The 42,285-nt window shown below is 69.7% G+C and carries 40 protein-coding genes and 4 tRNA genes (1 of these 44 cut by a window edge); 23 read left to right on the forward strand and 21 right to left on the reverse strand.

Annotated elements, in window-relative coordinates; genetic code table 11:
- Positions 1-1,598, reverse strand: partial view of a non-ribosomal peptide synthetase gene (locus EBN03_RS30460; protein ID WP_122191622.1) — the beginning only. 2,284 nt of this gene lie to the left of the window's left edge; only the first 1,598 of its 3,882 coding nucleotides appear in the window; its start codon is at positions 1,596-1,598; its stop codon lies off the left edge, out of view.
- A gap of 89 nt (positions 1,599-1,687) precedes the next feature.
- On the opposite strand from EBN03_RS30460, the gene EBN03_RS30465 reads away from it, so the two are divergent.
- The gene (locus tag EBN03_RS30465; protein WP_122191623.1) at positions 1,688-3,310 is read left to right on the forward strand and encodes a (2,3-dihydroxybenzoyl)adenylate synthase; all 1,623 of its coding nucleotides are present in this window, start codon (positions 1,688-1,690) and stop codon (positions 3,308-3,310) included.
- Positions 3,311-3,462: 152 nt separating this feature from the next.
- Here the strand turns inward: EBN03_RS30465 and EBN03_RS30470 are convergent, their stop codons facing one another.
- The 6 genes from EBN03_RS30470 to EBN03_RS30495 are packed head-to-tail and all read right to left on the reverse strand — an operon-like array spanning position 3,463 to position 10,752.
- Positions 3,463-4,716 carry a glycosyltransferase gene (locus EBN03_RS30470; protein WP_233608749.1) on the reverse strand — a complete coding sequence of 418 codons (1,254 nt, stop codon included), beginning with the start codon at positions 4,714-4,716 and terminating at the stop codon, positions 3,463-3,465.
- Positions 4,713-6,008 carry a condensation domain-containing protein gene (locus EBN03_RS30475; protein WP_122191625.1) on the reverse strand — a complete coding sequence of 432 codons (1,296 nt, stop codon included), beginning with the start codon at positions 6,006-6,008 and terminating at the stop codon, positions 4,713-4,715. The genes EBN03_RS30470 and EBN03_RS30475 overlap by 4 nt, the downstream gene beginning before the upstream one ends.
- A gap of 27 nt (positions 6,009-6,035) precedes the next feature.
- Positions 6,036-7,247 carry a GNAT family N-acetyltransferase gene (locus EBN03_RS30480; RefSeq protein ID WP_122191626.1) on the reverse strand — a complete coding sequence of 404 codons (1,212 nt, stop codon included), beginning with the start codon at positions 7,245-7,247 and terminating at the stop codon, positions 6,036-6,038.
- On the reverse strand, positions 7,244-8,515 hold the full coding sequence (locus EBN03_RS30485) for a DegT/DnrJ/EryC1/StrS aminotransferase family protein (protein WP_122191627.1): 1,272 nt from the start codon (positions 8,513-8,515) through the stop codon (positions 7,244-7,246). Before EBN03_RS30485 ends, EBN03_RS30480 begins: the two co-directional genes overlap by 4 nt.
- A 6-nt stretch (positions 8,516-8,521) precedes the next feature.
- Positions 8,522-9,541, reverse strand: a complete 1,020-nt coding sequence (locus tag EBN03_RS30490) for an LLM class flavin-dependent oxidoreductase (protein ID WP_122191628.1) — start codon at positions 9,539-9,541, stop codon at positions 8,522-8,524.
- Positions 9,529-10,752 carry a 2-deoxy-scyllo-inosose synthase gene (locus tag EBN03_RS30495; RefSeq protein WP_122191629.1) on the reverse strand — a complete coding sequence of 408 codons (1,224 nt, stop codon included), beginning with the start codon at positions 10,750-10,752 and terminating at the stop codon, positions 9,529-9,531. Before EBN03_RS30495 ends, EBN03_RS30490 begins: the two co-directional genes overlap by 13 nt.
- A gap of 203 nt (positions 10,753-10,955) precedes the next feature.
- On the opposite strand from EBN03_RS30495, the gene EBN03_RS30500 reads away from it, so the two are divergent.
- Positions 10,956-11,744, forward strand: a complete 789-nt coding sequence (locus tag EBN03_RS30500; RefSeq protein WP_158675792.1) for a helix-turn-helix transcriptional regulator — start codon at positions 10,956-10,958, stop codon at positions 11,742-11,744.
- On the opposite strand, the gene EBN03_RS30505 is transcribed toward EBN03_RS30500, so the two are convergent.
- Complete coding sequence (locus tag EBN03_RS30505) at positions 11,716-12,534, reverse strand: alpha/beta fold hydrolase (RefSeq protein ID WP_122191631.1); 819 nt, start codon at positions 12,532-12,534, stop codon at positions 11,716-11,718. The genes EBN03_RS30500 and EBN03_RS30505 overlap by 29 nt on opposite strands.
- A 233-nt stretch (positions 12,535-12,767) precedes the next feature.
- Between EBN03_RS30505 and EBN03_RS30510 the strand changes: the two genes are divergently transcribed.
- Complete coding sequence (locus tag EBN03_RS30510) at positions 12,768-14,003, forward strand: S53 family peptidase (RefSeq protein WP_199743036.1); 1,236 nt, start codon at positions 12,768-12,770, stop codon at positions 14,001-14,003.
- Positions 14,004-14,014: 11 nt separating this feature from the next.
- On the opposite strand, the gene EBN03_RS30515 is transcribed toward EBN03_RS30510, so the two are convergent.
- The 5 genes from EBN03_RS30515 to EBN03_RS30535 all read right to left on the reverse strand — a co-directional run bounded on the left by EBN03_RS30515 (position 14,015) and on the right by EBN03_RS30535 (position 19,783).
- On the reverse strand, positions 14,015-15,448 hold the full coding sequence (locus EBN03_RS30515) for a nitrilase-related carbon-nitrogen hydrolase (protein ID WP_158675793.1): 1,434 nt from the start codon (positions 15,446-15,448) through the stop codon (positions 14,015-14,017).
- A 65-nt stretch (positions 15,449-15,513) separates the two neighbouring features.
- Positions 15,514-16,179, reverse strand: a complete 666-nt coding sequence (locus tag EBN03_RS30520; protein ID WP_122191634.1) for a response regulator — start codon at positions 16,177-16,179, stop codon at positions 15,514-15,516.
- On the reverse strand, positions 16,176-17,336 hold the full coding sequence (locus tag EBN03_RS30525) for a sensor histidine kinase (RefSeq protein ID WP_122191635.1): 1,161 nt from the start codon (positions 17,334-17,336) through the stop codon (positions 16,176-16,178). The genes EBN03_RS30520 and EBN03_RS30525 overlap by 4 nt, the downstream gene beginning before the upstream one ends.
- A gap of 373 nt (positions 17,337-17,709) precedes the next feature.
- Positions 17,710-18,906, reverse strand: coding sequence for a glycoside hydrolase family 76 protein (locus EBN03_RS30530; RefSeq protein WP_122191636.1), 1,197 nt, complete (start codon positions 18,904-18,906; stop codon positions 17,710-17,712).
- Positions 18,907-19,030: 124 nt separating this feature from the next.
- Positions 19,031-19,783 carry a GTP-binding protein gene (locus EBN03_RS30535; RefSeq protein WP_122191637.1) on the reverse strand — a complete coding sequence of 251 codons (753 nt, stop codon included), beginning with the start codon at positions 19,781-19,783 and terminating at the stop codon, positions 19,031-19,033.
- Between the two features lie 131 nt (positions 19,784-19,914).
- Between EBN03_RS30535 and EBN03_RS30540 the strand changes: the two genes are divergently transcribed.
- The 3 genes from EBN03_RS30540 to EBN03_RS30550 all read left to right on the forward strand — a co-directional run bounded on the left by EBN03_RS30540 (position 19,915) and on the right by EBN03_RS30550 (position 22,873).
- Positions 19,915-20,361: a Zn-ribbon domain-containing OB-fold protein gene (locus tag EBN03_RS30540; protein WP_456093820.1), complete on the forward strand. Its 447-nt coding sequence runs from the start codon at positions 19,915-19,917 to the stop codon at positions 20,359-20,361.
- A complete protein-coding gene (locus tag EBN03_RS30545) occupies positions 20,354-21,553 on the forward strand; it encodes a lipid-transfer protein (RefSeq protein ID WP_122191639.1) in 1,200 nt (399 codons plus the stop codon). Before EBN03_RS30540 ends, EBN03_RS30545 begins: the two co-directional genes overlap by 8 nt.
- Before the next feature lie 450 nt (positions 21,554-22,003).
- A complete protein-coding gene (locus tag EBN03_RS30550) occupies positions 22,004-22,873 on the forward strand; it encodes an alpha/beta hydrolase-fold protein (protein ID WP_122191640.1) in 870 nt (289 codons plus the stop codon).
- Between the two features lie 276 nt (positions 22,874-23,149).
- Here EBN03_RS30550 and EBN03_RS30555 read toward each other — a convergent pair whose 3' ends face one another.
- Both EBN03_RS30555 and EBN03_RS30560 read right to left on the reverse strand, forming a co-directional pair.
- On the reverse strand, positions 23,150-23,470 hold the full coding sequence (locus EBN03_RS30555) for a hypothetical protein (RefSeq protein WP_147471765.1): 321 nt from the start codon (positions 23,468-23,470) through the stop codon (positions 23,150-23,152).
- 74 nt (positions 23,471-23,544) lie between these two features.
- Positions 23,545-24,012, reverse strand: coding sequence for a DoxX family protein (locus EBN03_RS30560; RefSeq protein ID WP_122191642.1), 468 nt, complete (start codon positions 24,010-24,012; stop codon positions 23,545-23,547).
- A gap of 134 nt (positions 24,013-24,146) precedes the next feature.
- Here EBN03_RS30560 and EBN03_RS30565 point away from each other — a divergent pair, with 134 nt between their 5' ends.
- Complete coding sequence (locus EBN03_RS30565; RefSeq protein WP_122191660.1) at positions 24,147-24,656, forward strand: TetR/AcrR family transcriptional regulator; 510 nt, start codon at positions 24,147-24,149, stop codon at positions 24,654-24,656.
- A gap of 96 nt (positions 24,657-24,752) precedes the next feature.
- On the opposite strand, the gene EBN03_RS30570 is transcribed toward EBN03_RS30565, so the two are convergent.
- On the reverse strand, positions 24,753-25,697 hold the full coding sequence (locus EBN03_RS30570) for an MBL fold metallo-hydrolase (RefSeq protein WP_122191643.1): 945 nt from the start codon (positions 25,695-25,697) through the stop codon (positions 24,753-24,755).
- Between the two features lie 95 nt (positions 25,698-25,792).
- On the opposite strand from EBN03_RS30570, the gene EBN03_RS30575 reads away from it, so the two are divergent.
- The 8 genes from EBN03_RS30575 to EBN03_RS30610 all read left to right on the forward strand — a co-directional run bounded on the left by EBN03_RS30575 (position 25,793) and on the right by EBN03_RS30610 (position 32,406).
- The gene (locus EBN03_RS30575; RefSeq protein WP_158675794.1) at positions 25,793-26,224 is read left to right on the forward strand and encodes a MerR family transcriptional regulator; all 432 of its coding nucleotides are present in this window, start codon (positions 25,793-25,795) and stop codon (positions 26,222-26,224) included.
- Between the two features lie 50 nt (positions 26,225-26,274).
- Complete coding sequence (locus EBN03_RS30580) at positions 26,275-27,396, forward strand: ArsB/NhaD family transporter (RefSeq protein WP_122191645.1); 1,122 nt, start codon at positions 26,275-26,277, stop codon at positions 27,394-27,396.
- Between the two features lie 50 nt (positions 27,397-27,446).
- The gene (locus tag EBN03_RS30585; protein WP_122191646.1) at positions 27,447-28,535 is read left to right on the forward strand and encodes a DNA polymerase III subunit beta family protein; all 1,089 of its coding nucleotides are present in this window, start codon (positions 27,447-27,449) and stop codon (positions 28,533-28,535) included.
- Positions 28,532-29,038 (forward strand): hypothetical protein, encoded by a 507-nt coding sequence (locus EBN03_RS30590; RefSeq protein ID WP_122191647.1) that lies wholly within the window; start codon positions 28,532-28,534, stop codon positions 29,036-29,038. Before EBN03_RS30585 ends, EBN03_RS30590 begins: the two co-directional genes overlap by 4 nt.
- A gap of 69 nt (positions 29,039-29,107) precedes the next feature.
- Positions 29,108-29,584, forward strand: coding sequence for a cation:proton antiporter regulatory subunit (locus tag EBN03_RS30595; protein WP_199743037.1), 477 nt, complete (start codon positions 29,108-29,110; stop codon positions 29,582-29,584).
- A gap of 72 nt (positions 29,585-29,656) precedes the next feature.
- The gene (locus tag EBN03_RS30600; protein WP_122191648.1) at positions 29,657-30,139 is read left to right on the forward strand and encodes a cation:proton antiporter regulatory subunit; all 483 of its coding nucleotides are present in this window, start codon (positions 29,657-29,659) and stop codon (positions 30,137-30,139) included.
- A 22-nt stretch (positions 30,140-30,161) separates the two neighbouring features.
- Positions 30,162-31,427 carry a cation:proton antiporter gene (locus tag EBN03_RS30605; RefSeq protein WP_199743039.1) on the forward strand — a complete coding sequence of 422 codons (1,266 nt, stop codon included), beginning with the start codon at positions 30,162-30,164 and terminating at the stop codon, positions 31,425-31,427.
- An 85-nt stretch (positions 31,428-31,512) separates the two neighbouring features.
- Entirely contained in the window at positions 31,513-32,406 is an 894-nt protein-coding gene (locus tag EBN03_RS30610) for an alpha/beta fold hydrolase (RefSeq protein ID WP_122191649.1), read from the forward strand.
- 27 nt (positions 32,407-32,433) lie between these two features.
- On the opposite strand, the gene EBN03_RS30615 is transcribed toward EBN03_RS30610, so the two are convergent.
- Positions 32,434-32,751, reverse strand: coding sequence for a DUF222 domain-containing protein (locus EBN03_RS30615; RefSeq protein ID WP_233608751.1), 318 nt, complete (start codon positions 32,749-32,751; stop codon positions 32,434-32,436).
- Between the two features lie 91 nt (positions 32,752-32,842).
- Between EBN03_RS30615 and EBN03_RS30620 the strand changes: the two genes are divergently transcribed.
- Positions 32,843-34,015 carry a damage-control phosphatase ARMT1 family protein gene (locus tag EBN03_RS30620; RefSeq protein ID WP_122191663.1) on the forward strand — a complete coding sequence of 391 codons (1,173 nt, stop codon included), beginning with the start codon at positions 32,843-32,845 and terminating at the stop codon, positions 34,013-34,015.
- Between the two features lie 172 nt (positions 34,016-34,187).
- On the opposite strand, the gene EBN03_RS30625 is transcribed toward EBN03_RS30620, so the two are convergent.
- A complete protein-coding gene (locus tag EBN03_RS30625) occupies positions 34,188-34,583 on the reverse strand; it encodes a DUF6223 family protein (RefSeq protein WP_122191651.1) in 396 nt (131 codons plus the stop codon).
- Positions 34,584-34,859: 276 nt separating this feature from the next.
- On the opposite strand from EBN03_RS30625, the gene EBN03_RS30630 reads away from it, so the two are divergent.
- From EBN03_RS30630 to EBN03_RS33885, 3 genes are all read left to right on the forward strand, one after another.
- A complete protein-coding gene (locus EBN03_RS30630) occupies positions 34,860-35,966 on the forward strand; it encodes a sensor histidine kinase (RefSeq protein WP_122191652.1) in 1,107 nt (368 codons plus the stop codon).
- On the forward strand, positions 35,963-36,625 hold the full coding sequence (locus tag EBN03_RS30635) for a response regulator (RefSeq protein WP_122191653.1): 663 nt from the start codon (positions 35,963-35,965) through the stop codon (positions 36,623-36,625). The genes EBN03_RS30630 and EBN03_RS30635 overlap by 4 nt, the downstream gene beginning before the upstream one ends.
- A 188-nt stretch (positions 36,626-36,813) precedes the next feature.
- Positions 36,814-38,493 (forward strand): hypothetical protein, encoded by a 1,680-nt coding sequence (locus EBN03_RS33885; protein WP_147471766.1) that lies wholly within the window; start codon positions 36,814-36,816, stop codon positions 38,491-38,493.
- A 126-nt stretch (positions 38,494-38,619) separates the two neighbouring features.
- Here EBN03_RS33885 and EBN03_RS30645 read toward each other — a convergent pair.
- Positions 38,620-38,691: transfer RNA gene (locus tag EBN03_RS30645), tRNA-Val, on the reverse strand.
- A 444-nt stretch (positions 38,692-39,135) separates the two neighbouring features.
- Here EBN03_RS30645 and EBN03_RS30650 point away from each other — a divergent pair.
- The 3 genes from EBN03_RS30650 (at position 39,136) to EBN03_RS30660 (ending at position 39,412) form a co-directional block, all read left to right on the forward strand.
- Positions 39,136-39,208 (forward strand) — tRNA-Gly (locus EBN03_RS30650).
- A gap of 22 nt (positions 39,209-39,230) precedes the next feature.
- A tRNA-Cys gene (locus EBN03_RS30655) sits at positions 39,231-39,301 on the forward strand.
- 39 nt (positions 39,302-39,340) lie between these two features.
- A tRNA-Val gene (locus EBN03_RS30660) sits at positions 39,341-39,412 on the forward strand.
- A gap of 102 nt (positions 39,413-39,514) precedes the next feature.
- On the opposite strand, the gene EBN03_RS30665 is transcribed toward EBN03_RS30660, so the two are convergent.
- Positions 39,515-40,921, reverse strand: coding sequence for a site-specific integrase (locus EBN03_RS30665; RefSeq protein ID WP_122191655.1), 1,407 nt, complete (start codon positions 40,919-40,921; stop codon positions 39,515-39,517).
- Positions 40,922-41,248: 327 nt separating this feature from the next.
- Positions 41,249-41,506, reverse strand: a complete 258-nt coding sequence (locus EBN03_RS35925; protein WP_122191656.1) for a helix-turn-helix domain-containing protein — start codon at positions 41,504-41,506, stop codon at positions 41,249-41,251.
- Positions 41,507-41,786: 280 nt separating this feature from the next.
- Between EBN03_RS35925 and EBN03_RS30675 the strand changes: the two genes are divergently transcribed.
- Positions 41,787-42,122, forward strand: a complete 336-nt coding sequence (locus EBN03_RS30675; RefSeq protein WP_122191664.1) for a histone-like nucleoid-structuring protein Lsr2 — start codon at positions 41,787-41,789, stop codon at positions 42,120-42,122.
- Positions 42,123-42,285 lie beyond the last annotated feature (163 nt).

Genomic DNA, 42,285 nt, shown 5'->3' on the forward strand with positions numbered 1-42,285 from the left:
ACGTCGAGCATGATCGAGGAGCTGAAGTCGCCGATCACCCGGTCGATGTCGGGGTGGACCGATTCTCGTTGGAACAGCGGCAGATTCAGCAGGAACCGGCTGCCGGCCGACCAGCCGCCGATCGTCTCCGCGAACACCGCGGCCAGCGCCACGGCGGGGGTGACGCCGTGGGCGTGGGCGGCCTCGAGCAGCCGGGCCTTGGCGGCCGGCTCGATCCAGTGGTGGTGGCGGATCGAGCGGACCGGACCGCGCTCGGCGACCGGGACCGTCGGCAGTTCCGGCGCGCCGGGCAGCCCGTCCAGCCGCTGCTGCCACCAGGCTCGATCCTGTTCCCGCACCGCGGGTTCGGCTGCCACCTCGGTGCGGTACTGCCGATAGGTATACGCGGGCGGGGTGACCGGCGTGCCCTGGTAGCGGTGGGCGAGTTCGGCGATCATGGTCCGGTAGCTCATGGCGTCGCCCGCGATCATGTCGACGTCCACGTGCAGGCGGTTGCGCCCGCCCGGCAGCCGGGTCAGGGTCACATCGAGGACCTGGCCCGCGGCGATATCGAGAATCTGATGAGTCTTGCGCTGCCGCAACGCCTCCAGCGCGGTCTCGGGATCGGGATCCGCCGTCAGGTCCACCACCGCGAAGCTCGGTCGGGCGGGCACGGGCAGGGTCTGCTGTGTGCCGTCGGGCAGGAACCGGGTGCGCAGCATCGGGTGCGCGGCGACCAGACCGGCCACCGCCTGCGCGAGCCGCTCGGAATCCAGTCCCGCGCCGTCGAATTCGACGTACAGGTGTGCGGCCACGCCGCCGAGGTCGTGGGTGCTCTCGCGGCCGATCCAGTACGCGTGCTGCATCGGTGCGAGGGGGAAGGGAGTGCCCGGTGCCGCGCTGTCGGCGGTCTCGGCCGCTGTGCGGTCGGCCGTGGCGGGATTGCCGACGTCGGCGGGCGTTTCGGTGATCGCGGCCGGGTCTGCCGGGGAGTTGGCTGCTGTGTGGGCGGCCGTGGCGGGATTGCCGCCACCCTCGGCGAACGTTTCGGTGATCGCAGTCGGGTTTGCCGGGGAGTTGGCTGCTGTGTGGGCGGGATTGCCGCCACCGAACCTCTCGGTGTTCGCAGCCTGGTCCGCCGGGGATTCGGCCGCGATGGGATTGCCCTCACTTCGGGCGAACATCGTGGCGCCGACCGCGGCGGGAGCGACGAGAGCCGGGCCGACCGCGGTCGGGTCTGCTGTGGAATCGGCTGGATTCAGGGTGTCTGGACCGCCCGGCGCATCCGCGCTGGGGTCGCCCGGGTCGGTCATGGGGTGGGTGCCTATCGGCTGCTGACTTGCCGCGGGTTCACTTGTGGTGGAGGAGGTTTCGCTTGTCGCCGCGAGCAGTTCCGCCCAGGCGGCGACTGTCGGCGCTGCCGCCAGGGTTGCGAAGTCGACGCGGTGGCCCGCCTTGCGCCACCGGCCGGCGAGTCGCATCATGCGGATCGAGTCGAGGCCGAGTTCGATCAGGTCGCGGTCGGGGGTGACGGTGGCGGGCTCGAGGTCGAGCATTTCCGCGATCGCCGCCCGGATCAGCTCGGGGCTGATCGGCGTCGTGCGTCGTTCCTCGGTCATGGCCACTCCTCGTCTGGTTCCGGCACCGGGCGTTTCCACCCGCCGCCATATTAGATAGGGTTGCCTTACCTATCTACAAGGAGGGCTGCATGGGATCGACGTCCGGCGACCACCGCACCGGCTACGTGCCGTTCCCCGCCGAGGACGCCGAGCGGTACCGCACGGCCGGCTACTGGGCCGGCCGCCCGCTCGGTGACCTGCTGCGTTCGGCCGCCGAACGGTGGGGGACCAGGCCGGCGATCGTCGGTGACCAGCCGCTCGGCTACGCCGAACTCGATCACGCCGCCGACCGGATGGCCGCCGGCCTCACCGCGCAGGGCTTCGAGCCGGGCGACCGCGTGCTGGTGCAGCTGCCGAACGGGCCCGAATTCGTGACCGTGCTGTTCGGACTGCTGCGGGCCGGTGTCATCCCGGTCCTCGCCCTCCCGGCGCATCGCAGCGCGGAGATCATCCACCTCGCCCGGCTCAGCGACGCCGCCGGCTATGTGATCGCCGATCGCGCGGCCGGTTTCGACTACCGGGTCCTGGCCGACGAACTGCTCGCAGCCGTGCCCGCGGTGCGGCGCGTCCTCGTGCACGGTGATCCCGGACCACATACCGCGCTCGCCGCCGTGCCGTGCGCGCCGGACGGGCCGCTGCCGCAACCCGATCCGGGGGATATCGCCCTCATGCTGGTGTCGGGCGGCACCACCGGGCTGCCGAAACTCATCGCCCGCACCCACGACGACTACCACTACAACGCCCGCGCGTCGGCCGAGCTGTGCGAGCTCACCGAATCCGATGTGTACCTGGTGAGTCTGCCCGCGGCACACAACTTCCCACTGGCCTGCCCCGGCATCCTGGGCACCGTCGCCAGCGGCGGCGCGCTGGCCTTCGTCGCCGACCCCAGTCCCGAGACGGCGTTCGCCGCCGTCGAACGCCACGGCGTGACCGTGACCGCGCTGGTGCCGCCGCTCGCGCAATTATGGTGTGCAGCAACGGAATGGGAGGAGGCGGACCTCGGCTCGCTGCGGCTGCTGCAGGTCGGCGGTGCGAAGCTCGCCGAACCGGTCGCCCGGGAGGTCACACCGCGGCTCGGGGCCCGCTTGCAGCAGGTGTTCGGGATGGCCGAGGGGCTGCTCAACTACACCCGCCTCGACGATCCCGACGACCTGATCCGCACGACCCAGGGCCGTCCGCTGTCCCCGGCCGACCGGGTGCGCGTCGTCGACCCCGACGGCCGCGATGTGCCGCCCGGCGCCGAGGGCGAGCTGATCACGCAGGGGCCGTACACGATTCGCGGCTACTACCGCGCCGCCGAACACAACGCCCGAGCCTTCACCCCCGACGGCTGGTACCGCAGCGGCGACCTGGTTCGCCGACTCCCGTCCGGTCACCTGGTCGTCACCGGCCGGGCGAAGGACGTGATCAACCGCGGCGGCGAGAACGTCTCCTGCGACGAACTCGAAGAGCACCTGCTGGCCCTGCCCGGTGTCCAGCACGCCGCCGTCGTCGGGCTGCCCGACGACGCACTCGGTGAAAAGGTCTGTGCCGCATTGGTTGCCGACCCGATGCCCACTCTCGCCGCGGTTCGGTCGTTCCTGACCGGCCGCGGGCTCGCCGCGTACAAACACCCGGACCAGGTGCGGCGGATCGATGTCCTGCCGGTCACCGCGGTGGGCAAGATCGACCGCCGCGCGCTGACCGCCGCCCTGGGCGCCCTCGAGGTCTGAGTTCGGTACCCGCGCACCGGACCTCGCGGCTCGATGCGGCTGCTGTCCACCGCCACCGATCCGGCGCAAGCTCTGAAGCGTCGGCCAGGGGTGGCCGCGGACAACATCGGTGCGGTCGACGGCGACCCCGGGCAGATGCAGGTGCAGGTCGGTCAAGACGCCGTAGCGGTTGCGCCCAAGTGGTTCTCGAGGGCCCGCACCGCGGTGGCGACACCGTTCTCCTCGGCGATCCTGGCGGCCACTTCCCCGGCCAGCGCCCGCATCGCCGGATCTCCGGTGGCGGCCCGGATGGCCGCGGCCAGCGAGCTCGCGGTCAGTTTCGGATACGGGATCGTGGCCGGACTGACCCCGAGGGCGCGCAGGCGCTCGGCCCAGAACGGCTGATCCGAGTACAGCGGAACACCGACGGCGGGCACGCCGGCGAGCAGGCCCGCCGCCGTGGTCCCGGCACCGCAGTGGTGGACCACGGCGGCCATGCGCGGAAACAACCAGTCGTGCGGAACATCGCCCACGGTGAGGATGTCGTCTTCGCGCACGTCCAGTTGCAGCCAGCCGGCCTGCACGATGCCCCGCACGCCCGCCTCCCGCAGCGCGGCAGCCACCAGTTCCGACATGTGCGCGCCGTGTTCGGCGGTGTTCACCAGGCTGCCGAAGCCGACGAAGACCGGCGGCGGTCCCGAGGCGAGGAAGTCGAGCAGCTCGGCCGGCGGCGTCCAGTCCCGTGGCCGCGGCGGCCACCAGTACCCGGTCACCTCGAGGCCCGGCCGCCAATCGGCCGGCCGCGGCGATACCGTCGGCGAATAACCGTGCAGCACAAGCCATTCGGCGGCTGTCCGCCGGTGCCGCAGCGTGCGCACCGGCACGTCCGGCAGGCCCAGATCACGGCGGAAACCCGACACCACCCCGCCGAGCACCCGATCGGCCAGCCACGCCCCGGCGTCGGCGGCGAACCGGTTGCCGCGCGGCCCGAACGACCGGGCGCCCATGGCCGCCGGCGGATGCGCGGCCGTCGCCGACATGGGCTGGAACCGCACCCCGACCGCCGGGATCCCCTTCGCCTCGGCCAGTGGGAAGCCCGCGAACTCGGTGAGCTGCCCGAGCAACAGCACGTCGGCCGGTTCGTCGCGCAGCGCCTCGATCAGTCCGTTCCCGGTGGCGCGCACCCCGTTCGGCGACGCGAACTGCCGCACCGCCTTCTCCCGGTCCACATTCGGGTCGGTCATGTCGATATCGAGGTTGGTCGGCATCTCTCGGAAGGTCAGGCCGCACTCGGTGATCAGATCGGCGAACACGGCGTGCCCGGCCACCGTCACCTCGTGCCCGGCGTCGCGCAGCCCGGCGGCGAGCCCGGTCAGCGGTGCGATGTCACCGCGACTCCCGATGGCCGCCATCAGAATTCGACTCACGCCTGCACCCCCGCCGCGGCGGTCTCGCCGGCGCCGGCGGTGGCGAGGATCTCGCGCCACCGGTCGACGATCTCGTGCACCCGCTCGGCACCCAGGCCGCCGTCGGGGGAGTGCACCGAATAGTGCACGCGCCGTTGGCCTTCGTTCTCACTGGCACCCAGGAACATGCTCAGGTCGAACACGGTCAGGCGCGCCTGCTCCCGCGAGTGCGCGTCCGGGATCCACACACCCACGTCGCCGAGGAAGTTGAAGTAGAACTTCGGGAAGTTGAAGGTCATGAAGTGCGGCCAGCTCTGCGGGTGGTGCCAGCACAGCAGCGTGAAATCCTCGGGATGCCGCGGATATTCGGCGATCGCCGCGCGCATGCGGGCACCGGCCGAACCGGTCGCGGGACGCACCAGCCACGGATAGTCGTCCGACAGCCAGGCGACGGTCCGGCTCAGGTCGGTGCCGGGCCGCAAGCGGCTGTAGCGGCCGTGCTTCTGGACCTGGATGGGCCGGGCCGTGCCGGTCACGTCCTCGATGGCCAAACCCAATGCGACGAGCAGGATCCGGGTGTAGGTCGCTTCCAGCGCGGCGGGCAGTTCGTCGAGCAGCAGCTCGGCGAGCGGGCCCTCGATCACGCCGTCCACGTGCACGGCCGCCGGGCTGGGCGCGCGTTCCAGCAGATTCGGTTCGCTGTCGGAGGCGGCCAGCCAATAGTCCAGCTCGCCGGCGCGTGAGGGCGCGTAGTCCTCCAGGAATTCCGCCCATTCGGCACCGGTGGTCGATTCCGGTTGCAGCGCAACGGGTTCCCCGGCCTCCCACTGCCGGGTGTAGGTGGCGACGTCGTCCCACAGCACCCACATGGCGACGCCGTCGATGGCGACGTGGTGGACGGTGAGCAGCAGGATGTTGACGTCGGTCGACCGGGTGAACAGCACCGCGGTCACGTTCCGGCCGTTCGGCGGGTCCAGGCGCAGATTGTTCGCCTCGGACTCCTGTTCCAGCAACGCCACCAGCGCACCGGGATCCATGCCCTCGATGTCGACCGCGCGCACGTCCACCCGGTCGGGATCGACCACGCCACCGGACTCCGGCTCGATCTCCAGCGTCGCGTCCATGCCGTAGCTGTAGCGGCCGCGCAGTGATTCGTGGGTGTCCATGATCGTGGTGATCATCCGCCGGGCCTCGTCGAGGTCCATGCGGACCGGGACCGGGCAGGGGATGGTGATGCCGAACAGAGCCGGATTCGGGTCCCACATCAGGAACTTCTTGGCGGCGGCGGTGAGTCGGGCGGGGCGCGCAGTCATAGGTGTCCTCGGAGCAAATCGGAAGGGTCAGAAGGGGGTGGTGTTGAACGGTCGGCGGTCGGGGGCGAAGGCCAGGTCCAGGGCGGCGACCGTGCCGGCGGAGAACTCCTCGATCCGGCCCGCGCGGTGCAGTTCGGCCGCGGTGTGCGCGCCGAAATAGACGCTGGCCAGCTCGCCCGGGCCGAGGCACAGATCGGCTGGGGTGCCCTCGGCGGCGGGACCCCACAGGGCTCGGCCACCGACGATGTCGAGGCTGAACCGGCCCCCGCTCATGCCGTACGGGTCGGCGATCTCGAGCACCCCGCGGAAGTCGGCGCGGTAGCTGCGCCGCCGCATCGCGTCGGGCAGGTTCAGGATCCACATCCACACCCCGGTGTCCACGCCGGTGACGGCCGCGGTGCGTGTGTCCTGCAGCAGCAACGGGGTCGGGTCGTCGACCGCGGTGTCCAGCACGATGTCGGTGTATTCGCCGTGGCCGAGCAGGCAGCGGAGCAGTTCACGGTGCGCGCCGACGGTGAGCGCGCAGAAGTCGCGGACCAGCACGGTCGATCCGGCCAGGTCGAACACCGCGTAGCCGTCCGGATGGGTGAGGACACAGGAGTCCTCACCGAACGTGCTGGGCCAGAAGAACTCTCCGCGATCGAGGGCGCCCGGGGTGGTGCGCTGCCAGCGTTCGAAGACCGCGCGCATGGCGGCCCGCGCGGCCCGCGGCCGGGCTTCGCGTACCGGTGTCGGATCCTGTTCGCCCGCACGCAGTTTCGCGCGGGACCGGTCGATGCGCAGGTGCCGGGTGTGCCCGGCCACCCCGACCCCGCCGTAGTTCCCGCCGGGGCCCGGCATGGCCGCGAACACGTCCGCGCCGGTCTCGAGCGCGATGTACATCAGCTCGGCCTGCAGTTTGGAGTAGAGGCCGCGCTTCTGGTGGGTCACCGACACCATGCCCTGCGCGCACGCCGCCACCCGCAACTGGGCGCCACCGGGCACGGTCACCGTGGTGCGGAGCACGGCGGCGGTGCCGACCACGAACGGCGCGTCCGGATCCGAGACGTCCTCGGCGACCGCGATATCGGTGAGCCGGAACTGCCGGCGCCAGCTGTCGAAGTCCGCGGTCCGCACCCCGCCGAAGGCGCGGGAGTAGCACTCGCGCAGCGCATCCCAGTCGTCCTCGCGGGCACGGCGCAGCCGCAGGCCGTCCACGGCCAGCCCTTCCCGTTTGGCCATCAGGTCCGAAGTGGTCATGCGCGAACGCCTTTCGTGAGCAGGGAGCCGGAGTGGACGCGCACCTTGTCCAGGGCGGTCAGGATGTCCTCGACATCGCGGGCCGGGCCCAGCAGCGCGCTGTGATGCAGGAGGAGGGTGTGCTCGCGGTAGTGGTCCGCGCCCGGGAACTCCGCGGCGTGGGTGGCGCCGGCCCAGATGCCGGCGAAGCGCGGTTTGGTCGCCGGCCGCAACAGGTCGCTGCGGTGCAGTGGCATGCGGGGCGGATAGACCCGGGTGCCGAGTTCGGCGGTCAGCGCGGCCGCCACCTGTTCCACCGTGGCCGCGCCGAACGTGCCGGGGCGGAAGGAGATTCCGTACTCGTAGACGGCGCGGCGGTCCACCTGCGCGGGCACCGGGACGGGGTACAGGCCGCCGGTGAGCCCCGCCGCCAAACGGTCCGCCTGCCGGGTCCGGCGGGCGTGCTGGTCGTCCAGGCGCGGCAGCTGGTCCAGCAGGACCGCGGCGGTGAGTTCGGACATGCAGTAGTTGGCGCCCATCACCTCCGCGCCCTCCACCAGCTCGTATTCGCCCGGTGCCGGGGGGAGAGCGGTGTAGCCGCGGCTGTCGGCGCGCAGCGACAGCATGCGCCGGTACAGGCCGGGGTCGTCGGTGACCGCCGCCCCACCCTCGCCGGCCGCCAGGGATTTGGCCGCGCCGAGGCTGAACACGCCGATCGCGCCGAACGTGCCCACCGCCCGGCCCGCCCAGCGGGTGCCGTGGGCCTGCGAACAGTCCTCGATCAGGGCGAGCCCGTGCGCCGCGGCGACCGCGGTCACCGCGTCCACGTCGGCCACCGTGCACGCCAGATGGACCGCGACGATCGCGCGGGTGCGCGGCGTGACGGCTGCGGCGATGGATTCAGCCGTGAGACAACCGGATTCGGCATCGACATCGACCAGCACGGGCAGCGCGCCCACCCGCAGCACCGCGGTCGCGGGAGCCACCCAGGTGAGGGCCGGGACGATCACCTCGTCACCCGGGCCGATGCCGAGCGCCTCCAGCGCGATCACCAGCGCCCCCGACCCGTGGTCCACGCTCACCCCGTAGCCCGCGCCGAGATAGCGCGCGAACGCCTCCCCGAACAGCCGTTCCCGGGACTTGCCGCCGCGCGGGCTGTACCAGCTGACCGACCAGCGGTCCGATCGCAGCGCGGCGACCAGCGCGGCCTCGGTGTGCTGGTCGTATTCGGGCCACCGCGGCCAGGCGGTTCCGGCCCGGACGGGTGTGCCGCCGTGGATCGCCAGCATGCGGGCCTACCGTGCGGCGATCGGCTGGTCGCGGGCGGCTTCGGGGGTGACGAGCTGGGGGAGCACCTCATCGGCGAGCAAATGCAATGTCTCCCAACCGGATTCGATCGGCAGGCCGCCGATCAGCGGGTTGACGATGATTTCGGTGCGGCCGGAAGCGATCTGGGCGAGCAGTTGGTCCGGGGTGAGGATCTCGGCGTAGCCGAGCTCGCGGATCTCCTCCGGAGTGGACACGTCGTATTCGTGCGGGCGGGGCAGGCCGGCGCGGCGCCACGAGCCGTACTCACGGGCCTCGGTGAGGATGTGCGGGCCGTACTCCTGCCAGCCGCGCTCGGGATCGGAGTGCAGCAGGGTGATCCGGCTGCCAGGCTCGGGCCGGTGCACGAAACCGAAGGTGCCCTGGCGTTCGGTCTCGCGCAGGTAGTAGTCCTCCAGCTCCGGCATGGACATGGGCGGGGAGAACGGCAGTCCGAAACGGGCGGCGCGCCGGGCCGCGGCCTCGGTCATCCCGCCCACCAGCAGCAGCGGATGCGGTGCGGACAGCGGCCGCGGCGTGACTCGCACCGGCGCGCCACGGTACTCGACTTCCTCGCCGCGCCAGGCGGCCAGCATGATCTCCAGCGCCTCGTCCATGAGCCGGCCGCGCCGGGCGAAGTCGCGGCCCAGCGCCGCGTATTCCTCCGGGCGGTAACCCATTCCGGCCACGATCGCCAACCGGCCGCCGGTCAGGTTGTCCAGGACCGCGATGTCCTCGGCCAGCCGGACCGGGTCGTAGAGCGGCACCAGCAGGGCGCTGATGCTGATCGCGACGCGACTGGTGCGCGCGGCCAGCGCCGCGGCCAGCAGTAACGGTGACGGCAGCCAGCCGGTGCCGGAGCCGTGGTGTTCCTCGCAGCTGATCGCGGCGAACCCGTGCCGGTCGGCGTACTCGGCCATCTCCAGCGCTGCCCGGTACCGCGGTCCGTGCGCGGCGGCGGGGTCGTCGATATTGGTCATGTTGAGCCGCAACGCGGTCACCACGTCCACGGGGCACCTCCTGCTTCGTTCTGACTGCCGGGTGCCCGAACCAATTGCCGGGCAGTGGAATTCGCTGAGATCACATCGAGCGCGGCGCGAATCTCGGTCAGCGCCACCGGAACCAGCGGCAGGTCACCGGTACGGGCCGGCTCGCCGAGCCCGCGCAGCAGCACGAACGGCAGACTGTCCGGATCGGGTGCGAGGTAGCCCTTCTTGTTGTCGTCGGCCACCACCCGCAGCACGTCCGCGACGCGCACCGTGCCGGGCAGGCTCGGTGGTACGCCCAAGCCGGTCACGACCTCGTAGTGGGTGCTGACCTCGTCGTCGCTCAACCAGCCGCGCGCGTGCGAGATGTGTGCCGCCACCAGCATTCCCAGGGCGATCGCGGCCCCGTGCCCGAGCCCGTCCCCGCCGCGGGCCCGGTGGTCGCACAGTTCGATGGCATGGCCGGTGGTATGCCCGTATTCGAGGACCAGGCCGGACCCGCGTTCGTAGGTGTCCTCGCGGGTGACCGCCGATTTGGCGTCGATACTCGCCTCCAGCAGCCAGCTCAACACGGCCGGATCGGACAGCTCGCCGTCGGCGATCGCCGCCCGCAGCGGCGGCAGCGCGGCCGGCCGGATCGCGAGGGCGTTCTTCGCCATTTCGCACAGGCCGGAGCGCAATTCACGAGCCGGTAGCGTGGCGAAGAAACGCACGTCGGTGAATATCGCGGTCGGCGTGTAATACATGCCCACACCGTTCTTTCCGACCGGCGTGTTGATCGCCTGCTTCAGTGACAGCACCGAATCCATGGCCGCGATCGTGGTGGTCGGTATGTGCACCAACCGCACGCCGCGGAACAGCAGGCCCGCCATGAGACCGGCGAGATTTCCGGGAACTCCGCCGCCGACGGAAACCACCACCGACCGCCGGGTCGCGCCCGCGATCACGGCCGCGTCGAGGTGATGGGAAAGGCAGGCCAGCGTTTTCATTCCCTCGCCGGCCGGATGGGTGAGCACGTGGGTGGGCAGCCGAGCCGTGAGACGGTCGAACAGTTCGCCGTGCAGGGCGCGCACGGTGTCGTCGGTGACGACGATCAGCAGGTCGGTGTCGAGTTCCGTCAGGCGGTCGACTATTTCTCCGACGCAATCCGCACCGAAGAAATACGGAAACGAACTGTCCCCGATTCGAATGGTGCGCGAATGCCATCCCGTTCGCTTCGGCCACGTCGAATTCACTCAGCAAATATCGAATGCGAAACGCCGGTTGGCAACCGGGCGGACACCCCAACGACTGGCTCGGCCGGCGGGCGGTACCCCTGCCAGGATGTCCGTTTCCCGGTGGTACCACTGGGAGGGGCGCTCGCCCCGGTGGGTCCGGTTCGCGCGCACGGGTCGGCGGTCCTGCCTATCCTGGCCGGAACGGACAGAAGGGACATTCGTTGGCAGGGGACCGAATCGACACCAGCGCCGAAGCGCCGGTGCTGCGCGCACCGACCCTGGCCGACTATGTCCGGGACCGCCGCTCGCGCGCGGTCCCCGGTTACCCGGCCGGGATGACGCGCAAGGAGCTGGCGGCCGCCACCCATGCCAGCCTCGGCTACATCGCCAAGATCGAGCAGGGGGAGGCGCTCAATCCCGGTGCGGCCATTCTCGATTCGCTGGCCACGGTGCTGGATCTGGACGCCGCGAACCGAGTGCACCTCTACCACCTGGCCCAGCAGCGCCCCTCGGCGGCGGAACCGGCGCCCTTGCGCGCCGCGGACCCCGCGATCCGGACCATGCTCGACGCGCTGCTGCCGCACCTGGCGGCCGCGCTCGACCACGGCTGGCGGGTGATCGAGCACAACGCCGCCTTCGACGCGGCGCTACCCGGCCTCACCCGGTCCCGGCATGTGCTGCGCTGGATGTTCACCGATCCGTGGGCGCGGATCGTGGTGGAGGAGTGGGAGCGGGAGGCGCGGTTGATGACCGGCCGGTTCCGCGCCTACGCCGCGTCCGCACCGGACCGCGCCGACGTCGAGGAGGTGCTGCGGGATCTCAGCGGGCAGCCCGACTTCCGGCGCATGTGGTCGGCTGGGCACGTGTGCATCGGCCGGACCGACCCGACCTTCACGCTCCGGAATCCGCGTACCGGAACGACTTTCGAGGCCCGGGTGCAGCGTTACCGCAGCACCGCGCCCGGTCCCGCGCACCAGGTGTTCATCGGGCTGACCCAGCTGTCGCCGTAGCGGCCGGCAGCTCGGCCAGGAAGGCGCACAGCAACTCGTTCACCTCGTGCGGATGCGTCAGATTCGGTGTCACCGACGCCCCGGTGATGTTGTGCACGACGGTCGGCAGACCCAGGCCCGCCGCCAGCGCGGCGGAGTCCGCCGCGCCGGCCGCGTAGTCGCCCGCGCCACGGACAACCAGTGTGGGGCAACGGATCTCGCCGAGTAGTTCCAGCACCGAGTCGCGGTTGAGCAGGCAATCGGCGGCACCCCGGACCCGCGATCGGTCCCCGGCCAGCCATTTGTGCCGCCACGGATCCTGATCCTGCGCGGTGCCGCCGATCATGAGCGAGGCGATCATCTTCGAGGTGGTCGTTTCGTGGACGCTGTCGATCCACGCGTCGATCGCCTCCCGGAACCCCCGGCGCCGCTTCGGATCCATCGCCGTGGCCGACGACCCGATCGTGATCAGCCCGTCCACCCGCGATTGCGCCAGCAACGCCATCCGCTGCGCGGTGAACCCGCCGTGCCCCACCCCGCCCACGACCACCCGCTCGAGCCCGAGCGCGTCCACCACCGCCCACGCATCCCGCGCCAGATCCCAGAAACTGAACGGAGTCCCGTCGTCGCGGCTGTCCCCGTGCCCACGCGAGTCGATCGTGATCACCCGGTACCGCGGCGCGAGCGCGGCGACCTGCGCGGCGAACATCCCACGATCCAGAAACAGACTGTGCCCCAACACGATCGCCCGGCCCTCGCCACCGCTGTCGTCGAACGAAATCTCTACGCCCCCGCGTCTGACAACCGACATTTCACGACTATAGGGCAGTGATCACCGTTGGGAACGGGCGTTGGAACGCTGCTCGACCGTGAAATACGAGGTCGAGTGCCGGGGGCTGGTCGGTCGGCGCGACGATTCTGCGTGCCGGGACGTGGCTGTCGGGCCGCCGGCTGTTGACGCAAGTCGGTGTCGCAGAAGCGCCGATCGTCTATCGTGTGCCGGGCTGCCCGATTCGGGTGGCGGTTGTGCGGTAGGAGATTTTCGTGCGTTGGAATTGGCCGGTGGCGGTCGCGGTCGGTGCGGCTGTGGTGGTGTCGGTGGCGCCATCGGCGGGGGCGGATCCCAAGCCCGGGCACGGATGGAACAAGAACGTCTGTGGTGATGCCGCGGAGCCCGGGAAGGCGCACTGCCACGCGCGGGTGGTGACGGACGCGGCCGGCAATGTCGCGGTGTACTCGACACCGCCCGGCTTCACGCCCGCGGATCTGCGCAGCGCGTACAACGTCACCGGGAACGGTTCGTCGGCCACGACGATCGCGATCGTCGACGCGATGGGGTACGCGAACGCGGAAAGTGATCTGGCCGTGTACCGTTCGCAGTTCGGCCTGCCGCCGTGCACGTCGGCGAACGGGTGCTTCCAGAAGGTCGGCCAGAACGGTTCGACCACCGGCCTGCCCGCGGAGGACACCGGCTGGGCGCAGGAATCCGCGCTCGACCTCGACATGGCCAGTGCCATCTGCCCGAACTGCCGGATCGTGTTGCTGGAGGCCGCGTCCGGGAACCTGGGCGACCTGGCGACCGCGGCGAACACGGCGGTGACCAAGTTCGGCGCCAAGGTCGTCAGCAACAGTTACGGGGGCTCGGAGAACGGCGCGGCCGGGCTGGAATGGGCATACAACCATCCCGGTGTCGCGGTGGTGGCGAGTTCGGGGGACAAGGGACCCGGCGGTTTCGACGGCTCCGGTGGCGGCCTGTCGTTCCCGGCGTCGTCCGCGCACGTGGTCGCCATCGGTGGCACCTCGCTGACCCGGGACGGTTCGGCGCGCGGCTGGTCGGAGACCGCGTGGTCGGACGCCGGCAGCGGATGCAGCGTGGTGTTCGGTAAGCCGGTGTGGCAGAAGGACTCCGGCTGCGGTCATCGCATGTCCGCGGACGTCTCGGCGGTCGCGGACCCGAATACCGGTGTGGCGGTGTACGGTCCGACCGGCTCGGGCAGCGGCTGGCTGCAGGTGGGCGGCACGAGTGTGTCGGCGCCGTTGATCGGCGGTATGTACGCGCTCGCCGGGGGTGGCGCGGACGGCGCCTCGACGTTGTACACGGGCACAATGGCATTCAACGACGTCAGCGCGGGCAGCACGGGGACCTGCACCCCGGCCTACATCTGCACCGCGGGCGCGGGCTACGACGGCCCGACCGGTCTGGGTACACCGAACGGGAGTTTCCCGGCGCCGGTGGTGTCGGCGGGCGGTTCGACCGGCAGTTCGGGGAGCGCCGGCTAGGTGTGTCTCGTTCAGCAGCATCGGAACCGGCGCGGGTGGTCCGCGGTCCGGGATCGGAAGGTGCCGAGAACCGCGATGGCGAGCAGCGCTGCCGCGACCGCGGCGAACCAGTCGCCGAAGCGGGCGTAGACGGTGGGCCCGGCGGGCTGGGGGATGTCGGCGAGGACCGATCGGGTCACGGTGATGTCGGTGTTCGAGGAGGCGAGGATGCTGCCGTGCGCGTCGCCGAGGACCAGTTCGCCCAGTTGTGCGGCACGGGCGGTGCCGAGACCGGATTCGACGCCGCGCAGCACGGCCATGCGACTGTGCAGCCAATGATCTTCCCGGAAGTCCAAGGCCGGAACCAGGAGCAGAGTCGCACCGTGATTGCGATCGGCGCGAACCAGGTCCGGGAAGTCGAGGTCGAAGCAGACGGCCAGTGCCCAGGAGGTGCCGGGTAGCTGTGTCAGTTCGGTTCCCGCGCTCAGGTCGGATTCGAAGCCGGGCACCAGGTGGTGTTTGGCGTAGACGACACCGGACGGGAAGTCGATCGCGGCATTGATGCGGGTTCCGCCCTGAGTGAGGAGCACGCCCGCGATCACGTCCATATTGCGGCGCACCGCCACCTCGGTGAGCGGGCCGGACAGCGCAGGCAGGGTGGATTCGGTGGCGCGCCAGGACTTCTCGGGTAGGACCACGATTCGGGCACCGCGGTCGGCGAGCCGGTCGATCTCGGCCACGGCTCGGGTGATCATGTCGCGGCCTGCCGCGCTGTCGGCCGGCACGTAGTCCTCGGGCTGTGCCACCGCGAGCAGAGCCACCGGCACCGGGTCGTGACCCGCGGGGCCGGACAGCTGCCAGAAGCCGTAGCCGCTGACCGCGATCATCATCGTGAGCGCTGTGGCCGCGCAGCGAATGCGGGAGCGGCGCGGGATGGTGACATCGATCAGTACCGCCGCCACCGCCGGGACCAGCAGGATCAGGAACGAGATGCCCAGCCGCCCGGTCAGCGCCGCGACCTGGACCACCGGCAGCACATCCGCCTGCGTGTAGGCCAGGCTCCACCAGGCGCCGTACGGCCCGGCGACGGCGATCAGGTATTCCATGAGAACCCAGCCCGCCGGTAACGCGAGTACGGCCGGGCCCGGTCGGCCGCGCCGGATCAGCGTGCCGGTCAGTGCGATCAGGCCGGCGTAGGTCGTGGCCGTGACACCGAGCAGCAGGACGGTCGCCAGGGGCGGCTGTTCGAGCGTGCTGGAGAAGTAGGGAACGAGGGGGATCGCGCCGAGAAGCCAGGAAACGAACCCGCAGGCGAAGGCCGTCCGGCCCGATACGCGAGAGGCGATCAGCAACACCGGGAGCGGAGCCAGGGCAACGACCCCCGGATGCGGGTTCAGACCGGTGCCGAGCAGCCACAATATCGCCGAGACAACCACCGCGATCGGAACCGTCACAAAGCGTTTCATTCCCTCGATGCTGCGCGGCGCGGCGCCCGCACACATCGCCGACAGGAGCGAATCGGCGATCGCTCCTAGGAGTGGTCGCGCCCGGGAATCACCAGCCCGGCCTCGTAGGCGAAAACCACGGCCTGCACCCGATCTCGCAACGCCAGCTTCGAAAGGACGGTACTCACATGGGTTTTCACGGTGTGTTCACTGACCGTCAGCGCGCGGGCGATCTCCGCGTTCGATTGTCCGCGCGCCAGTTCACGCAGGGTGTCGAGTTCCCGGTCGGTCAGGCAGCCGAGGCGGTTCGCCAGCTCCGGGCGTGGGCGGCCCGGCTCGGTCAGCCCGGCGATCAGGCGGCGGGTGACCGCCGGTGACAGCAGTGCGTCACCGGCGGCTACGACGCGGACCGCCTGCACGAGTTCGTCGCGGCGTGCGTCCTTGAGCAGAAATCCGCTCGCACCCGCGTGCAGTGCCGCGTAGACGTATTCGTCGGTGTCGAACATGGTCAGTACCAGTACTTTCGCCGTCGTCCGCGCACAGATGGCCGCGGTGGCGGTGACCCCGTCCGACCGGGGCATGCGGATGTCCATCACCACCACGTCGGGGTTCAGCGCCTCGGCCTTCTCGACGGCCTCGACGCCGTCCGCGGCCTCGCCGACCACCGTCATATCGGCTTGGGCGGACAGGATCATGGCGAAGCCGCCGCGGAAGAGGTCCTGATCGTCGACCACGAGTACTCGCACGGTCACAGGCCCCTGGCGATCGGCAATTCGGCGACGAGGGCGAAACCGGGGCCGGATCCGTTGTCGCGCAGCACACCACCGCAGGATTCGACACGTTCACGCATACCGATCAGACCGGATCCCCGGCGAGCGGTGTCGTGCCGGCCGCGACCGTCGTCGCTGACGCGTACCGTGAGAGTTGTTGCCGACCAACGCAATTCGACATCCACATGTTCGGCACGCGCATGTTCGAGCGTGTTCGTCAACGCCTGTTGCACAACTCGATACGCCGCCACGTCGACCTCTCCCGATACCGCTCGGCGCCCGCCCGTTTCCTGGAACGTCGCCGATACGCCGCTACGGCCGCACATATCCACCAGGTCGGGGATCGCGGCGATGCCGGGCTGGTGGCACGCATCGTCGCGGCCGTTCCGCATGGCGGCGAGGCTGAGCCGCAGTTCGTGGACCGCGGCGCGGCCCGTATCCGCGATACCGGCGAAGACGGCGTTCGCCCGATCCGGGTCGGAGCCGGTGAGCAGCGGGCCGGTCTCGGCTTGCACGATCATCAAACCCAGTGCGTGCGTGACGATATCGTGCACATCGCGGGCGATCAGTACGCGCTCCCGTGCTACCGCCGCGACCCGCTCCTCGTCGATGCGCCGTGCCCGCTCGCGCAGCAGCTCGATCTGGGTGTGGCGGGCGCGCACGCCCGTGCCCAGCGTCCACGCGGTCAGGAAGGACAGGGCCGCGTACCCGTAGGACTGGATCGGTTCGCCGGGCACGACCAGCGACGCGATGATGCCCAGTACCCCGGTCACCGCCGCGATCAGCCGCACGACGGCCCCGCTGTAGGCGGCGATCGTATACGCGCACACCACAGTCGAATACGGCAGCGCGGGCAGCGCGTGCACACAGGCCAGGGCGGTGATCCCGGTGCCGACCACACACAGGGTGGGCAGCGGTGCACGCCTGCGCCACAGCAGCGGCACCGACGCCGTCAGCGCCAGCCCGATCACCCATGGGGCGCGCCCGTCCGCGATCTGTGGTCCGACGGTCGCCACCGTCACCAGCACGGTGACCGCGGCATCCACCATCCACCCCGGCACGTGCCGGAACCGCTCCGCGGTCCGTCCGGAAAGCCGCTCCTCGACCTGCGGCACTGCACCGCCTTCGCGAATACCCATAACCCGTCGAGTCTCCCCGGTGCCGCACCGCCGCGCCTCCCCCGTGCGGACGATAAGCCTCTCCCTCGCAAGATCGACGCGTAAGCAATCGAATCCGCCCGAGTATCCGGTTTCGGGAGGGTGGGGAAGCGGTTCTGGTCACGTATCCGGACCGCTTCCCCGCCCGAAGGGAGTGGATGATCGACAACCACTGATGTTCCACGGAGGGGATCGGTGGAACCCGTTCCAACCTAGTGCCCGGGGCCGGTGTGCCGAAAGTCCGTGGCGGACTTCGCGGGCCGATTAGGGACACCATCCGGCAATCGGTCCGGTACCTGCCCTGTCGATTCGGGGGTGCGGGTGGCCGCCCCGATCGGCCGGCGCCGGACCCGGCTCAGAGTCCCGCGGCGATCAGCTGGTAATCCGCCTCGAGCAGCATCCACGCGCTCAGTTGGACCGACAGGTCGCAGCTGAGGTTCGGTCGCCGATCGGCAGCCGAAGCCGTGTGCCGCACAACGGTTCTCGGGTCCGCGACGACCGGGCGGGTCCAGTCCATCCCGAACAGCGGGAGCCCGTCGACCTCGCCGCGATGCTCCCACGCCGCCCGCGCGGACGTGTGGACGATGTCCGCGGCGATCACGTCACCCAGAGCCAGTGCGGCTTCGGCCAGATATCGGGCGAGGATGCCCATGAACAGCCCGGAGTCGTCCGCGGCGGCCCCGGCGATCACGCCCGACTCGGTGAGCCGGTCCTCGGTGGCGGCGACCAGCTCGGAGACCCGGAAATGGTGACCCGAACCGCCGGTACGCGTGGCCAATTCGGTCTCCAGCCCGATGGTGACGCCCTGACAGTAGGTGTGGGTGGTCCGGTTGAGCAGCCCGCCGGGCTCGTGCACACCGTCGAGGGTCAGACCACTGTCCGCGTCGCACAACCGGGTGCGCAGGAAGTCGGCGAGCTGACCGGCCCGGGAGAGCTCACCCAGCCGCGTCATGGCGATCCCGGTCGGGCCGATGGCGGGAGTGTTGAAGAAATCGTCGCCGTGCCGCCAGGGCACCGCGCCCACGACCGGGCTGATGCCGCCGATCAGCGCGGACTTCAGGTCTCCGACCGCGGTGCCGAGCTGGACACCCAGCAGCCGCTCGGCGCGTTCGATGGCCAGGATCAGCCAGGCCATGTCGTCGTAGTAGCGGTTGGTCCAGCCGGTGAGGTTGCGGGTGTGGATGCCGCGGGCCACCGCGACGACCCGGTCCACGCGCTCGGGAGTTCGCTCGCGATATGCGGCGTCCACCGCGCAGTCGAGCAGGTGCGCCTGCCACCAGTAGTTCCATCGCAGGAACAATCGGTCGTACACCGACGCCGGCCACACCATCGTGCCCAGCCGCTTGCGCGGGTGCCCCCAGAGCGGACGCACATACCGCGCCACGATCGCTCGTTCCGCCAGATCGGCCCGCTGCTCACGGTCCGCCGGTGCGCTGGGTGCGGCCGGCGCGAACGCCGGCACCCGCGGCGCCTGCGTCAGCGCCCCGAGTGCGATCGCCGTGCCCCCGACCAGCATGCTGCGCCGGCTGATGCTCTGGTCCCGGTGATCCATCGTTCGGCCCCTTACTGGACAACGACCACCATCCGCAGGACCGTGCACGACGGCCCGAACCTGCGCATATCAGCCTAACGCGGGGCTGTGGGTTGTCGACGGACCCGAAGCGGGATCCCGCTCGTCAGTAGTCGAGGGCGTGTTCGGGCTGGCAGACGTCCATGGGGGAGGGTAGGTAGCGGACCACGGCGTCCAGGAGCGAGGCGATGTTGTCACTGGTGGCCGGTGCGCGGCACAGGACCGGGACCACCTCGCCGATGCGGGTCAGGTGGCGAATGCGGTTGTGCAGTTGGGCGGGTGGAAATCTCGGGGTGCCGAACGGGTGGGCGGCGTCCTGTTCGGTCACCGTGTCGGTGAGCGTGCGGTACCACTGCTCGGCGACTTGCCAATGGCCGCCGTAGAATTCGGCCATCGATTCGAGCTCCCACATCGTGGGCAGGTCGAGGACGCCCGCGCAGTCGATGCCGAGGCCGAGCGGGATCTGTAGGGCGAGGGGGACCGCGCCGCGGATGTCGGCGAGGGTGCGCAGACAGCGGTCGAAGTCGGCGCCGGGTCGATCGAGGCCGGTGACCAGGCACAGGCGCGCGACCTGATGGTCGTCGGCGACCTGCAGTACCGTCTCCAGGCGCGGGGCGGTGGCGACCGCGTCCACGATCGCGATCACGCCGTCGGCGACGCGGATGGACCGTTCCAGGCGGGCAATGGGCGCGTGGATCGACAGCTCGGCGAGGTGGATCGTGTGATCGACGCCGTCGGCGGCCCATTCGACCGTGGCCGCGGGGTGCGCGAGGCGGTGGATCACCGCGGCCGTGTCGGCGGGTTCGCCGACGATCGTGACATTGCAGATCGACTGCGGGTCAATGGGCTTGGCTTCCATCGCGGCGTGCTACTCCAGATCGACTCGCGGATGCCGGACATCCTGGATCCGTTCTCACGGTACCTTCGCCCGCGAACCGGCGGATCGGATTTCGCCCCAAAAGTAGAACGTGTTCCTATAACGTCGGGTTGGTGCAGAAAGAACAACGCCCCGCAGTGGCAGACTGGTTCACTGCGGATGGAGACGACGTACGGCTGAAGGGCAGCCAGTGCTCTGCCTGCGGCACGCCGTACTTCCCACGCAATACGCTGGCCTGCCGGAACCCGCAGTGCACCGGCCCGAAGGACGGGTCCGAACTCGTCGAGTACCTGTTCTCCACGCGGGGGCGGATCTGGTCGTACGCCGACGCGCGCTACAAGCCGCCGGCCCCGTATGTCTCGCCGGACCCGTTCGAGCCCTACGTGATCGCGGCGGTCGAACTCGACGTCGAGAAGATGGTGATCCTCGGGCAGGTCGTGCGCGGCCTGACCGTCGACGACCTGGCCGTCGGCATGCCGGTCGAGTTGACCGTCGGCGTGCTGTACGAGGACGACGAGGCAGAGCACACGGTGTGGATGTGGAGGCCGGTCAATGGCTGAGAACGATCGGGACATCGCGGTCCTCGGCGCGGGCATGCACCCGTGGGGCAAGTGGGGCCGCAACTTCGTCGAATACGGGCTGGTCGCGGCCCGCGCGGCGCTCGCCGACGCTGGTGTGAACCACCTCGACGTCGGGTACATCGCCGGCGCCGACACCATCCGCAACGGCTATCCGGGCTTCGTGGCCGGCGCGACCTTCGCGCAGGCGCTGGGGTGGTCGGGCGCGCGGATCTCCAGCAGTTACGCGGCGTGCGCCTCGGGCGCGCAGGCGATCGCCAACGCCCGCGCCCAGATTCTGGCCGGGCTCACCGATGTGGCACTGGTGGTCGGGGCCGACACCACCCCGAAGGGCTTCTTCCAGCCGGTCGGCGGCGAGCGCCGCGACGACCCGGACTGGCTGCGCTTCCACCTGCTCGGCGCGACCAACCCCATCTACTTCGCGCTCTACGCCCGCCGCCGCATGGCGCTGCACGGTGCCACGCTCGACGACTTCGCCGCGGTCAAGGTGAAGAACGCCCGGCACGGCCTGAACAACCCGTACGCCCGGTACCGCAAGGAGGTGTCGGCCGAGGAGATCGCCGCCTCCGCGATCGTGTCGGATCCGTTGCGGCTGTTGGACATCTGCGCCACCAGCGACGGTGGCGCCGCGCTCGTGCTGACTTCGATGGACTACGCGCGCAAGCACGGCATCGCCGACCCGGTCCGGATCAAGGCCCTGTCGACGGTCACCCCGACGTTCCCGAAGACCGTCATCGACCTCCCCGACTTCGCGACCGACTCCGCGATGGCCGTCCCCGCACCGGACCTGACTTTCCGCTCCTCGATGGCGCACGCCGCCTACGAGGAGGCGGGCCTGGGCCCGCAGGACCTGTCCATGGCCGAGGTCTACGACCTGTCCACCGCCCTGGAACTGGACTGGTACGAGGACATCGGCCTCTGCGAGGCCGGCGGCGCCGAAGACCTGTTGCGCAGCGGCGCAACAGCATTGGGCGGCCGCGTCCCGGTCAACCCCAGCGGCGGCCTCGCCTGCTTCGGCGAGGCGATCCCCGCCCAGGCGATCGCCCAGATCTGCGAACTCACCTGGCAGCTGCGCGGCCAGGCCGACGGCCGCCAAGTCGAGGGCGCCCGCACGGGCATCGCGGTGAACCAGGGCCTGTTCGGCCACGGTTCCGCCACGATCGTCACTCGCTGACCCGTCGGCTCACGTCGTTCCCGGCCCACACTGGCCGGGAACGCGCGGACGGGCGGTGGGCTCCCGGCTCGGATGTGCCGGGAGCCCTTGGTCTTTCGTTGTCAGGGTTCCAGTTCGAGGGCCATTCCGACTTGGTGACCGCCTGCCCGGGGTGTGGCCGGTACCGCGGTGGACGGATCCTTCGTGTCGCCGGTCGGCTCGGGGCCTTCGGCGGTCTCTGCGGGGGCGAAGTCCGGCCTCGAAGGTGAGTTCTCGTCCGGGGACATGCTGGGGGCTCGTCATCTGAATACCTCCTGTTTGCCGGGCTCGCGGGTGTTGCCGGTGCGGTGGAGTAGTCGGCTCGGAGTCAGCCCTTCGGGAGTTCGTTTCCGCCTTCGGGTGGGGACCGAGGCCGGGCCCTCGAGACGCGCATGGGCTGGGCGGAGGCCACGGCCCGTATCATCGGGACCCATGATCGACCGGAGGTTCAGTCGTCGCGCGTTGCTCGGCGGGGGTTTGGCGTTGGCGGCGTGCGCGGCGCCGGGGCGCTCGGCAATCGCGCCCACCAGTTCGGCTCAGGTCGCAACCACTGCGGTCACAACGACTTTGCGGCGGACGGCCTATCAGCCGGGGCAGATCGTGAGCGGGGAGTTCGTGTCGGCGGCGCGCGGGGGCGCGACCTGCGGGTGGAGTCTGGCGTATCCGCCGGTGCAGGTGAACGGGCCGCTGCGGGTAGCGATCGCGCTGCACGGCCGGTGGGCCACCCACAACGACGCCTTCGCCGGGCTGGGGCTGGATTCCGCTCTGGCGCAGGTTGTTTCGGCCGGGACACCGCCGTTCGCGATCGCCGCGGTGGACGGCGGCGACGGCTATTGGCATCCGCGGAATTCCGGTGAGGACGCCGGGGCGATGGTGACCGCCGAATTCCTGCCGGTCCTGGCCGGGCTGGGGATCGATACCAGCCGGATCGCGCTGCTGGGCTGGTCGATGGGCGGCTACGGGGCGCTGTGGCTGGCTTCGCAGCTCGGGCCCGGGGTGGTCGCCTCCGTGGCGGCCGAAAGTCCCGCGCTCTGGCACAGTTTCGGTGAATCCGCGGCCGGCGCGTTCGACGACGCGGACGATTTCGCGGCGCACACCGTGTTCGGGCGGGAGGCCGCGCTGTCCGGTATCCCGGTGCGGATCGACTGTGGCACGAGCGATCCGTTCTACAACGCCACCCTCGACTTCGTCGGTGGCCTGTCGCCGGCGCCCGCGGGTGAATTCCCCGACGGCGGGCACAACGCGGACTTCTGGCGGTCGATGGCCCCCGCTCAACTCCAGTTCATCGGCAGCCATTGGTGATTCGGCCGGATCCCGCTGCATCACTCGGCCGACGGCGGGGGCGGCGGGGTGCCTGGCAGTGGCGGCGTGTCCGGGGGCGGCGGGGTGCCTGGTAGCGGTGGCGAGGCACGTCGGAGGCCGCGCCACGTGCGCGTGTAGTCGCTCGGTGAACGCCCGGCTGACCTGCGCGGTGCCGCGGGGCGACGCTTCGCCGGCGAAACGCGGAGCGGCCCCGAACGAATCCGGGGCCGCTCAACCGTGGGTGAGCTGTATTCGATTGTGGCGGTGGACTGCCGGTCAGCGGTCGAGGCGGGCGGCCGCGGTGGTCAACGCGGTGTGGATGCCGTCGACGGCGGCGAGCGCGTCGGCGTAGGCGGCACGACGGCGGTCGGGGAACGACCTTGTGGCAGTGTGCTTTTCGGCGCGCTGTTCGAGGCGGCCGCGCCGGTCGGCGACGCGGTCGGCGGCAGCGGTGAGAGCGGGGATCACGGTCGCGGTGTGGCGGGCGACCGCGGCCGGGTCCTGGCCCGCTGCCGCGCCCAGGCCGGCGCGGGTGGCACGGACCGGCAGGACCAGCTGGCGGTGCAGGATGTCGGCGGTCGAGCTGCTGGCGTTCATCGGGACTCCTCGGTGATTCTCGGCCGGTGTCTCCGGCGTCGAATACATCGTGCAACCCTGCCCTTAGGGCAAGGTCAAGCCGGAAGTTTCGCCGGCGTCTGCCGGGTCCGGGCGACCACTGTGACGGTCGCGGCCAGGAACACGATCTGCATGAGGGTGCGCGGGACGAGCCGGTCCTCGAACGCGGTCGACTGATGGTCGATCGCCGCGTAGACGTTCGCCGGGAACATCAGCACCAGCTGGGCGGTGAGCCCGATCGCCGCCCACCGGGCTGTCCACGGCTGCCACAGCAGGCCGACGGCGCCAAGTAACTCCAGCACGCCGGTGAGCGTCACCAGGAATCCGGGTGCGGGGAGCGCCGGGGGGACCATGGCGATCAGCTCGTGCCGCAGCCCGATGAAATGGGCCAGGCCGGTGGTGGTGAACATCGCGGCCAGTCCGCCGCGCAGCGCGACCGTCGGATCGCGCAGGGCGGCGACGCCGAGCCGGCCCGCGGCGAGGACAGCCAGGGTGACCGTGATCAGGATGATGAGTGGAGCCATGACGACCTCTCCTCGGATCTTGCCAATGGAAAGATTGGACACCGCCGGAGTCGAACTTGTCAATGACTAGATTGGGATAGGGTCGTCAGGTGACCGACGCGAAGCCCTACCACCACGGCGATCTGCGCCGCGCCATGCTCGCGGCCGCGGTCGCGGCCATCGACGAGCACGGCCCGTCCGCCCTCAGCCTCCGCGACCTGGCTCGCCGCGCGGGCGTCTCGCACGCCGCCCCCGCACACCACTTCGGCGACAAGGTCGGCCTGCTCACCGCCCTCGCCACCGAGGGCTTCGACCTGCTGGCCGACCAGCTCGAGCTGGTGCGCGGCCGCGGCATCGTCGAATTAGGGGTCAGCTACGTACGTTTCGCGACCGATCACCGCGCGCACTTCGAGGTCATGTTCCGCCCGGACCTCTACCGCGCCGACGACCCCGCCGTGGCCGCCGCGGGCGAACGCGCGTATTCGCTGCTGGCCGAAGGCATCGGAGTCGAGGCGGCCGAGGACGGCTCGGCCCTGCTGGCCGCGTGGTCGCTGGTCCACGGCTTCGCGACCCTGTGGAACGCGCACATCCTGCCCCCGGAACTGGTCGCTGATCCGAGCGCCGGAGCCCGCGCGATCGCGGAGATCTTCGCTCGCAGACTGTGAGTGCCGCGCGGACCGTCCGCCTCGACCAGGATTTCACCGTGACCCGGGATGGCGGAGCGAGGCGCCACGACCTCACTCCGCTCGGTGCGCCCGCGCTCAGTGCACGACCGTCTCCTGGGACCGCAACGGCTGCGCCGCGTCGTGGTCGTGGGTGGGGACGACGGTGACCATCTGCCGGATCGCATGCAATCGGTGCAGGGTCTTGAAGGCTTCGTCCCGGTCGTGGTCGACGAAATTGCCCGGGTAGGCGGACTTCTGGCGGATCTTGTCGACCTGGAGGTAGTGCCAGGCGGCGTCGCCGGCCAGCAGGACCCAGCCGCGATCGGTGTGGGCGAGGACCCCGATACTGCCGGGAGTGTGGCCGGGCAGGGCGACCAGCACCACGCTGCCGTCGCCGAACAGGTCGCGGCTGCGGGTGAAGGTGAGCACCGGCGGGCCGTCGAGGTCGTAGTCGACCACCGGGCGGTCCCGCAGCGAATCACGCACTCCGCCGACGGGTGACACCGTGCCGGTACTCACCCAGTCGTGTTCGGTCCGGTGCAGGTGGACCGGCAGCCCGGGCAGGTCGAGCAGTCCGCAGACGTGATCCCAGTGGGCGTGGGTCGGCAGCGCGAAATCCGGTGCGGGCAGGCCGGGTTCGCGGGACAGGGCGGTCACGGTCGCCAGTGTGGTGTCCGGCGGGGTGACCACCGCGCGCAGGATCGCCGGAAGTTGGGCGATGGCACGGTTTTTCGCGTCGAGACACACGCTCGGATCGACCAGGAAGGTCGCCTCGGGGTGTGTGACGACGAACGTGGTCAGGGAGCTGGTGATCCGGCGCGGGGCGAACGCGCCCTCCACGACCATCGCCGTCGGCACCGAGCGCGGCGCCTGCTCCAGGGCCGTCACCCGGACCGTGCGCCGGGGCGTGGGCAGCCCCGCATCGGTGATCGAGCGCAGGAATCGTTCGTCGACCGGCCGCGGCCGGATCGCACCCCCGGCCAGCTCCGCCGCCGCGACGCAGCAGTCGACGATGCTCGGGGAATGCACTGGATCGGACATCTCTCGCCTCCGTTGGTCGTCCCGGCGGACTGGTCTTCCGCCGTGATCCATGGCAGGCTAAAACTTAAGGTCGACCTGAAGTAAAGGGGCGAATCGTGACCACTGTTCAGGAGCTGCGGATCGGCGACGCCGCCGCGGAGCTCGGCATCGAAGCGCACGTCCTGCGGCACTGGGAGTCCGTCGGACTGCTCCACCCGGAACGCAGCCCGTCCGGCCACCGCAGCTACACCCCCAACGTGCTCGACCGCTGCCGCATGATCCTGATCCTGCAGCGAACCGGGTTGTCGCTGGCCCAGATCCGCGAACTCGGCAGCAGCGCACACGACGAGCGGCTACGGCTGATCGCCGGCAAACGGGCCGAGATCAGCCGCCGGCTCGCGTTGCTGCGTGCCACGGACCGCTTCCTGGCCCACCTCGCCGAATGCCGGCACCCGGTGATCGCCGAATGCCCGGAGTGCTCGGCGTTCACGCGAGCCGACCGGGGAGCGGGGTCGCGAGTGCCCACCCCGCGCGCGGTGGCGCCCTAGCCACGTCCCGGGCCGGGCCGCGCGGACGCGGTGTTGGCATGCTGGGGTGAATGTGGGTGATTCTGGTCGGGCTCGCGACGCTGGCCTTGGTGACGGGGTGGCTTCCGTCCGCGGACGCAGTCGATATCGGCGTCCTGCGGGCCGGGCCGATTCTGGTGTTCCTGGTCGCGGTCACCGTCCTGGCCGAACTGGCCGACGCCGCAGGGGTATTCGACGCCGCTGCCCGAGCGTGTGCCCGGCTCGCGCGCGGCCGGGTGTGGGCACTGTTCGGACTGATCGCGGTACTGGCCGCACTCGTCACCGTGGGCATGAGCCTGGACACCACCGCGGTCCTGCTCACGCCGGTCGTCCTGACCGTCACGCGCCGACTCGGGTTGCCGCCCATGCCGTTCGTGGTGCTCGTCGTGTGGCTGGCCAACACCGCGAGCCTGCTGCTGCCGGTGTCGAACCTGACGAATCTGCTGGCACAGCAGCACACGGGAATCTCCAGCATCGCGTTCGCCGGGCAGATGGCCGCGCCGGCGGTCGTCGCGGTCGCGATCACCGTCGGTTACCTCGCCCTGATATTCCGGCGCGATCTGACCGGACGCTATTCGGTGCCCGCTGCGGTGCGGTCGGCGGACGTGGTGACCTTCCGGGTCTGCGCTGCCAGTTGCCTCGGGTTCGCGGGTGCCGTCGCCGCCGGAGTCGCACCCTGGGCCGCTGCCGTGGTCGCCGCGATCATCACCGCCGCCGTGTTCGCGCTGCGCGAGCCGGCCCGGCTGGACCGGTCGTTGCTGCCGTGGCGGCTGGTGCTGACCACCGAGGCGATGTTTCTCGTGGTCGCGACGATCACCCGGCACGGTCTGGGCAGCGTGCTGGCTCACCTGGCCGGCGACTCCGGCGCGGCGACCACGGCAACCGCCGCCGTGTCGAGCAATGTGGTCAACAATCTGCCCGCCTATCTGGCCATGGAAGGCGCTGCCGGCCACGACCACACACGGCTGTTCGACGCGTTGCTGGGCACGAATCTCGGCCCGCTGGTGACGATGTGGGGATCACTGGCCACCCTGCTGTGGGCCGAACGCTGCCGAGCTCACGGAATCCGCATCGCACCGGCGAAGTTCGCGGCTCTGGGCCTGGGCGGAGTACCTGTCCTGCTGCTCGGCTCCTGGGCCGCACTGCACCTGTGACCACCGCCACGAGTTGACCTTCAGGTTGGTCGAAGGCCGATGATGACGAGATGTCATCGTCGGAGCTGATGTCGATCGGGGTCTTCGCCCAGCGCACTGGACTGACCGCCAGTGCCCTGCGGTTCTACGCCGACAGCGGGCTGCTGCGGCCGGCCGAGGTCGACCCGGTCACGGGTTACCGCTATTACGGCCGCGACCAGTTCGAGCGCGCGGTCACCCTGCGGCGGCTCCGCGAGATGGGTGTGTCGCTGGAGGCCGCCGACACGATCCTGTCCGCCGCGCCCGCCGCGGCGGCGCGGCTGATCGACGACCATGTCGCGCGGATCGTGGCGGATGCGGCGACCGTGCGCCGGAGAGCGCTCGCCCTGAAGGCGGCTCTGACCGGGGCGACCCATCTTCCGGTGGTGGAGGCGAGCGGACCGGTGTTCGCCGCAGCGGTGGAGCAGGTCCTGGCCGCGACCGCGCACGAGCCGACGATGCCGGTGCTCAACGGGCTGCGGGTGGAGGTTACGCGGGACGCGGTGACATTGACCGCGACCGACCGCTACCGCTTGTCCACCCGAACGCTCGTACCCACGGATTCCTTTGTCACGCAATGGGCTACGACTGTCGACGGCGACGATCTGCGTGCCGCGCTGAACGACCTCCGGCGCAGCGCGTCGGTCCGCATCGACGCTGCCCCGCACGGCATCCGGTTCCGGGCCGGCAATCGGGACGACCGGCACTGCCGATCCCTGCCCGACGACTTCCCCGACTTCCGGGCGATGCTGGCCGCGCTGCCCAGCCCCACCACACGCGTCGCAGTACCGAAAGGCCGATTCCTCGGCGCGCTGGAATCCCGAGGGGGAGAACACGTCCTGCTACGTGTGACTGCCCAGCACGGACTCGATATTCTGCCGGACGCGGAACACCCGATTCCCGCCACGGTCACCGGGCAGGACCTCGCGATCGCCTTCGAGCTGACCACGCTCTACCCGGCCGTCGGCACCGCGATCGGCCCAGATCTCATCCTCGAACTCCGCGGCACCGACGGCCCCGCCACGATCCGCTCCGCCGACCACGGTGACCTCACCACACTCGCCATGCCCACCGACCCGCGACCGTTCGGCGCGACACCTCGACCAGGAGAACCTCGATGACCGACGACACCACAACCGATCCCACCATGGACGCCATCGCCCGAGCAGTTGCCGAGGGCCGGTCCGGCGATCCGGTCGCCGCCCGCCGGCAACTGCTGACCCTGTGGTCGGAGATCGGGGTCCTCGGTGACGCCCTGCACCGCTGCACACTCGCGCACTACCTCGCGGATCTCTACCCCGATCCGGCCCGAGCCCTCGCCTGGGACATCCGTGCGCTCGACGCGGCGGACGCGGTCAGCGAACAACGCGTCCAGGATCACGATGCCGGCCTGCACATCGCCGGCTTCTACCCGTCACTGCATCTCAACCTCGCCGACAGCTACCGTCGTCTCGGTTCCTTCGCCGCGGCGGCCGAGCACATCTCCGCCGCCGAAAAGTGCTGTCCCGAACTGCCCGACGACGGATACGGCACGGTGATCCGCACCGCCGTCCGGGAGGTGGGCGAGGCCGTGGCGCGGCGAGACACGACGGCGCGGTCCTCGGCACCCGGATCGGCTGTGTGACAGGCGGGGTCACCGCATCGAAATGCTCTCTACCTGCGGTGGGCCGGAAATCTCGGCTAGGGTGGCCGGGTGGAGATCGAGGTGACGCCGCTGCCGGGGATCGGTGTGTGCAAGGACTTCTCGTTGCGGCAGGCGCGGCGCCGGATCGGGGTGGTCGAGCGGCGCGACGGGTCGGTCGAACTGATCGTGTCCCGGGTCGACGATCCCGACACGACCGTGTCGATCCCGTTGTCGGACAGCGAGATCGACGTTCTGGCCGGGCTGTTGGGCGTACCGGCGGTGACGACGGCCGAGGATCGTTCGGGTGCGGGGGGTTTGACCACACGGCAGCTCGGGATCGACCGGGGCAGCCCGTTCGACGGACGCCCGCTCGCGGACACCGAGATGCGGACCCGGACCGGGGTGTCCATCGTGGCGGTGGTGCGTGCCGGTGTCGCGATCCCTTCGCCCGCTACGGATTTCGTGCTCGTCGCGGGGGATCGGGTGGTCACGGTCGGCACGGGTGCGGGGCTCGACGCGGCGGCCCGGCTGCTCACCCGGGGATAGCCGGATTCGGGCCGCTGCCACGCCGAAAGTAAAGAGAAGGTAATATGGTGGCGGACCGAGGTGGGTGAGCAAATGAATGTCGATGTCACTGCGTTACCGGGAGTCGGTGTCCGCAAAGACTTCTCGTTGTCGAAAGTAGATCGCCGGCTGGGGGTGATCGATCGGCGCGACGGTGGGACGGACCTGATCTTCACCGCGGTCGGCAACCCGGACACCTCCGAGCAAGTGCCGTTGTCGGACGCGGAGGCTCGTACCCTGGCCGGATTGCTCGGCGCACCGCAACTGGTGGCGAAACTGCGTGCCGAGCACCGCGAAATCGACGGTGTCAGTACCCGTTCGATCCTGATCGGCCACCGTTCACCCTTCGCCGGACGGCCGCTCGGCGACACCCGGCTGCGGACCCGGACCCGCGCCTCGATCGTGGCCGTGCTGCGCGACGGTGGCGTACTCCCTTCCCCCGGGCCGGAATTCGTGTTCGAGGCGATGGACACGGTGGTCGTCGTCGGTACGCTCGACGGCCTCGAGGTCGCGGCGACGATCCTCACCGACGGGTGACGCCGTGCATCCGACACCGACGATGCTGGCCATGATCCAGTTGGGCGCCGTGTTCTTCGGATTGGGGATCCTCGGGCGCATCGCGGCCCGCATCGGCCTGTCGCCGATCCCGCTCTATCTGCTGGGCGGACTGGTCTTCGGGACCGGGGGACTGGTCGAACTGCACGAGACCGACGAATTCATCCACCTCGCCAGCGAGATCGGGGTGGTGCTGCTTCTGCTGCTGCTCGGACTGGAATACACGGCGGGCGAACTGGTTTCGGGGATGCGCCGGTCGTGGACCGCCGGGGTGCTCGACATCGTGTTGAACGCGACCCCGGGTGTGGTGGCGGCGCTGCTGCTGGGCTTGGGCCCGACCGGGGCGATCGCGATGGCGGGCGTCACCTACATCTCGTCCTCCGGCATCGTCGCCAAGGTCCTCGACGACCTGGGCCGCCTCGGTAATCGCGAGACACCGGTGATCCTGTCGATCCTGGTGTTCGAGGACCTCACGATGGCGGTATACCTGCCCGTGCTGACCGCGGTCCTGGCCGGCGCCGGGCTGGCCGCCGGCCTGACCACCGTCGCCATCGCCCTGGTCGCGGTGACGATCGTGCTCGTCGTGGCGCTGCGCTACGGCCGGTACATCTCGGCGATCGTGTCCAGCGACGACCGGGAGGTCTTCCTGCTGACCGTGCTGGGCTCGGCACTGCTCGTCGCCGGAGTGGCTTCGGCGCTGCAGGTGTCGGCGGCGGTCGGGGCGTTCCTGCTCGGCATCGCCATCTCGGGGGCCACCGCGCACAACGCGACCAAACTGCTCGAACCGTTGCGTGACCTGTTCGCCGCGCTGTTCTTCGTCCTGTTCGGCCTCCGGACCGACCCCGGCAGTATCCCGCCGGTGCTGGGCATCGCCGTGCTGCTCGCGCTGATCACCACCGCGACCAAGATCGCGACCGGCTGGTGGGCCGCCCGCCGCGCCGGGGCCGCCCGCCTCGGCCGTGCCCGCGCCGGCGCGGCCCTGGTCGCCCGCGGCGAATTCTCCATCGTCATCGCCGGTCTCGCCGTCGCCGCCGGCGCGGTACCCTCCGGATTCGCCGCGCTGGCCACCACCTACGTGCTGCTCATGGCGATCCTCGGCCCGGTCGCCGCCCGGATCGTCGAACCGGTCGTGCGGGCGGTCGAGACAGTCACGGCCCGCCGGTCGGATCGGGACGCCGAGGACGGGTTGTCGTTGTGGGGGAACACTTTCCGGTGGGGAGCGGGCCGCACGGTGGCCGGGCGGGACGAGGGCCGAGGGGAATCGGCGTGACGGGGGACCAAGTATTCGGGTTCGAGGACACTCGTTGCCTCGCATCCGTTGTCGTACGAAGCGGTCGTTGGCAAGATGCCCGGGTATGACTGCCGAGCCGGAAGTATTGACCCTCGAGCTGCCGCACCTGACGGTCTCGGCGCTGGCGTGGGGACCGGTTGACGGCCGGCTCGCGCTGTGCCTGCACGGGTATCCGGACACCGCGTGGACGTGGCGGCATCTGGGGCCCGCGCTCGCCGCGGCGGGCTACCGGGTCGTCGCGCCGTTCAGCCGTGGCTACGCGCCGACCGCGATCCCCGCCGACGGCGACTACCACATCGGTGCCCTGATGTTCGATGCCGTTGCGCTGCACAGTCATCTCGGTGGGGATTCCGATGCGGTGCTGATCGGCCACGACTGGGGCGGATTCACCGCGCTCGGACTCGCGGCGCACCCGGACTCGCCGTTCGCGAAGGTGGCCGCGCTGGGAATCCCGGTGCTATCCGGCTTCCGGCGCCGCATGCCACTGCGCACGCTCCGGCGCTCGGCGGCCCAGACCCGGATGAGCTGGTATGTGCTCTACCAGCAACTCCCCGGTGTATCGGAACGCACGCTCGATCGCGTCGTCCCCACCCTGTGGCGCGACTGGACGCCGGCCTCCTACGACAGCACCGACGACCTCGCTCGCCTGTGGGCGGCCCTGCCCGATCGCGCGCATCGCACCGCGGCCCTGTCCTACTACCGCTTCCTCTTCCAGCCCCGCCGCCTCGCCGCGCCGTACCGCTCACTGCACGCCAGCCACGACAAACCACCCCGCATTCCGATTCTGTTGCTGCACGGCGAGGTCGACGGCGCGATCGATGTCGCTCTGGCCACCTTCAGCGCCGAACGCCTGCCCGCGGGAAGCCGCCACGAAATCATCAGCGCCGCCGGTCATTTCATGCATCTGGATCAGCCCGGCCGAGTCGATCGCCTGATCGTCGACTACCTGGCCGGGTGATCGGCCGGGGGCGCCTCAGGGACGGTCTCAGCTCGCCATCGTCATCGCCCGCCACGCCTTCCTGGAGCGCGAGCGGGCTTGTGGCGCAGCGTATTCGATGCGTCTACGCGCCTCGGAAGGGCTGATCCGCAGCAGATCACTCAACAGATCCGCGGTGTCGCGGTAGCCGGTGTCGGCGGCGAGGCCGCGGCGCTCGGCTTCGGCGACGGCCGCGACCATGGCCGCACCCAGTCGACGCCGGCGGCGTTCGGTTTCGACGAGGGTACGCAGCAAGTCGACATCGGGTAGTTCCGACCATCTCCACGTCGGAGCATCCGGTGCAAGTGCGGTCGAATGTGTGTTCACGTGAAGCAGGGTACCTCATCATCGAACACATGTTCGAGTAATGGTCGAGCCGGGGTGTGTCGCGTTCGCGCTTGCGGGCACAATCGGATCCATGGGTCAAGCGCCGCCGGTTGTCGCCGGAGCTCCGGGGTCGTTCGCGCGAAGCGTATTCACCGAACGCCACCCGAAGCTGATCGAGCAGGTCGCGGGTGCTCACCCGTACAGGCCGGGCGAGCGCGCGGCACTGCGACAACTGCTCGACGTCAGTCTGCACGGCGTCCTCGAACCGCTCCCCTCGGGGGCGGACGATGCCGATCGGTGGCGGTCCTGGGGCGCCGAGTGGTGGGGGCGTTCGTGGGGTGAGGCGCCGTTCTTGTTCGCCGAGAGCTATTTCTATCGCTTGCTTTTGGACGCGGTCGGCTACCTCCGGCCTGGCCCTTGGCACGGAGTCGATCCGTTCGGGCCCGCCAAGCGCGCCGAGCTGACCGGCCCAGCAGTGGCCGCGGAGTTGCGGGCGCTCGAGTCACTGGCGCACGCCGGTGGCTCAGATGTGCGTGAGGTGTTGCTGAAGTCGGCGCTGTGGGGCAACCAGGCGGACCTGGGATTCCAGTTGACCGCGTCCTCGACCCGTGAGTCAGGCTCGTTGCTGGTCGACGACAGCAGCCGGATGTGGCGGGTCCTGGAAGCGGCCGGCGATCCGGTCGTGCATCTGGTTGCCGACAATGCGGGTCGAGAACTGATCCCGGACCTTGTCCTGCTGGATCATCTGCTGACCGCGGGTCTGGCTCATCGGATGGTCGTCCATCTGAAGCCGCGTCCGTACTACGTGTCCGACGCCACCACGGGCGACCTGCTGGACTGCCTGTCCGTGCTGGAGAACAGCGCCGTCGCCGCGGCACGAGACATCGGCGGACGACTCAGCGCCGCCCTGCGCAGTGGAGGTGTGGGGATCGATGTCCACGAGTTCTTCTGCAGTCCATTGCCATTCGAGCAAATGCCGCGAGACCTCGCCGATCAGTTCGCTGCCGCCGACCTCGTGATCCTGAAGGGCGACCTGAACTATCGCCGCTTGGTGGGCGACCGGCATTGGGCGCCGACGACCTCGTTCGAGGACCTGGTGGCGTACTTTCCGGCACCAGTTGCGGCATTGCGCACACTGAAGTCCGAAGTCGCCGTCGGCATGTCCGGAAGCCAGGTCGATTCGCTCGACCGCTCCGATCCGAACTGGCGCACGAACGGGCAACACGCTGTGATCCAAATCCGCCCGAGGAGCGGAGGGAACTGATTTCGATTACGGATCCGTGGCCTGCTCGATCAGTAGCGGGACGGCGAATGTGCCGGGCGCCGGTCGCGCGTTCCGGGCGGGTCGCGGTGGCTTTCGTGGGAGATCCGCGCTGCCATCGGGAGTCGGGACCGCTCGCGGGTTTCCGGTGCGAGCGGATTGCGGCCAGGGCGGATCAGCTGGTGCGGCGGGCGGCGGCGTACCCGCCGAGCCCGGCGGCGAGCAATCCCGCCACGATGGCGAGGTAGCCGCCGACGACACCGTTTCCGGTACCGGGGCCGCCGGTGGCCGTCGCCAGGACCCAGACCCCGACCACCGTGCCGAGTACGCCCCCGACCACGGCCGCCACCGCCCAGGCGGGCCCGTTGGTGACACCGAAGCGGCTGTTCGGGCGGATCAGAGCGAGTACCCCGACGACGGCAGCGGCCACGCCGAGCAGGGCGGCGGAGGTCGCTACCAGGCGGCCCGAGGTCAGTTCGCCGGCACCGACCGCGAGCGAGCCGGCCGGCGTGGACAGTGCGGCGGCCATCCGGGCCGCGCCGTCGGCGACGAGCGAGTTGTGGACCGACATTGTTGTACTCCTTCGACTTTCGGCTGAACACCCGCCCCGGACACCGTCGCAACCGACATCGGATACCGCGAATTCGATTGCCGGACAGCGCCCGAATCGGATCTGCGGGCCGATACCAGCATGCGGGCCGAGCGCGGGGCCGATCATCGTGCAGGCGTGGACAGTTCCCGCTGCCGCGGTGGTGGTGGTATCGGCCGCACTACCACGGGCGCGGTAGTGCGGCCGATACCGCGCAAGCGGGATTACCGGACCGCCTCCGGTGGCTAGGGTGCTTCCATGGGCAGCGGACGGATCGGCGGTTACGCGATCGCCGCTGCGGTGGCCGTGACACTGCTGGCCGGCGCCTTCTCGCGGCACCACATCGACGCCACGCTGGCCCCGCTGGGATACGCCCTGCTGACGGTCAGCGGACTGACGCTGCTGGCCCGCAACCGCTGGCCGGTGCCGGTTCTCGTGGTGACAGGGCTGTGCGCACTCGGCTATCAGGCCGCGGGCTTCGACGTGCCGGCCGTGGCGTTCCTCTTCGCCGTCTACGCCGCGGTGCGGGCGGGGCACCGCTGGACAACGGTCGTGGCCTCCGTCGTGCTGGTCGCCGCGTTGCCGGTTGCGGTGCTGGCCTCCGGGCAGCCGGTGGGCGCCGCGTTCGCGCAGGCCCGCGGCGCACTCGAACTCGCGTGGCTGGTCGCGGCCGGCGCGGCCGGTGAGGCCCTGCGGCAGGCGGAACAGCGGGCCGGTGAGGCCGAACGCACCCGGGAGGAGACCGCCCGCCGCCGCGCCGACGAGGAGCGCCTGCATATCGCGCGCGAGTTGCACGATTCGCTGACCCACCAGATCTCGGTCATCAAGGTGCAATCGGAGGCTGCCGTGCACGTGGCCCGCAAGCGCGGTGAACCGGTATCCGAGGCGTTGCTCGCCATCCGGGAGGCAGGCCGGGAGGCGGCCCGGGAACTGCGCGCGACCCTAGAGGCGCTCCGTGACGACGCGGCCGCGGCGCGCCCCGGCATCGCCGACGTGCCGGACCTGCTGGAACGGCTGCGGGTCGGCGGCCTGCCCACGACGTTGGCGATCGACGGTGCGCCCGGCGAACTGTCGACGGCGGTGGACCGGACCGTGTACCGGATCGTGCAGGAGTCGCTGACCAACGTCATCCGGCACGCCGGGACCGCCGCGGCAACGGTCCGCATCGTCTACCAGCCCGGTGCCGTGGTCGTCCGGATCGAGGACAACGGCACGGCCACAACGGATTCCGTTCCCCCGCACGGCGTCGGCCTGCGGGGGATGCGTGAACGGGTCACGGCCCTCGGCGGCCGGCTGCACGCGGCGCCGCGGCCCGAAGGCGGGTTTCGGGTGCAGGCCGAACTGCCGGTGGAGCGGGCGTCGTGATCCGAGTGTTGCTCGTCGACGACCAACCGCTCATCCGCAGCGGATTCCGTGCGCTGCTCGACATCGAGGACGATATCGAGGTGGTCGCCGAAGCCGGGGACGGCGCGGCCGGCGTGGCAGCGGCCCGCGAACACCTGCCCGACGTGGCGCTGGTCGACATCCGGATGCCGGTACTCGACGGCATCGAGACGACCCGGCGGATCGCCGCCGATCCGGAGCTCTCCGGCGTACACGTAGTCGTCCTGACCAATTACGGCATGGACAAGTACGTCTACGACGCACTGCGCGTCGGCGCCGCCGGCTTCCTCGTCAAGGATGTCCACCCGGAGGACTTCCTGCACGCGGTCCGGGTCGCCGCCCGCGGCGACGCGTTGCTTGCGCCGTCGATCACGCGCCGGCTGATCGACCGGTACGTCACCGAACCATCCGACCCCGGCCCGGTCTCCGGCCTCGACGAACTGACCAATCGGGAACGCGAAGCCGTCGCCCTGGCGGCCCGCGGCCTGACCAACGACGAGATCGCCACCCGCATGGTCGTCAGCCCGTCGACCGCGAAAACCCATATCAATCGCGCGATGACCAAGCTCCACGCCCGCGATCGCGCCCAATTGGTCATCCGCGCTTACGAATCCGGACTAGTCACCCCACGCAACCGATGAACCGTGGGGCATTCGTGGCCGAAGGCAGGCAACTGCTCCGGCGACGGGGAGCTGATGCGGAATGGATCGATTCCTACAAGGCGTGCGGTCTGTTCGGTCGTCCAGGTTGCGGGTAGGGGACGAGGGCAACGGCTGTCACCTACGACCCGCGCTGTGCTAGCTTCCAGCCGAACGGGGGAGGGTAGTTCATGAATGTCGTTGGGCCCAGGGAAGATCGGGCGGCCGGGGTGTTGCTGTGGGCGGGAGGGATCGTTCGTACAGCTGCTGTCGTTGCGGTGCCACTCGCAATTCTGGCCGTGACGCTGTGGGTACTGCGAGTTCGCGGGTCGTTCGATCCCGGTTTGGTCGAGCGGGGATGGCGTTTGTCGGTGTCGACTGGGGCGTTCAACGCCGCGTTTCTCGTCGCGCTAGGGGCTGCGGCATCGACGCTCAGTGGGTCGGTGGCTCTTGTGCCGGCGGTGAATTCGGTACGTGTGTGGGGGAAGTGGATCCTCGGAGCGGTTACCGCGATGTTTGTGGTTGGTCCGGTCAGCGGTCTGTTGGTCGAGGCAATAGTCGACCACGAGCCGGCAACGTACGGCTCTGTAATGACGCTGATCCCATTGGTGTGGTTGTGGGCGGCGAGCCTGTGGAAGGGAATTCGATGGTCCCGAGTGGCGGCCGCCCTCAGCGGTCTGGTGGCGGCCGTCGTGGTCGTGGCGGTCGTGGTAGTCACGATTTCGTGGCTACCGGGCTGGTGGGGCGTGCTTGTCGCGATGGCGGGTCTGGTCCTGCTGGGCGTTCTCGCCCGAGCGATCGCCGGACCTGGCAGGTCCGCGGCGACGGGTGATGCGCCGGTCCGTGGAACGATTGCGTCCACACTTCTAGCAGCCGTAGTCGTCGTATCAGCGGCTGGTGCGGTGACGGGCTGGGCGCACGGCACAGTGGCTGTCACGTCCCAGTCGGTTCCGCGTGGTGTACTGCTGTCGTCCGTGCATCCCGGAGACTCGGCATCCGATTGGACCGATTTCGTGGGTGTCGGTCCGGCAGGTACCGGCATACGTGTCGAGGTGCCGCGCAATTCGGATGGGATGGCACAGCCGACAGCTGTGTTCTGCCGAAACTCCGATTGCGCCGATCTCGCCCTCGCCGCGGCGAGCGAGACGGACTATGCGGCAATCGGTGTGTCGCCGGAGGACGGCTTCGCGGTGGCGCTGGTCGACAGTTACGGCGGCGGGCCGCAGGTCATCGACACATCGGTATGTCGCGCGAGCGGATGCACTGCGACATCCCACGTCCCGGTCAGGTCCGTGGGGAGACTGGTACCGAGCATTGTCGGGCGCGGCGGGGACGGTCTTGTGGTTGCCTATGCCGACGCGCATCAGCTGCATGTGATCTCGGTCGACCATCAAGGCGCGGAACCCGTGACGACATCGACCGGCGACGTGCCGCAGTCCGACCCATCCGTCACCTCGATCGACGTGCTGCCCGACGGTCGACCGGTGCTGGCCGTCGTGGACGGCGACGATTACTCGACCTGGTTGGCGATCTGCCGGGACCCGCAGTGCCACAACGTCGACAATCGGAAGATCATGGACGGCAGGCGGCTGTTGGGCCCCGGTGCGGTGGTCATGGCCGGTTCCGATGGCCGGCCACTAGTTGCCGGGCTCGACCGGGACGGGAACGTCACCGTTTACTCGTGTGACGACACCGAGTGCGGCACGGTCACGCCCCGGATCATCGCCGGATACGACCCGACGGCCAGTTCACTGACTGGAACTCTGGACGCCGGCGGACGGCCGGTGATCTCCACGTGGACGCGCCACTATTCCGACAACCTGAGCCTCGTCGGATCGACGCGCTGTGACCGGCGACGATGTGGAGCTTGACGCCTGCTCTTCGTGAACGTTTACCGAATGGGTCTCGAACCATGGCGCTCAGACCGCACTCTGCTGCCTTCTCCACGTTCAGGATGGTGCGCCCGGCATCGAGGCCAAGGGTGAAAGGGGAATATGTGGTCCTAGCTGGGTTCGAACCAGCGACCCCTCGCGTGTGAGGCGAGTGCTCTCCCGCTGAGCTATAGGACCGGGAGTAGTTGTCCGGGGGAGTTGAGGTACTCGCTCCGAACGAGATGAAACATTAACACGAGGGGCTGGTGTGATACCAAATCGCCCCTCGGCCTGGGGGTTTACCGCGGGTGGGTGGTGAACGTGCGGACGGGGGATCGGTTGACGGTCAACGGATGTCGGTCGAGTGGTTGCGGGTGGGCGGCGTACGGGCGTTGTGTGAAGTGCAACACATCGGTCCGTGTGGCCCGAGTTACCTGTGGTGCGTTCGGGTTCGTCGGATGCATCCGCGCGGGTCCGGCGGAAGGCGGTTCGGAGCGGGGCGGAGGGCGTCGGCCGACGTCCGAATTACACGCTCGAGATTCGCATTCACCCCCTGTTACCAGGCGATTTGTGATCGTGACAGATCGTCGTCTAATGTTCTTCTCGTCGCCGAGACAGCCGCAAGGCCCCCGGGGACAGAATGCGGATGTAGCGCAGCTGGTAGCGCATCACCTTGCCAAGGTGAGGGTCGCGGGTTCGAATCCCGTCATCCGCTCGAAGGCCAACCCGGCCTGGTTGGCGGTGTGGCCGAGTGGTGAGGCAACGGCCTGCAAAGCCGTGCACACGGGTTCGATTCCCGTCGCCGCCTCGAAAGAGGCAACAAGCTTCGAAAGAGGCACATAGACCCGCGCGATTAGCTCAGCGGGAGAGCGCTTCCCTGACACGGAAGAGGTCACTGGTTCAATCCCAGTATCGCGCACCGAAGAGGAGCAGGTCAGAGCCGGTTTTATCCGGATGGCCTGCTTTTTCGTTTGTCCGGAAACCGCTTAATGGTCCACCAGTGGGTCAAGCGTATCTGCTATCAATCCTGAGAATGTGTGAACAGGGTCGCTCCGGCGGCTCTCAGCTCGTCGTTCTGGGTCTGGTTGTAGATCCGCAGCGACACGGCCGGATCGTGTCCGTGCCACGCGGCGACGGTGGTCGCCGGGATGCCGCGGGCGAGCATGGCCGACACCGAGGTATTGCGCAGCCCCTTCAACGGGATGCGGCGCAAGCCTGCATGCTCGCGTAGCCGCTGGAACTCGTCGCTGTACCAGGCCGGGCGCAGCGGTCTCCCGTCCTCGTGGACGGCGATCAGCCGGTCCTCCGACCAGGCGATGCCGAGCCGCGCGGCTTCGGCTTTCTGGCGCTCCTTCAACACCCGAAGCGCTTCAGCGACATCGTCGGGCAGTGGAAGATCGCGGCGGCTGCGCCGGGATTTCGGCAGGTTCTCCTCGACGATCTTCCCGATCGCTACCCGGCCGCGCCGGATGCGCAGGCGTGAACCGTTGAAGCGGGTCCAGCGCGCCGCGAGAACCTCGCTGCGCCGCATGCCGTAGCAGGACAGCAGCCAGCACGCGTACAGGCGGTGAGTACGTGCCTGCTCCCTGAATGCCGCAACCTCTTCTGCAGTCCAGGATTTCGAGCCTCCGGGCTCGTCGTCGTCCTCGTCCTCGTCGTCGTCGATCGGGTCCTGGGGCCTGTCCACCAGGTCGATCACGTTGCGCGGCAACATGCCCTGGTCGACATAGGACTGCACGACCATGCCGAACGTCGTCAAGGTCGTGCGGACCGTGACGGGCTTGACGCCCTCTGGTGCGCGGACTGCGGAGCGGTCGGTGGCTGGCGCGTAAATGCCCCGCTGCGGGCGGGCGATTCGGTCGGTCCGGACCAGCATCGACAGGCAGTTGTAGACGTCGTCGTCGGGGAATGCGGCTTTGACCTCGGCGACCGCGATGCCGGCCGCGGGTGATCGGTCGATGAACGCTGCCACCCGGGACAGCAGGCTGTCGGGTCGGTAGTGCCGGGGGTCGACTCGACCTTGCGTGAGCATCCAATCGACGAGGTCGTCGCCGTCGGCCTTGGTGACCTCGGTCAGCAATTTCCCTCCGAGGCGGCGGCGGACAGGCTTCAGGTTGTTGCGGTAGCCCTCGAGCTTGACCAGGCGGATCCCGCGCCGGCCCTTCAGCCATTCCTCGCAGGCGTCGTCAACAGTGGTATCCAGCACCGGTACGTAGCAGCCGTCGGCGACTTCCGTTGTGATCCGACGGAATTCGCGACGAGCCTCGGTCAGGGTGGAGTAGGTGAATCGTGGCCGGTCGCGGCGGCCGTCGGCGGTGGTGCCGACGTCGACGCGGAAGGTGTAGGTGACGGTGCCGTCCTTGGCGGTGCGTTTGTCGATCGGCTCGGTGCGGCGTTTGGATTTCGCAGCGGCGCGGCGGGCAGGCATGGCGGGGTGAACTCCTTAGGTGGGTAGCGATCCGCTGCAGCGGACTGAGGCTGGGGTCGATGAGTGGCTCGGGAGCAACTCGGCGAACTGGGTCCTCGTGGTGTGCCGGTCAGCGTGGGCTGCCGGGCAGGGAATGTGAATGGGCTTGCCATTGAGGCGAAGACGACCCAGCAGTCGGTCCTTGGCTGAAACGCACTCCGATCACGACCTGGGCGTCGGCGCACCGCACCCCATGGGGCGAGGCGTATCCACTGGCCGTGCGGATGCGGGTTCCGTGGCAGGAGCGACCAGGCCAACCTGGGGTCGCGGAGCGTATACGTGCCCGGGTTACTGGGCCTCGATGTCCGGGTCGGTCTCCACCTGCAGTATTCGGCGTATCGACTTGGAGGGGATTCGCACTCGGTTTCCGACTCGAATCGCCGGTAGCTCGCCGGATTTCACGGCGGCATACAGGGTGGATCGCCCGATCCCGAGGAGCCTGGCGGCGTCGGGGATCGAGATCGTCGGCTCGTTCAACAGCCGTCGCAACGCGTCAGCGACGTCGGAGTGAGTGCTGTCACGGTGGGGGCGAGGGTGTGCGGTCATGCACGCTCCTGACAGGTAGACAACCGGCCAGTCCCTCGCAACCGTCAGGATACTCCAATCTCAGGAGTGTGATCTTGCGCCCAGCGTCCTGAAGTGCGTGTGTGCCAACGGGTACCAGGGTCGGTCTCGGCATTGTGGGTCAGGGTGTGTTCGCATACCTGCTCACCGCCCGCGTGCTGGGCGCGCATTGCGTCCGCGCTGGCCCGCGGCCGGGGTGCGTTTTGGCGTGGATTACTGTGCTGGTCAATTCACTTCGGTAATCGATGAGATGGGGGATCCGATGGCGCGCAAGGTGACTGTCCAGATGATCGACGATTTCGACGGCGCGTCTGTTGCCGAGGAGACGGTGCGGTTCGGGCTGGACGGCGTGGACTACGAGATCGATCTGTCGGTCCTGAACGCCGGCAAACTGCGTGAAGTGTTCGAGCTGTGGACCGGGCACGGGCGTAAGACTTCTCGTGGCCTGAAGGCCAAGCGCTCCGGTGCCCGGCCGCTGGCGGACAGGGAGCAGACCGCGGCCATCCGGAGGTGGGCGCGGGCGAACGGCCACGACGTGTCGAGTCGTGGCCGGATTCACTCGGCGGTGGTCGAGGCGTACGAGAAGGCGACGGCGTAGGCAGTCGGCCTGATCGGGCGAGAAGTCGGCCCCAAGTGTGGGGGTCAGGGGTTCGAGTCCCCTTAGCTCCACCCATTGATGCAGGTCAGGCCCGGTATACTGCCGGGCCTGACCTGTTTTTATTCAGCCAACCCCGCGTTTACCCCACGGTTTGGATTCAATT

It is taken from the genome of Nocardia stercoris (genome assembly GCF_003696265.1).
Classification (GTDB): domain Bacteria; phylum Actinomycetota; class Actinomycetes; order Mycobacteriales; family Mycobacteriaceae; genus Nocardia; species Nocardia stercoris.

What these genes read in the sequence shown, in the direction of transcription:
- EBN03_RS30465 (WP_122191623.1), top strand. Translation starts at nt 1,688, where the DNA reads ATGGGATCGACGTCCGGCGACCACCGCACCGGCTACGTGCCGTTCCCC.
- EBN03_RS30475 (WP_122191625.1), bottom strand. Translation starts at nt 6,008, where the DNA reads ATGACTGCGCGCCCCGCCCGACTCACCGCCGCCGCCAAGAAGTTCCTG.
- EBN03_RS30480 (WP_122191626.1), bottom strand. Translation starts at nt 7,247, where the DNA reads ATGACCACTTCGGACCTGATGGCCAAACGGGAAGGGCTGGCCGTGGAC.
- EBN03_RS30485 (WP_122191627.1), bottom strand. Translation starts at nt 8,515, where the DNA reads ATGCTGGCGATCCACGGCGGCACACCCGTCCGGGCCGGAACCGCCTGG.
- EBN03_RS30505 (WP_122191631.1), bottom strand. Translation starts at nt 12,534, where the DNA reads ATGTCGGTTGTCAGACGCGGGGGCGTAGAGATTTCGTTCGACGACAGC.
- EBN03_RS30515 (WP_158675793.1), bottom strand. Translation starts at nt 15,448, where the DNA reads ATGAAACGCTTTGTGACGGTTCCGATCGCGGTGGTTGTCTCGGCGATA.
- EBN03_RS30525 (WP_122191635.1), bottom strand. Translation starts at nt 17,336, where the DNA reads ATGGGTATTCGCGAAGGCGGTGCAGTGCCGCAGGTCGAGGAGCGGCTT.
- EBN03_RS30530 (WP_122191636.1), bottom strand. Translation starts at nt 18,906, where the DNA reads ATGGATCACCGGGACCAGAGCATCAGCCGGCGCAGCATGCTGGTCGGG.
- EBN03_RS30535 (WP_122191637.1), bottom strand. Translation starts at nt 19,783, where the DNA reads ATGGAAGCCAAGCCCATTGACCCGCAGTCGATCTGCAATGTCACGATC.
- EBN03_RS30545 (WP_122191639.1), top strand. Translation starts at nt 20,354, where the DNA reads ATGGCTGAGAACGATCGGGACATCGCGGTCCTCGGCGCGGGCATGCAC.
- EBN03_RS30550 (WP_122191640.1), top strand. Translation starts at nt 22,004, where the DNA reads ATGATCGACCGGAGGTTCAGTCGTCGCGCGTTGCTCGGCGGGGGTTTG.
- EBN03_RS30555 (WP_147471765.1), bottom strand. Translation starts at nt 23,470, where the DNA reads ATGAACGCCAGCAGCTCGACCGCCGACATCCTGCACCGCCAGCTGGTC.
- EBN03_RS30560 (WP_122191642.1), bottom strand. Translation starts at nt 24,012, where the DNA reads ATGGCTCCACTCATCATCCTGATCACGGTCACCCTGGCTGTCCTCGCC.
- EBN03_RS30565 (WP_122191660.1), top strand. Translation starts at nt 24,147, where the DNA reads ATGCTCGCGGCCGCGGTCGCGGCCATCGACGAGCACGGCCCGTCCGCC.
- EBN03_RS30570 (WP_122191643.1), bottom strand. Translation starts at nt 25,697, where the DNA reads ATGTCCGATCCAGTGCATTCCCCGAGCATCGTCGACTGCTGCGTCGCG.
- EBN03_RS30580 (WP_122191645.1), top strand. Translation starts at nt 26,275, where the DNA reads ATGTGGGTGATTCTGGTCGGGCTCGCGACGCTGGCCTTGGTGACGGGG.
- EBN03_RS30585 (WP_122191646.1), top strand. Translation starts at nt 27,447, where the DNA reads ATGTCATCGTCGGAGCTGATGTCGATCGGGGTCTTCGCCCAGCGCACT.
- EBN03_RS30590 (WP_122191647.1), top strand. Translation starts at nt 28,532, where the DNA reads ATGACCGACGACACCACAACCGATCCCACCATGGACGCCATCGCCCGA.
- EBN03_RS30600 (WP_122191648.1), top strand. Translation starts at nt 29,657, where the DNA reads ATGAATGTCGATGTCACTGCGTTACCGGGAGTCGGTGTCCGCAAAGAC.
- EBN03_RS30605 (WP_199743039.1), top strand. Translation starts at nt 30,162, where the DNA reads ATGCTGGCCATGATCCAGTTGGGCGCCGTGTTCTTCGGATTGGGGATC.
- EBN03_RS30610 (WP_122191649.1), top strand. Translation starts at nt 31,513, where the DNA reads ATGACTGCCGAGCCGGAAGTATTGACCCTCGAGCTGCCGCACCTGACG.
- EBN03_RS30620 (WP_122191663.1), top strand. Translation starts at nt 32,843, where the DNA reads ATGGGTCAAGCGCCGCCGGTTGTCGCCGGAGCTCCGGGGTCGTTCGCG.
- EBN03_RS30625 (WP_122191651.1), bottom strand. Translation starts at nt 34,583, where the DNA reads ATGTCGGTCCACAACTCGCTCGTCGCCGACGGCGCGGCCCGGATGGCC.
- EBN03_RS30630 (WP_122191652.1), top strand. Translation starts at nt 34,860, where the DNA reads ATGGGCAGCGGACGGATCGGCGGTTACGCGATCGCCGCTGCGGTGGCC.
- EBN03_RS33885 (WP_147471766.1), top strand. Translation starts at nt 36,814, where the DNA reads ATGAATGTCGTTGGGCCCAGGGAAGATCGGGCGGCCGGGGTGTTGCTG.
- EBN03_RS30665 (WP_122191655.1), bottom strand. Translation starts at nt 40,921, where the DNA reads ATGCCTGCCCGCCGCGCCGCTGCGAAATCCAAACGCCGCACCGAGCCG.
- EBN03_RS35925 (WP_122191656.1), bottom strand. Translation starts at nt 41,506, where the DNA reads ATGACCGCACACCCTCGCCCCCACCGTGACAGCACTCACTCCGACGTC.
- EBN03_RS30675 (WP_122191664.1), top strand. Translation starts at nt 41,787, where the DNA reads ATGGCGCGCAAGGTGACTGTCCAGATGATCGACGATTTCGACGGCGCG.